Origin of the sequence: Paenibacillus chondroitinus NBRC 15376, from assembly GCF_004000765.1 — a bacterium.
Lineage (GTDB): Bacteria > Bacillota > Bacilli > Paenibacillales > NBRC-103111 > Paenibacillus_E > Paenibacillus_E chondroitinus.
In genome coordinates this window covers 115343-163162 of sequence record NZ_BILW01000015.1, presented here as the reverse complement: position 1 = coordinate 163162, position 47820 = coordinate 115343, and the positions used below count along the sequence as shown (strand labels likewise).

Annotated in this window: 41 protein-coding genes (1 of these 41 running past the window's edge); 8 read left to right on the top strand and 33 right to left on the bottom strand. The window is 47.5% G+C overall.

The annotated features are described in order from the left end of the window. From PCH02S_RS18370 to PCH02S_RS18330, 9 genes are all read right to left on the bottom strand, one after another. The coding region (locus PCH02S_RS18370; RefSeq protein WP_164819617.1) for an ROK family protein at positions 1-767 on the bottom strand (767 nt) is incomplete at its 3' end. Next, on the bottom strand, positions 764-2398 hold the full coding sequence (nagZ, locus tag PCH02S_RS18365) for a beta-N-acetylhexosaminidase (RefSeq protein ID WP_246069144.1): 1635 nt from the start codon (positions 2396-2398) through the stop codon (positions 764-766). The genes PCH02S_RS18370 and nagZ, both read right to left, overlap by 4 nt. A 23-nt stretch (positions 2399-2421) precedes the next feature. Continuing rightward, positions 2422-3249 carry a carbohydrate ABC transporter permease gene (locus PCH02S_RS18360; protein WP_246069143.1) on the bottom strand — a complete coding sequence of 276 codons (828 nt, stop codon included), beginning with the start codon at positions 3247-3249 and terminating at the stop codon, positions 2422-2424. Next, complete coding sequence (locus tag PCH02S_RS18355; protein ID WP_307719942.1) at positions 3246-4106, bottom strand: carbohydrate ABC transporter permease; 861 nt, start codon at positions 4104-4106, stop codon at positions 3246-3248. The genes PCH02S_RS18360 and PCH02S_RS18355 overlap by 4 nt, the downstream gene beginning before the upstream one ends. A gap of 35 nt (positions 4107-4141) precedes the next feature. Next, positions 4142-5482 (bottom strand): extracellular solute-binding protein, encoded by a 1341-nt coding sequence (locus tag PCH02S_RS18350; protein ID WP_127455381.1) that lies wholly within the window; start codon positions 5480-5482, stop codon positions 4142-4144. Positions 5483-5576: 94 nt separating this feature from the next. After that, the gene (locus tag PCH02S_RS18345) at positions 5577-7202 is read right to left on the bottom strand and encodes a response regulator (RefSeq protein WP_164819616.1); all 1626 of its coding nucleotides are present in this window, start codon (positions 7200-7202) and stop codon (positions 5577-5579) included. Further along, positions 7199-9019: a cache domain-containing sensor histidine kinase gene (locus PCH02S_RS18340; RefSeq protein ID WP_127455379.1), complete on the bottom strand. Its 1821-nt coding sequence runs from the start codon at positions 9017-9019 to the stop codon at positions 7199-7201. The genes PCH02S_RS18345 and PCH02S_RS18340 overlap by 4 nt, the downstream gene beginning before the upstream one ends. A 138-nt stretch (positions 9020-9157) precedes the next feature. After that, a complete protein-coding gene (locus tag PCH02S_RS18335) occupies positions 9158-9601 on the bottom strand; it encodes an OsmC family protein (protein WP_127455378.1) in 444 nt (147 codons plus the stop codon). A gap of 5 nt (positions 9602-9606) precedes the next feature. Further along, entirely contained in the window at positions 9607-10023 is a 417-nt protein-coding gene (locus PCH02S_RS18330) for a DMT family transporter (protein WP_246069142.1), read from the bottom strand. A gap of 942 nt (positions 10024-10965) precedes the next feature. On the opposite strand from PCH02S_RS18330, the gene PCH02S_RS18325 reads away from it, so the two are divergent. Continuing rightward, positions 10966-11655 carry a DUF559 domain-containing protein gene (locus PCH02S_RS18325; RefSeq protein ID WP_246069141.1) on the top strand — a complete coding sequence of 230 codons (690 nt, stop codon included), beginning with the start codon at positions 10966-10968 and terminating at the stop codon, positions 11653-11655. Between the two features lie 498 nt (positions 11656-12153). Here the strand turns inward: PCH02S_RS18325 and PCH02S_RS18320 are convergent, their stop codons facing one another. Next, on the bottom strand, positions 12154-13926 hold the full coding sequence (locus PCH02S_RS18320) for a methyl-accepting chemotaxis protein (RefSeq protein ID WP_127455377.1): 1773 nt from the start codon (positions 13924-13926) through the stop codon (positions 12154-12156). Positions 13927-13990: 64 nt separating this feature from the next. On the opposite strand from PCH02S_RS18320, the gene PCH02S_RS36985 reads away from it, so the two are divergent. Beyond that, positions 13991-14437: a diacylglycerol kinase family protein gene (locus tag PCH02S_RS36985; protein ID WP_127455376.1), complete on the top strand. Its 447-nt coding sequence runs from the start codon at positions 13991-13993 to the stop codon at positions 14435-14437. Here the strand turns inward: PCH02S_RS36985 and lplT are convergent. The 4 genes from lplT to PCH02S_RS18295 all read right to left on the bottom strand — a co-directional run bounded on the left by lplT (position 14342) and on the right by PCH02S_RS18295 (position 19157). Further along, the gene (gene lplT / locus PCH02S_RS18310) at positions 14342-15511 is read right to left on the bottom strand and encodes a lysophospholipid transporter LplT (RefSeq protein WP_127455375.1); all 1170 of its coding nucleotides are present in this window, start codon (positions 15509-15511) and stop codon (positions 14342-14344) included. The two genes, PCH02S_RS36985 and lplT, sit on opposite strands and share 96 nt — an antisense overlap. A gap of 15 nt (positions 15512-15526) precedes the next feature. After that, complete coding sequence (locus tag PCH02S_RS18305) at positions 15527-17686, bottom strand: AMP-binding protein (protein WP_127455374.1); 2160 nt, start codon at positions 17684-17686, stop codon at positions 15527-15529. 266 nt (positions 17687-17952) lie between these two features. Beyond that, positions 17953-18330, bottom strand: a complete 378-nt coding sequence (locus PCH02S_RS18300) for a VOC family protein (RefSeq protein ID WP_127455373.1) — start codon at positions 18328-18330, stop codon at positions 17953-17955. A 92-nt stretch (positions 18331-18422) separates the two neighbouring features. Next, positions 18423-19157, bottom strand: a complete 735-nt coding sequence (locus tag PCH02S_RS18295) for a glycerophosphodiester phosphodiesterase (RefSeq protein WP_127455372.1) — start codon at positions 19155-19157, stop codon at positions 18423-18425. Positions 19158-19448: 291 nt separating this feature from the next. Between PCH02S_RS18295 and PCH02S_RS18290 the strand changes: the two genes are divergently transcribed. From PCH02S_RS18290 to serC, 4 genes are all read left to right on the top strand, one after another. After that, a complete protein-coding gene (locus PCH02S_RS18290) occupies positions 19449-20330 on the top strand; it encodes a carbohydrate ABC transporter permease (protein WP_407670100.1) in 882 nt (293 codons plus the stop codon). Then, positions 20327-21148, top strand: coding sequence for a carbohydrate ABC transporter permease (locus PCH02S_RS18285; RefSeq protein ID WP_127455370.1), 822 nt, complete (start codon positions 20327-20329; stop codon positions 21146-21148). Before PCH02S_RS18290 ends, PCH02S_RS18285 begins: the two co-directional genes overlap by 4 nt. 87 nt (positions 21149-21235) lie before the next feature. Continuing rightward, positions 21236-22621 (top strand): ABC transporter substrate-binding protein, encoded by a 1386-nt coding sequence (locus tag PCH02S_RS18280; RefSeq protein ID WP_127455369.1) that lies wholly within the window; start codon positions 21236-21238, stop codon positions 22619-22621. Positions 22622-22901: 280 nt separating this feature from the next. Beyond that, positions 22902-23996: a 3-phosphoserine/phosphohydroxythreonine transaminase gene (serC, locus tag PCH02S_RS18275; RefSeq protein WP_127455368.1), complete on the top strand. Its 1095-nt coding sequence runs from the start codon at positions 22902-22904 to the stop codon at positions 23994-23996. 87 nt (positions 23997-24083) lie between these two features. Here serC and lpdA read toward each other — a convergent pair whose 3' ends face one another. From lpdA to pdhA, 4 genes are read right to left on the bottom strand one after another with little or no spacing between them, the layout of a single operon-like run. Continuing rightward, positions 24084-25499 (bottom strand): dihydrolipoyl dehydrogenase, encoded by a 1416-nt coding sequence (lpdA, locus tag PCH02S_RS18270; protein ID WP_127455367.1) that lies wholly within the window; start codon positions 25497-25499, stop codon positions 24084-24086. Between the two features lie 4 nt (positions 25500-25503). After that, complete coding sequence (locus tag PCH02S_RS18265) at positions 25504-26832, bottom strand: dihydrolipoamide acetyltransferase family protein (RefSeq protein ID WP_127455366.1); 1329 nt, start codon at positions 26830-26832, stop codon at positions 25504-25506. A 32-nt stretch (positions 26833-26864) separates the two neighbouring features. Next, positions 26865-27845 (bottom strand): alpha-ketoacid dehydrogenase subunit beta, encoded by a 981-nt coding sequence (locus tag PCH02S_RS18260; protein ID WP_127455365.1) that lies wholly within the window; start codon positions 27843-27845, stop codon positions 26865-26867. Between the two features lie 36 nt (positions 27846-27881). Further along, positions 27882-28964, bottom strand: coding sequence for a pyruvate dehydrogenase (acetyl-transferring) E1 component subunit alpha (gene pdhA / locus PCH02S_RS18255; protein WP_127455364.1), 1083 nt, complete (start codon positions 28962-28964; stop codon positions 27882-27884). 263 nt (positions 28965-29227) lie between these two features. Between pdhA and PCH02S_RS18250 the strand changes: the two genes are divergently transcribed. After that, positions 29228-29959, top strand: a complete 732-nt coding sequence (locus PCH02S_RS18250) for an alpha/beta hydrolase (RefSeq protein ID WP_127455363.1) — start codon at positions 29228-29230, stop codon at positions 29957-29959. Positions 29960-30040: 81 nt separating this feature from the next. On the opposite strand, the gene PCH02S_RS18245 is transcribed toward PCH02S_RS18250, so the two are convergent. Further along, positions 30041-30865 carry a lipoate--protein ligase family protein gene (locus PCH02S_RS18245; RefSeq protein ID WP_127455362.1) on the bottom strand — a complete coding sequence of 275 codons (825 nt, stop codon included), beginning with the start codon at positions 30863-30865 and terminating at the stop codon, positions 30041-30043. Between the two features lie 207 nt (positions 30866-31072). Here PCH02S_RS18245 and PCH02S_RS18240 point away from each other — a divergent pair, with 207 nt between their 5' ends. Then, on the top strand, positions 31073-32344 hold the full coding sequence (locus PCH02S_RS18240) for an ATP-binding protein (protein WP_127455361.1): 1272 nt from the start codon (positions 31073-31075) through the stop codon (positions 32342-32344). On the opposite strand, the gene PCH02S_RS18235 is transcribed toward PCH02S_RS18240, so the two are convergent. From PCH02S_RS18235 to PCH02S_RS18170, 14 genes are all read right to left on the bottom strand, one after another. Then, positions 32327-34144, bottom strand: a complete 1818-nt coding sequence (locus tag PCH02S_RS18235) for a peptidoglycan D,D-transpeptidase FtsI family protein (protein WP_127455360.1) — start codon at positions 34142-34144, stop codon at positions 32327-32329. The two genes, PCH02S_RS18240 and PCH02S_RS18235, sit on opposite strands and share 18 nt — an antisense overlap. Before the next feature lie 150 nt (positions 34145-34294). Then, entirely contained in the window at positions 34295-36472 is a 2178-nt protein-coding gene (locus PCH02S_RS18230) for a methyl-accepting chemotaxis protein (RefSeq protein ID WP_246069140.1), read from the bottom strand. A gap of 186 nt (positions 36473-36658) precedes the next feature. After that, positions 36659-37942, bottom strand: a complete 1284-nt coding sequence (locus PCH02S_RS18225; RefSeq protein ID WP_127455359.1) for a peptidase U32 family protein — start codon at positions 37940-37942, stop codon at positions 36659-36661. Between the two features lie 26 nt (positions 37943-37968). Next, entirely contained in the window at positions 37969-38898 is a 930-nt protein-coding gene (locus tag PCH02S_RS18220; protein WP_246069139.1) for a peptidase U32 family protein, read from the bottom strand. Positions 38899-38936: 38 nt separating this feature from the next. Next, a complete protein-coding gene (mltG, locus tag PCH02S_RS18215) occupies positions 38937-40037 on the bottom strand; it encodes an endolytic transglycosylase MltG (protein WP_127455393.1) in 1101 nt (366 codons plus the stop codon). Between the two features lie 117 nt (positions 40038-40154). Further along, the gene (locus tag PCH02S_RS18210) at positions 40155-40451 is read right to left on the bottom strand and encodes a DUF1292 domain-containing protein (RefSeq protein ID WP_127455358.1); all 297 of its coding nucleotides are present in this window, start codon (positions 40449-40451) and stop codon (positions 40155-40157) included. Then, positions 40448-40756 carry a DUF1292 domain-containing protein gene (locus PCH02S_RS18205; protein WP_056610485.1) on the bottom strand — a complete coding sequence of 103 codons (309 nt, stop codon included), beginning with the start codon at positions 40754-40756 and terminating at the stop codon, positions 40448-40450. Before PCH02S_RS18205 ends, PCH02S_RS18210 begins: the two co-directional genes overlap by 4 nt. 6 nt (positions 40757-40762) lie before the next feature. Then, a complete protein-coding gene (gene ruvX, locus PCH02S_RS18200) occupies positions 40763-41179 on the bottom strand; it encodes a Holliday junction resolvase RuvX (protein WP_127455357.1) in 417 nt (138 codons plus the stop codon). Between the two features lie 17 nt (positions 41180-41196). Beyond that, positions 41197-41457 carry an IreB family regulatory phosphoprotein gene (locus PCH02S_RS18195; RefSeq protein ID WP_028555746.1) on the bottom strand — a complete coding sequence of 87 codons (261 nt, stop codon included), beginning with the start codon at positions 41455-41457 and terminating at the stop codon, positions 41197-41199. 112 nt (positions 41458-41569) lie between these two features. After that, positions 41570-44197, bottom strand: coding sequence for an alanine--tRNA ligase (gene alaS / locus PCH02S_RS18190; RefSeq protein WP_127455356.1), 2628 nt, complete (start codon positions 44195-44197; stop codon positions 41570-41572). Between the two features lie 690 nt (positions 44198-44887). Then, on the bottom strand, positions 44888-45958 hold the full coding sequence (locus PCH02S_RS18185) for an AI-2E family transporter (protein WP_127455355.1): 1071 nt from the start codon (positions 45956-45958) through the stop codon (positions 44888-44890). A 148-nt stretch (positions 45959-46106) separates the two neighbouring features. Then, the gene (locus tag PCH02S_RS18180; RefSeq protein ID WP_079419326.1) at positions 46107-46307 is read right to left on the bottom strand and encodes a hypothetical protein; all 201 of its coding nucleotides are present in this window, start codon (positions 46305-46307) and stop codon (positions 46107-46109) included. 10 nt (positions 46308-46317) lie between these two features. Continuing rightward, a complete protein-coding gene (locus PCH02S_RS18175) occupies positions 46318-46839 on the bottom strand; it encodes a PRC-barrel domain-containing protein (RefSeq protein ID WP_127455354.1) in 522 nt (173 codons plus the stop codon). A 28-nt stretch (positions 46840-46867) separates the two neighbouring features. Beyond that, on the bottom strand, positions 46868-47820 hold the 3' portion of the coding sequence (locus tag PCH02S_RS18170; RefSeq protein ID WP_127455353.1) for a cysteine desulfurase family protein. It continues 196 nt past the right edge of the window; only the last 953 of its 1149 coding nucleotides appear in the window; its start codon lies beyond the right edge, outside the window — the gene reads right to left on this strand; it ends in the stop codon at positions 46868-46870.

Sequence of the window (47820 nt, the reverse complement as noted above, 5' to 3'; positions counted from 1 at the left end):
AGCCGCACGAGGGCGCCCGCTGCGCCGTCGCCAGCCCGGCGCACGTGCTCGGCGCCGCGGCGGCCAATGGCAGTGCCTGACGCATACAGCTCCAGGCACCCCACATTCCCGCAGGGGCAGAGCGGCCCATTTCCATCAATGGAAATGTGGCCGAGCTCCCCTGCGTTATGATTCGTTCCGGCGATCAAGCGCCCGCCGGAAATGATTCCCCCGCCGATCCCCGTGGAGATCGTCACAAACACACAGTCCGGCGCGCCCTCACCCGCGCCGGCCAGCCATTCGCCGACCGCCGCTGCGGTGGCGTCGTTCTCCAGCCTGACCGCGCAGCCGAAGCGGTCAGTGAGCACGGCGGCGACGGCCACGTCGCGCCAGCCGAGATTGGTGGCGAACGTGACGACACCGTTCGCCGTATCGAGCGTGCCCGCGGTGGCGACGCCAATGCCGCGGAGAACGCCGCGACCGCCGGGCACGGTCGCGAGCAGTCCCTCGATCAGGCTGCCGAGCCGATCGAGCACAGCCACCTCCCCCTGCTGCGCCAGGGTGGGGATCTCTTCCTTGGCGATGATGTTGCCATCGCCGCTAATGAGCGCGGCCAACATCTTCGTGCCGCCTAAGTCAACCCCAACGTAGTACTCCCGCAGGAACACGTCTTGTGTCTGTACATCTTGTGTCTGTACGTCTCGCGTTTGCATGTCTTGTGTTTTTACCTCCTCCGTCCATCCCGTTCCGCTCATATCCTGTTCCTCCATCCATTCCGCCCCACTCATACCTCCAACCTCCATCCAATCGGGTATTGTTCCGACAACGTAACAGGCAGCCGCCCGACCGGCTTCTCATTCCCCAGCAGCACATTTGCCAGAGACACCATCGCCAGCGGACGATTCTCATAACAGGCCAAATACGTCTTCACTTCAGGAAACTCAAGCAAATCATACGGGTTTCTTCCTGCAGCTACGATGAGATGCAGACCTTTCGCCGCAAGAGCCTTTACCAACTGAGTCTGTCCTGGCGAAAAAGTGGCATTATAAGTGACCATAACCACCTGTCTTTTTCCTTCGGCAGCTTGCAAGGTTGCTGTAATCTCCGACTCGGAAGGATATAATCCCAAGTATACCTCTTGGACATCTTTCCCCGTGAGTTCAGCCAATGTACGCCCAAGTGTTCCTTGTCGCTCCACAACCTCATCAATCTCCGTGCCCGCCTGCACTTCCGTCCAAATCACAAGCGGTGACTCGTTCATATCCAGCAGCTTACCGACTTCGTCCTTCACTAGCGTAATGCTTTTGCGGCTTAGCTCCTTAGCCAAAAGCTGATGCTCCGGCGTTGAAATAGGCCCTTCGGGAATCGGCGCCAGCTTTTCAAATTGGATCTCTCGTTTATATTTGTGGGTCATTACTCGCAGGACTGACGCATCGATTCGAGACTCCGGGATTCGCCCGCTTTCAACGGCTGCAATGACGGCTTCCATCGCGGAAACTTGGCGTTCCAGCGTATGACTGACCAGTATGAGATCCGATCCGGCCTCAATGGCGCGAACCGCGCCTTCAGCTACTCCGATCCCTTCGGATATCGCTTTCATTTCCAAGCAGTCCGTAACGATAAGCCCTTTGAAATCAAGTTCTTCCCGCAGCAGCTCGGTTAAAATCCGATACGATAACGTTGAGGGCACACCGTTTTGTTCCAATGCAGCGAACACGACATGTGCGGTCATAATGGCGTCTACGCCGCCTTCAATGGCTTTGATAAAAGGAGCAAGCTCAAGCTCCATAAGCCTTTCCATGCTGTGCGGAACAACCGGCAGATCATGATGCGAGTCCTCTGACGTGTCGCCATGGCCCGGAAAATGTTTGACCGTGGCGATAACGCCCATGTCCTGCAGCCCTTTGACAGCATGCGTTCCCATATCGCCGACGATGGCCGCGGTTTCTCCGTAGGAGCGCACCCCGATAACCGGATTCAAGGGATTATTGTTAATATCCAGGCATGGCGCAAAGTTCATGTTCACGCCCATCTGACGAAGCTCCTTGCCCATGATTTTAGAGCTTGCGTACACGCCTGCCGGCGCAAAAGCAGCCCCAAGCGCCATATTCCCCGGCAGCAAAGTCGCCCCTTTTTCGATTCGGGACACCATGCCACCCTCTTGATCCACCGCGATAAACAGGGGTTGTCCCCCGCTGTGACGGCTTATTTCTTGCAATTCTGCGGACAATTGAGCCAATTGATGCGCATCTTTCACATTCCTCCGGAAATAGATAACGCCGCCAAGCCCATATTCTTCAATTAGCTGCGTAATCGCTCGATTTGGCTCCAGAGCATCAAAGCCACAAATAAACAGTTGACCAACTTTTTGACGTAAAGTTAATGGTTTATGCGCGTTGCTGGATATGGACGACATCATGGACACGCTCCTTGGATAAGTGATTAAGCTTTAATGCATGCAATAATTCGTTTCTGCATAAGGAAATACATCAGCACGACAGGAATCAGACTGAACATGATAGCCGCACAAAGCGATCCATAGTTCATATTCAATTGGTAATAGAAGGCCACCATGCTCACAGGAAGCGTTCGAAACTTCTCTTTGGTCAGGAACAGATTGGCCATCATGAACTCGTTCCAATTGCTAAGGAAATTGAGCATAAACACTGGAATAAGCGGGGGTGCTGTAATCGGAACAATGACACGCCAAAGCAGTCCATAGATGGATAGTCCATCCATTGTACCCGCTTCCTCAAGCTCACTTGGGAAGGATTTGAAAAAACCGCTAATCATAAAAACCGTGGGCGGCAATCCAATAGTTATATAAGGCATAATCAAAGCAAGAGGAGTATTGTACAGATGAAAACTTCTCAGCAGCATATACAGTGGAACAAGCAAAGAACCGGCAGGCACCAGTAATGCTACCATCAGAACTCGATTAATGACCTTGCTCAGTCTCGGAAATTTCATGCGTGTCAAGGCAAAGGAGGTGCTTGTACCGAGGATTAACGTCATCACGGCCGATATACTGGAAATCACGAGACTGTTCGTAAAATAGTGCGAGACATGCGCGCCTGTCCACGCGTTCCCATAATTGGACAGCAGCCACTCATGAGGGAAAGACCAAGGAAATGCGATGATTTCTTTATTCGTTTTAAAAGAAGAATTGAGTACCCAGGCCAGAGGGAACAGGATGATAACTATGTAGACCATAAGTATGGCGTGCTTGATGGCACCGCGTAGGGAATTTGCTTTTCGCTGAGTTTTCAAAACCGCGCCTCCTCTTGCTTGGCCGTCAACCAGCCAAACACGGAAGTCAGCACACCTGTGAATAGTAAAATGAGCAGAGCAATGGCATTCGCGTAGCCGTATTCGCCGATTCGGTACGCCTTTTTATACATATAAGTCGCCATCACTTCCGTTATCCCGTAGGGGTTCCCTCCTGTCATCACAAAGACGATATCAAGCGCTTTCATCGCACCGGTAATCGAAAGCAGGATCATCACAATAATCACAGGGCGCAGGAGCGGCAGCGTGATCGACCAAGCTTGACGAGAGCTTGATGCTCCGTCCATTTCGGCTGCCTCGAGGATGGTTACCGGGATGGCATAAATGGCCGACAAAACTAGAATCACATAGAAGCCAACCCACTGCCAGGCGTTAGTGACGAGCACGGAAATCATCGCTGTCGATTCATCAGCCAACCAGGTGTGCTTCCAAGCACCTAGGCCTGCAGCTTCCAGCAATTGATTCAAGAGTCCCGCTTCAGGATGATAAATGAATCCCCACAATACGCCGACAACAGCCGTCGATAGAATGGTAGGGAGGAAAATCATGGTTTTATAAAATCCCGTCCAGCGCCGAATTTTGCTCAATACGAGAGCTAAACAAACAATGAACGGGATCTGTACGCCAATCGAAAAAGCAATAAAATACAAGTTGTTTCGCACGGCAATCCAGAAATATTTATCCTGAAACGCTTGGGTGAAGTTGTCCAGACCATTCCACTTGGCTGGTAGGATCCCGTTCCATGTCGTAAATCCGTAGCGCAATGACATCAGCATGGGGGAATAGAAAAAAATCACTAGAAAAAGCAGTGTAGGTACTGTAAAAATAGCATATGCCAATGGGTTTCTTCCTACTTTGTTCATGGATCATCCCACTAATTCGTATGAGTTTCTTCCTTATTTGAAGCATCCTGCTGCTTCTGTATGTCCGTCATCAGCGTGACCGGATCCGTTCTGCCGCCGACTAATTCCTGCATGCCGCGTTCCAACTTCTCACGAACCTTGGTTTGAATGCGCGAGTCGAAAGCAGGGAATGCCCCTTTGCTGGTCGCAAACACATCCATAATTTGCATAATCAGCGGATTCACATTGCTCGTATCCTGCAGCTTCATGGCAGGCGGCATGCCTTCCTCGACCAGCTGCCTTTTTTGCATCGGCTCATTGTACATCTGCCTGATGAATTCCTTAATGGCAACAAGCTGCGCCGGGGTCACTTTCTTCGAGAAGCCATAGGCGTTTGACCACCCGCCGTTAATAAATCCGTCTCCAGGGCCGCCCATATCCGGGAAGCTCATGAAGCCTACATCCTTCACAATGGCAGATTTCTCCGGGTCAAGCAGAGGCGTATTGGCCCAACTGCCGTCAAACATGAACGCAGCTTCTCCGCTGCTGAATTTGTTTTGCTGCTCGGCATAGGAAAGTGCTAGACTGCCCTCTTGGAAGTACCCATTTTTCACGAGGAGATCGTATTTCTGAAAAGCATCCACGACATCCGGATCTGTCCAGTGCTTGCTCCCATCCAGAAAACCTTCGACGGAGTCGCGCCCAGCCGTGCGCACCCACATGGTGTTGCACATCATGTTGATGACCCAGGAGTCTTTGGCTGCCAGCGCGAAAGGCGTTATCTTCTGAGCTTTCAGCTTGGCTGCAGCGTCAAGCAGCTCATTCCAGGTTTGAGGCGGTTTGATTTGATACTCTGATAAAATCTTTTTATTATAGTACAAGCCCTCGACATATCCGGCCATCGGGATGCCGTATATTTTACCGTCGACTGTAAACTCTTCAAAGCTGTAGAACTTGTCCGTTAACCCCAGTTCGCTCAAGATGGGCGTCAAATCTAGCAGCCTGTTTGCTTTCACATAATCTTTCGTATCCGTCCCGCCGAATAAGTCGAAGATCTCGGGTGGATTCCCCGCAGCCATCTCGGCTCTAAGCTTTTCGAAGCGATTCACTTTGTCCTCTACGCCATCCAATGTAATTGAAAGGCCGGGCACCTTCGCCTCCGTGGACTTCACAACCTCTTGAAGCATCGCCAAACGCTTCTTCTGCGTATCTTTCACCTGCGTGTGACGAATGGTCAGCAGGATTTGTTCACCTTTTGCCCCTGGGGAGGGCGCCTCGGAGTTTGGGCTGTTCAGGTTTAAGCTGCTGCAAGCGGACAGGATGAAGGATACGGCCACAACCCCTGTTACCGGGAACAACGTTCTAATTTTCATCTTCCTTGATCTCCCTTAGGCTTGCATGTTAAGTATAAAATAATGGCTGCTCCTCCTAAAGACCGATAAATTCCTTATATAGGGGCAAAATCCTCTACTTCGGCTCCATGCGTTTCTCCCGATACTCCGAAGGAATTTCACCGGTAAACTTCTGGAACACTTTTGTAAAATAACGACGCTCCGTATAACCGACGGACCTTCCGATATCCGTAATGCTTTTGTCGCTATGCAGCAGCATCGATTTCGCCAGCTCCATCCGGTGTTTGGTTACATATTCAACGAAAGTTTCCCCGAATTGCTGCTTGAACAATAAGCTAAAATAACTCGAAGAGATGCCGAGGGAGCTCGCAATATCTTCAATTCCGAAATCATTCGAGTAATGCGTTCGAATATACTCTTTCGCAGCTGTCATTAGAAGCTCGCTGTTTTTCTTCTTATTCGTTCCTTCCAGGCCGATGGCGGCGAGCTGGACCATCACTTGAAGCAGGTGCTGTATACTCTCGCTTGTATCCAGTTGGCGCCAAACCTGCTCTTCTTCCTGCGCATCAAGCGAGTTCATCTCGCGCAATTCGCGAAGCACATGCAGGATCAGGAAATGCAGCATTTGATACGCTCTGGCAAAAGAACTGTTTGGCAGCCCCTCAAGCAAGAGTTTCAGCCGATTTAGAGAGTCCTCCGTTTTGATTCGATTCAACTGTTTGAGACCTGTTACAATCTCTTCAACCAAGTACCATAAGGAGCTGTTGGCGTCCGCCTGCTCTTTGGACTCCCTATAGAGCAGCACAGACTCCTGCTTATTCAGGTTTAACTGCATGAACCGCTGCAGCTTCCGATACGTGTCAGAGAGCAATCGCAGACCTACAGCACTAGGATAAAAACCTACGCTAATGCCCAGTTTGACGGATTCCCGGACATCTTTTTGCAGCTTCAGCGCCACTTCATGCAAATTAGACTGCATTTGGGATTCCTCGGCTTGGACTCCGTTGTCCTCGCCCCCTCTAGTGTCCCATTGAATAAGCAGGCACCATTCGCCTTCCCGCATCTGCAGCACGGAAAATTCCGCTTTGAAATTGGCTAGTGAATCTTGCATCACATTACGGACGGCGAAATTCCACAGCTTTCGTTCTTGCTCTGACCAAGGCAGCGACTTTTGCGAATAATCATCCACATCGATCATCATGAACGAATACGTCATCGTTTCCAAATCCATATTATCGATCGGGAGCAGCGTATGCGTTGAAATTTCCGTATAGTTCATGAGGACATCCTGAAGAATTTTCTCATAGGCCAAATTTTTCATTTTGCCCCACTTTTGCTGCTCCTGCTGCTTGATCGCCTTGTTTTCCCTGATTTCATTCGCTAGCTTACGAATACAGTTTTCCAACTCTTCATAGTTAATGGGCTTTAACATGTAATCACTAACGCCAACCCGCATGAGCGAACGCGCATACTCGAAATCCTGATAGCCCGTCACCATCAGCACTTTGCAAGCCTCGTTGATTTCACGGAGTTTCTGGACAAAAGTAATCCCATCCATCAAAGGCATCCGAATATCGCTCATCACCAAATCAGGTCCATGCAAGCTGGATAGTTCCAGCGCCTCGATTCCGTTCTTAGCCGTTCCTACAATATCAATTTCCAACTCTGCCCACGGAATGACCGCCTGCAAATTACGTAAAATGTTAGGCTCATCATCCGCCAAAATCGCTTTTAGTCTCACAGGCTCGCCTCCTTTGTTTTTGGAATGACAATTTTCATCGTCGTCCCGTGCCCTTCCATGCTGCAAATAAAGATGCCATAATGCAGGCCGTACTGGATGCGTATGCGGTCGGCTACATTGCTGACGCCCAAACCTCTTCGCTCTTCATTGACATTCGCATCTAAAATTTCGTGAAAAGGCGTCTCCAGCTCTGTTTTATAATGAAATTTCGCTAACTTCTCATTGGAAATGCCGATCCCGTTATCAGAGACATAGAGCCCGATCCGCTCCCCTTCATCGAGAACTTTGATCGAGATTACACCCAAATAATCAATAGGTTCAAAACCATGCTGCAGAGCGTTTTCTACCAATGGCTGGAGCGTAAGCTTCAAAATGCTGTAATCCAATATCTCCGGGTCCGATTCAATTTCATAACGGAATTGGTCTTCGAATCGGAATTCCTGAATTTCGAGGTAACTTTTGAGATGATCCAACTCTTGTTTAAGCGAAATCTCTTCCCTGTTCTCCATACCGATCCGCAGCAAATTGCCAAGTCGATACACCATTTGGCTGACTTTCTTCCCTTGATTTTGGATCGCAAGCACATTGATGGACTCCAGCGTATTAAAAAGAAAATGCGGCTTGATTTGCGCCTGCAGCAGCATGAGTTCCGCTTTGTTTTTGCGGTCCTGCTGACGTTTGACTTCGTCCAGAAGGTCCTCGACCCTCTCTACGAGACTATTAAAGCCTCTGGCCAGCGCCGTAGTTTCATCCTTGCCGCTTTCCTCCATTCGCGTCGTCAGGTCGCCGCGCTCTACTTTTTTCATGGAGCCCAGCATGCGGAGAATTAACTGCACGATGCGGCGAACGAACACTAAATTGTAGACTAGGGCAAAAAATAAACAAACAAATGTAATCCCGGCGACCAGCTTCATAATCGTTTCAATTTCTCCCGCCACGTACTTCCAAGACGTTATCGACACGACGCTCCAATCCTGCACGCCCATTTGATTAATATTTAAATGATAGAGAGAAACCAGACTTTTTTCATTTTGAAAATTAGCTTGAAAACTTCGGTTGCTTTGCTGAAGATCCAGCTTGCCTTGCAGCAGCTGAAGCACATTGGCGCCTTCCAAATGCTGCTTATTGTCATAGAAAATAAGTCCGCTTTTATTCACGATCAAGTAACGCTTAGAGCTGTCTTCGTTCGTATTAAAAGATTTAAAAATTTGATCCAGCTCATTAAATTTAAATTTCAACAGCATGTAGCCGAGATTGTCCATTGTCCAGAAATCCTTAACCATCCTCGCTTGATAAAACTCCCCGCGGGCTGCGCCCAGCTCCTTATATTCAGAGGGTCCAATCCACATGGGACTGCCATTCAATTCCTTGATCTGTTCAAAAGCCGTGCTGCTCGACAACGTTTTCCATGGCAGCGCATTCCCGCTCGTTCTCCCCGCACTGAAGGATTTGCCGGCATTGTTGTAAATGACGACTGACTGAATCGGCGAATACGTCAAAATCGAGCCGCGCAGCAGCGTATCGAACGTATTCAAATCATACGACGACGGAGCTTCTTCATTCGGCCTGACCTCATCGATTGTCCGATAAATACCCTGAATGCTGTCTTTGACCATCCAGAAGTCTGAGAAATAATTCGCTTCCTTGAACATGTAATAAATGTTCCGGGAAATCGCTTGCAGCGTAACCTCGGTCAAGTCACCGTATTTCTTCTCAATGAGTTGTTGGGATACGGTATAGACGGCCGTGCCCAATACGAACAAAGGGATAATAATAAAAAATAAAAATCCGATAAACACCTTTTTGTTCAAATTCATCGACGTTTGGCAGACCCCTTCTAACCCGAATCAGGCACCATCCTGTTTGCTGGTGCCCTTCATTGCTTTTTATTATTATAATTGACCCGTCTTTGCGTCACCTAGGGATAGGTTCGGATGGAGGAGGGATAAAATCCTCTAGTCCAGTTCGGATCGAATTTCGGGTTCCACGGTCACTTCCACATTGCCTTTTAGCGCTTTACTGATCATACACGCCTGTTCAGCTCGATAAGCTGCTCTGCTTATTTTATCCAACTGATCCGGAAGAGTATGAGCGGGTACTGAAATGTACGGCCGGTGTATGATCCGATTCACCTTCATGGCCGGCGTATTCTCAACATAAATCTCCGATTTCAGCTCAAGGGAGGTAATGCCCTGCCGCTTGACCAGCATGCCGAGTGTTATGAGATAGCAGGTTGCAGCTGCTCCAAGCAGGAGTTCTTCCGGATTCGTGCCGATGCCGGGTCCATCTAACTGGCTTGGCACTGAAATCGATGCGTCCAGATTACCCGCTTGAATGCGGCCTGTGCCGTCCAAACCACCGGTCCACTCTGCTTTCAAATCAAATCGATGCTCGCTCATCGGTATCACTCCTTATTTAATGTAGCCGCGGATTGCTCTTGGGGATTGCTGGATTGCGCTTTCGCTTGCGCTTGCGATTGCGTCTGGACTTCGTCTCCGCCACTTATATGCAGCCCGATGACGCCTAAAATAATGAGAACAATGGAAATCACCTTCAGCGTGGAGACAGACTCGTTGAACCACCAAATGCCGATGATCGTTATCAGTGCCGTCCCTACCCCGGACCAAATGGCATAGGCCAAAGAAACCTCCAGCTGCTTCAAAGCCAGCGTAAAAAACGTGAAACATATGATGTAGCAAATCCCCATCACAACTGCCGGACCAATCCTTGTGAAACCCGATGACATTTTCATTGCCGTCGTGCCAATCGTTTCAAACAGGATAGCGAGCAGCAGAAATGTCCAATTCATATTCCAAATCATTTCATCCATCCTCTACTGATCTTATTGCTCTCATTGTAAAGGAATGGAAGGCGTTTCACCAGTTCGTTCGGCTTGAAGTTGTCCGGGAATGACAGAAGGAACAATAAAAAATGGCATGGTATAATCGTTGTTGATGCGAAACTTTGAGGAACTACAGGCCGCTATCTTGCAAATACAGCCCGTTTCCATGTTCAAGCGGAACTACAGGGCTTTATTTGGCCGCCTCATCCGGTTTTCACTAAGAAAACAGACAAATAGTGGCCCACAGTTCCCCTCCATTCGAAAAAAGGTCTATTTCGACGAAATAGCGCCCTGTAGTTCTCCAGGACAAGGAGAGACCCCAGGAGCCCAGACCTGTCAATGAAAAAACCGCCCCCGCCCTGTAATCAGGGCAAGAACGGTTCTATTAGCGCAATGGATGAAGGCTGCTCACTACGTGTGATAGACTCTTCTAACGAATTGCGAATATTGATCTCTATGAAAATGCAAATTTCATGTGTTGGAATCAAAACAATGAAAGCCCTACCTCTCTTCCATCCTTGCGGCTCCAATGACCGCGCCAGTGCGAATTGCTTTACAAACACCTGCTGCCGAAACACGATGACACTGCCTCGGGTTTACCATAACATGAGCTGAATTTACTGCGTCATTGGGAGAAAAACAAACAAGGAGAGGGGGTTACTTTCTACTCGCTAATCGTCCGTATGGGGGTAAATGAGGTTTGGTCTAAAGTGTTTATATGGTTCATTTCAATCAATCTATTTAATATACACGAAAGTTATGAACGTGTCAACAGGACTATCCACAGTAAACTAGTTATGCTATAATGCAAAATAATTTCAATCGGTTGTGAAGCACACGCCGCTTTTCTAGATCCAGCATGGACTGCTGAATCCAGAGAGGCGGCTTTTTTTATTCATATATGAAATGGAGTGTATTAACATGGATGAGCAATTTCGCATTGCATTAGAGAATTTTCTTACTAAGCATCTTGCTAAAAGGGAAGGAGAACGTCATCGCAGACTCAAAGAGGGCCATGGCCACGCTGAACAATTATTTCTTCGGCAGGTTTGGTGGCCAGCCTTCGGCGGCTTCACGGATTTGCACCCTGAGTACGAGGTGAAAGACTTTCGGGATGGGACCCGCTTTCTCGACTTTTCTTTTATGCGGCACTCCCTGAAGCTAGCCATTGAAATTGATGGATACGGACCTCACGCCTCCCAAATGAGCCGCACCCAATTCTCCGACCAATGGATCCGCCAAAATCATCTCGTCATAGACGGTTGGAAAATCCTCCGCTTTTCCTATGATGATGTCAAAGACCGCCCCCGCATGTGTGAACAAATCCTGCAGCAATTCATGGGACGCTTTCTGGGCCGCGATGCTTCAACAAATGTGAAATTGAATTGCGTGGAGAAGGAAGTCATTCGTTTTGCACTCAACATTGACAGAGCTATAAAGCCAAACGATGTATCGGCTTTGCTGGACGTTGGTTCACGTAAATCCTATCAAGTACTAAAAGCAATGACAGATAAATCGTTACTTAAGCCTGCCGGCAGTGGGCGAAAGTGTATTCGCGGTTACAATTTGCATGAACAAGCACAAGCAATTTGGGAGAAAAACAACCACTAAACCCTGCAGGAGCGAAAATTTCTGCTGAGGCGGCCTTTTCAGACGGCTCGATCTCCTTTTACTCCGCTACGCCTCCGGAGACAGCCTTTTTGGCTTTCTCGGGCGCAGTGGGAGTACCGACGACTGCCTTGCACTGCTGAGGCGGCCTTTTCGGACGGCTCGATCTCCTTTTCCTCCGCTCCGCCTCCGGAGACGGCCTTTTTGGCTTTCTCGGGCGCAGTGGACGCACCGACGACTGCCTTGCACTGCTGAGGCGGCCTTTTCAGACGGCTCGATCTCCTTTTCTTCCGCTCCGCCTCCGGAGACGGCCCTTTCAGCTCTCTCGACCGCAGTGGGAGCACCGACGACTGCCTTGCACTGCTGAGGAGGCCATTTCGGACGGCTCGATCTCCTTTTCCTCCGCTACGCCTCCGGAGACGGCTTTTTTGGCTCTCTCGGGTGCAGTAATCCACGCCCCAAGTAACATAAAAACCGCGAGCCTAAGCCCGCGGTCCAAAACTACACCGTAAATTTCTGCAGCGAAATTTGCAGCTCCTCAGCTAGTCCCGCCAGTGACTTAGCGGAATTCTCGATCTCCTCGGTCGTGGACATCTGCTGCTGGCTGGCAGCGGATGTCTCCTGGCTGACGGAGATGCCCGTTTCCGAAACGGTGCTGACAATGCCCATCACCTGCTCGATGCGCACATTCGCATCCACCAGCTGGTGAATGTTCTGATTCACATTCTCCACCTTCGCGTTGACTTCGTCAACGGAAGTTTCGATGTGAATGAACGACTCTTGCGCCTCACCGGAAATCGTTAATCCGGCCTGCACTTTGCCTGCTCCATCTTGCATGGAGCTCACCGCGTGGTTGATCTGTCTCTGAATCGTCGAGACCAGATGCGTAATGTTGCGTGCTGATGAAGCAGATTGCTCCGCCAGCTTGCGCACTTCACCAGCAACAACCGCGAACCCGCGGCCCGCTTCACCCGCACGCGCAGCTTCAATCGCCGCGTTCAGAGAGAGCAAATTGGTTTGCGTGGAAATTTCATTGATGACATTGACAATCTCGCCAATTTTGTGAGCATTTTTCCCTAAGGCTTCAATGACGCCATTTACTTCTTGCACGGCTTCCGAAATCTCGCCCATCTGGCCTGCGATCGATACGACAGAACGTTTACCGTTTTGCGCGGCAGCCGTAGCCTGTCCAACAAGTCTGGCTACTTCTTGCGCTGATTCATCAATCAGCTTCGTACTCGTAAGCATTTGCTGCACAGCTTCATTCGCCTGATTCACACCCGCAAACTGCTTCTCGAAATCCTCCGAAAGCTGCTGACTCGAAGACGCGACCTGCTTGGCAGCTTGCGAACTTTGCTCCGAGCTGGCAAGCAGCTCTTCAGAGCTTGCCGAAAGGGTCAGCGCATTATCAGCGATTTGGGACACCAAGCTGCGTAGGCTTCCTGTCATTTCATTAAAGGAACCGGTCAGTTTACCGACTTCATCCTCGTAAGGATAGTCTCCTTTGACAGAGAGATCTCCACCAGCGGCTTTCTCCATATGCTCCTGCAATCTACGAATCGGAGTCGTAATAATCATATTTAATGCCATTGCGTTCACCGTCATAATAACAATAGCAATAACAATCGTAAGAATGATGAACCAGTGGGAGGTTCTAGAGTCGTTGCTGCTCGTTTTTTGGAAATTTTCAGCCGCGGTCTCTTTAAGCTGCACCAATTTATCGAGTGCCACAATCGTTTTATCACCATGCGGAGACACTTCATTATTATAAACTTGGTAAGCCACTTGATTATTTTTGGTGGCATGATCGATCGTCATCGTAACGATTTCACGATATTTCTTATTCAATTCTTCAAAGTCCTTGAAAGCAGCCGCCTCTTCTTCCGTCAACCGGATACCTGACAGCTTCGTAACCAGCTCCTGATTCATCGCGCTGTTTTCATCAAGTTTGGCCTTCAGCTTACCTTTATATTTCACATCTACGGATAACATCATTTCGAGCAAATTTGATTCGGTTTCATTGAAGTTCGTTTTTAGCTGATTAATCCATTTCACAGATAACAGACTTTCCTCGTACATTCTAGTAGAATTACTAGACATCTTATCCATGAAGTAATAACCCGTAATACCTACAATAAGCAGGAATAAAATAGCAATAGCATTCATGAAGAGCAGTTTGTAACGCAGTTTAAGGTTGCGAAGGACGGACAGGTTGACTTTCACATTTCTTGCCTTCTTTTGTTGATTCACATTCAAACTCATGTTGAATTTCAAAGTCCTGTTCTCCTCCCGACATGCAGATAACCCTCTAACAAATGTTAGATTACCTTACACATAAATGATTAATTTACCTATGGTTTATTTTACAAACAAGTTAACATTATGTAAAGATAAAATTCGTCAAAAAACGTGCAGCTATAGAACTTTTATCCTAGTAATTTACTACTATTCCAGCTGCGGATCGGGGATATTTCCCATACAGTCAATAGGCGTTATTGTGAATCCGCTTTCAGCCAATGGCAGAGGAGCTAACATCTGGAAGGAGATTGAATCCTATCTGGGGCAGAACCAAATTCCCTATGTGGCTAAAATCACGCAAAAAGATGGCGAAGCCAAAGAGCTCGCCAACTTTTATCCAGAACATTCGCTTACTAAATCTATTGGAACCGTTCACGATCACCGTTATTTGTTAAAGGGAAAGTTTCAAACGCTCACGCTGTACAATCAAATACACGACAAAACCGGCAAGGATGCACGCAATCCCTGTAATGGACAGGTCCGGTGAAAGCCCATCCTTGGAAATTTGCGTATAGAGACCGACTCCGGCAAGCATCATCGCATTTTCCAGGAAATTTTGAACCGCTATCGTTTTCCCTGAGCCTATCATTCCCTGACCTCGATCTTGCAGCACGGCATTCATAGGTACAATAAACACTCCGCCGCTGAAGCCTACAAGTAGAAGGAGCCCTATTGTTAGATACAAATTGCTGATTAGCGGGAACAGCAAGATGCAGATGATCATGAGAATGCCGAATATAAACGAATTATAATAACGCCTTGCCGGGACCAGCTTCGGTGTCATCAGCGCCCCAATCATAATCCCTACGCCGGTTACAGCGACAAGCATAGAAATTTGATCTACGGACTGGATACCGAGGTGAGCAGGTACCCATGCTATAATCGCCAATCGGACGACCGAGGACGTCATCCAGAACGAGCCCGTGCCGACAAGGGAGAAACGGGTAGCGCGGTCTTTTAACAAGAAGCTCATGTCGGAAACGAACGTTCTCGCTGCCTTGCCATAGCGGATCGTCCTATCACCTTGCATCTTCGGCATTTGCAGCGTCAGTTGCAAAGATAACAAATACAGGGCTAGGCAGGCGATCATCGAACCTGATAGCGACATTTTCGCCAAAATGCCACCGCAAACAGATCCCAGCAAAATGGCCATGATCGTATACCCTTCCATGCGCGCATTAGCCCTAAGCAGCTCATGATCGGAATGGGTAAGCGCAGGCAAAATACCGTATTTGGCCGGTGAATACACCGCGGCGCCGATGCCGACGATCCCATAACTGACAGCCGGATCCACATGAAGGAACATCGCGATAATACCGAAACTTTTGATGGCATTTCCAACAAGAAGTACGCGGGATTTGGAGTGCTTATCAGCTATCGCACCGACAAAAGGCGCCAAAACGACGAAGGCAACTAGAAAAGAAGCTTGAACAACACCGATGTAATAGTCCGGAAAAGCATTCTGCTTAATAATCGCCAACGTAATGAAGAGAATCATATTATCGGCAAAAGCGGAAAGAAACTGGGTCAAATTGAGTGTCTGAAGCGGTTTCATTTTCATATCATTTTCTCTCCCTCAGGATGCATGATGCTCCTCTAGCGCAATTCGCTTAATGGTTACATAGTCTACTTTCCCACTGCCCAGAAGCGGCAATTTCTCTACATATCGCAGCTCCGAAGGCATATAAATCCCCGGATGCCCTTTCTGTTTCATCCATTCTTTAAGAGACTGCAGGTGCATGTCCGGGCTATTGTGGTACACCACAATCCGTTCTCCCTTTCGAGCATCCGGAACTGCGACGGCTGCGCACACGGCTTGATGCGGCAAGCTTGGCATCACGAGTTCTTCGACCATTGGCAGCGACACTTTTTCCCCGCCAATCTTGGCAAAGGACTGCATCCTCCCTTGAATCGACAGGTAGCCTTCATCATCGATTTGCACAATATCGCCGCAGCTGTACCATTCCGGGCAAGGGACAAAGCCCTGTCCATGAATCAAATATCCTTTCATCACATTAGGACCTTTGACAAGCAAATTACCGCCAAGCTTGATGCCATCCACTTTCTCGATTCGAACCTGAATACCTGGCAGCACACGGCCTACGGTTCCTTTTTTAACATGCATAGGCGTATTAAGCGAAATGACAGGCGCTGTCTCCGTCGTGCCGTAACCTTCCATAATTCGAATGCCGAATTTATCGATCCAGGTTTGACGGACTTCCTCTTTCAGCTTCTCGGCGCCAGCCACGACATATTTTAACGCATAGGCAAAATCATAAGCATGTGCCGTTCTCGCGTAAGCCGATAGAAACGTTGACGTACCGAACAAAATGGTAATATTGCGATCGTACACAATCTCTGGAATGACTTTATAATGCAGTGGATTGGGGTACATGACCACTTTCATGCCCGAAAGTACCGGCAGCATCGTCCCTGCTGTTAAGCCGAAAGAATGAAACATGGGCATCGCTCCGAGAAGGATATCCGCCGCATTGAAAGCAATCACAGCTTTGGCCTGCTGAAGATTAGCAAAAATATTGCGGTGCGTCAGCACAACCCCCTTCGGTTTGCTTTCACTCCCGGATGTGAAGAGAACGACCTCATTCTCCCCATCTCCGACAGGACCTTGCACTTTCATCAAGAGATTACGAATTCCTACCCATTTATGTTGAAAAGTGATACTCTCTCTAACATCTTCAAGATAGATAACCGAGTAAACTTCACTGGCACTGTTGATAAAATCGGATAACCCCGCCTTCTCGATAAAAGCCCGAGACGTAATAATCGTCTTTGCCGAAACGGTTTCACAAGCATCCAGCATGGCGTGCTTTCCTGCCGTATAATTCAGAATCGCCGGTGTAATGCCTAATCGGAATAAGGAAAATAAAGTCACGACATGCGCCGTCGCATTCGGCAATAGGACAGCAGTTCGCTTCTGGTTACCAAGCAGCTCACTCAATCGCTCAGCCATCGTATAGGTGCTTAACAGCAGCTTGCGATAGCTTATCGACGTGTCCGACAGGATGTCTTCACAGATGATTTTGGAAAAGCCATGCTGTTTGGCTGCTATGAACATTTCATTAAATAAATTAAGTTCCGGTTTCATCCGGCTGTCCACCAAATGACTCTGCATTCGGCTGCCGATGAACTCTGTTGCCCGTTCCTTCTGAACTCTTCTCGTCAGTTTTTCATTCACAGGCACTTGAAAAGACTCTCCAATTGTGATGGTTACAGCCGGGAACCAAATCTGCTTCATTTTGCCACGAAGATACGATAATTTGGAATGCTCCAGTCCGTTAATCGCAATCGGCACCATCTGTGCCTGGGATCTTGATGCAATATAACCAATGCCGCCGTACACTTTCATCATGCTGCCTGTGGTCGATATCCGCCCCTCCGGAAAAATGACAAGCGGCGTACCGCTTTGCACCGTTTTGAGCATTTTCCGTACCGAGTAAGGGTTGAGTGGGTCTACTGGAATATGCGTACGGAAATGGAGCGGCCAAGCAAAACGTTTGGCCATTCGTGTATTCACAACAAAGGCCACTTCCTCGGGCAGAATCAACGCTAGCAGAACAGCATCCAACAATGAGACATGGTTAGGTATGAGCACTGTTTTATCTGTAAAATCAAGCCGCTGCATCCCCTTCACTTTTACGCGAAAACTAGCTATTATAACAGGGCGCAAGATTGGAAGCAGAAGCTTTAACAGTACAATAAACAACCATTTGATCATGGTGACTCCTCCTAAGCGTTCACATGGCAAATCTGAGAAAACCTTGGTACAACGTATTAAGCATCCATTGATTTATTGGGCTTCTCTTAATACCAGGTCATAATCCCATTGTATGCATTAGCTGCGATTCTGATAGTACTAACTTTACCTAGTACTACTCGCCAATCACCTGATGGATCGTACTGCAGCGACCTTTTTTACCCTCCTCCCGCACTATTAAAAAAGGACCACAGCATCCATATGCAGCGGTCCTTTTTGCACCTTATTTAATTCGAAACTTCACTCGTTAATGCTAGTGTATTCCCCTCGGTGTCCCGGAAGAACGCCATCCAAATATTCAAATGTTCCATTTTTGCAACGACATGAGGTTCACTAATAAAGGTAACCCCTCGCTCGATGAAGGCTTCATACACCATCCTCATGTCTTCCACTTTATAATAGATGACCGATCCTGGATGATTGAATTCAGGTTTCTCAGGAAGGCTAAGCATCAGACGAATGCCATTGCAATCAAAAAAAGCCATTTGCCCAGCTTGAAACATAAATTTCATACCCAAGGTGTCGCGATAAAAAGTAATAGCTCTTTCAATATCAACAACATTGACAGAAATTTGTTCTATTTGAGTTAAGATGTTTGCGTTCATACGATTCCCCTTCCAAACCAAGATACCCATATTCTACCATACTCGTAAAAAGTGTGATAGAACATCCATCTTCAAGTCCGTGCGCCTACCGCTTATTCGCCTTTTAATAAAGCATTAAGCTTCCTTGGAAAATCCGTAATAATGCCCGTAACACCAGCATCGATCATCTTTTGAAAATCCCTTTCAACGTTCACTGTCCATGGATACGTGGCTAATCCTGCTTCTGCCACCGATACTCCATCTTCTTTTTCATAATGATGATGTTGAGGGTGCAGAGAGTGCACCTCAACCCCGAGTTGCTGGGCATAAGCCGCATGGTCAATCAGGTTGGCGGCATACAGCAGCCCAACTTTCACTTCAGGCTCGGCCAACTTGATGCGCTTAATCACTTTGTGGTCGAAGGAGGAAATAACAACGTCTTCCATCCTGCCGCTTTCACGCAAAAAGGCGAGAAGCGCTTTCTCCATTCGTCCTTCATACGCATGCTTCACTTCCACATTGATGAGGAAACCTCGTGGCACAAGCTCAAAAACCTCACGCAGTAACGGAACTCTTTCTCCGATGAAATCTTCGGAAAACCATGAACCGGCATCCAGTCCTTTGATTTCATCCCAGTTTTTCTCGCAGATTAAGCCTGAACCATTCGTCGTGCGATCCAATGTACCATCATGACAAACGACAATTTCGCCGTCTTTCGTCAGGTGAACATCCAATTCAATGCCTTCAGCCCCTTGCTCGAAAGCTAAAGCAAAAGATCTTAACGTATTCTCCGGTGCATCCCCGGCTGCTCCTCTATGACCAATTACAAGTGGTTGTTGTTTGCTCATTATACGTAACACGCTCCTAACATCATTAACTGCTTATCCTCAAATTATAGTAGAGCAGCTCCGCTTTTGCCCAGTAAATCTTCGTAAATATTATGTAAACTTAGGGACGAAATTAACAAATCATTTAAACCTATTTAACATTGGTCAAATAACAGAACGTTAACCTAATAGAGATCGAACTAGCCTAATAATCTTTATGGAGGTCAATGCATGAGTACGCTGGACCAGGATTTAACCTTAACAAATGTTCCAAAAAAAATAACAACACGTGCTGAACTCCCCCGTCGTTCTATGTTCTTCTCGAAGTGGGCAGAGACGCTGCTTGGTTATATTTTCTTATTTCCTTCATTGCTGCTATTCGGTGTGTTTCTGTTCTACCCTTTGATTCAAACCTTTTATCTCAGCATGCATGAGACCGATCCCAGAGGCAGGGTGGCTTCCTTCGTCGGCTTCGACAACTTTACGGCTATCTTCACGTCGGAGAAGTTTTATAAAAGCTTGGAGGTCACTGGGTTATTCACCATTCTGACGGTACCGACCAGCATCGCCCTTGCGCTTCTGCTCGCAGCTCTCACCCACAATCAGCTAAAAGGGATGCGATTTTTTCAATTTATTTTCTCGCTGCCTGTCGTTCTGTCTGTGGGAACATCCTCTGTCATCTGGATGATGCTTTTTCATCCTAGCGTCGGCATGCTTAACTACCTGCTGCAGCTTGTAGGTTTAGAGCCTGTGGCTTGGCTAACGGATCCTCGATGGGCACTGCTTTCCGTCTCCTTCATGACCGTATGGATGAATCTTGGCTTCAATTACATTGTTCTGTTCAGCGGACTTCAAGGCATCCCGGATGAAATCTACGACAGCGCAAAAATTGACGGAGCCGGGCCGGTTCGGACGTTTGTACAAATCATTTTACCCCTGCTTTCACCGACGGTGTTCTTCGTCACGATTGTATCGATTATCGGCGCTTTCCAATCCTTTGGTCAAATTCACATTCTGACCAAAGGCGGTCCGATCAACTCGACCGATGTGCTCGTTTATAACTTGTATCAAGATGCTTTCATTAACTTCCGGTTCGGAACAGGAAGCGCGCAGGCCCTAGTACTGTTCACCATCATCCTGATTTTCACCTTTGTGCAATTCAAAGTGTTCGAAAGGAATGTACATTATCAATGAATCGTCCCTTACAAAAAGCAGCTATTTATATCCTGTTGGCGATTGCAGCCGCACTTGTGCTGTATCCAATCTTTTACACATTTTCTGCCACGTTCATGACGCCAGATGAAGCTTCAGCTTACCCGCCTCACTTCTTGCCAAGCAGTTTCTACGTGGGCAGTATTGTGGCCGTCTTTCAACTCGTTCCGATCGCCAAATTTATTACAAACAGCTTTATTGTTTCGCTTGTCATCATGATTGGGCAGCTGTTGACCTCCTCAATGGCCGCTTATGCCTTTGCCAATATCCGGTTTAAAGGAAAAGCTTTCATCTTCTCTTTGTTCATGGCGACAATGATGATTCCTTGGGAAGTCACGATCATACCGAATTATTTGACGGTCAAAAAATGGGATTGGCTCGATAGTCTGCAGGGCCTGACGGTCCCTTTCCTGGCAACAGCTTTCGGCACCTTCCTGCTGCGCCAATTTTTCCTGCAGCTGCCCAAAGAATTGTTCGAAGCAGCGCGTATCGACGGATGTGGTCACATCCGCATCTTTTTCCGGATCGTGCTGCCTCTGGGAAGACCTGCGCTTGCTACACTAGCTGTCTATGCTTTCCTGAACGCATGGAACATGTACCTATGGCCGCTGCTCATTACGAACAGTGAAGAAATGAGAACTGCACAAATCGGCATCGCGATGCTGCAATTTGAAGAATTAACCGTGTGGAACCTCGTTTTGGCAGGTGTCACCATCGTCCTCTTGCCATCGCTTATTTTGCTCATCCTTGGTTTAAAGCAGCTCGTACGCGGACTTACCGCGGGGGCTGTGAAAGGTTAATCTTGTTGGCCAATCTACTCGGCTAGTATGCTGAGTCAGGTTTCCATAATAAAAAAATAAAGTTAAAAAAGGGAGAGAAACAAATCAATGAAATCCGTAAACATAAGAACTTCCGTTATGGCCATGACAGCACTCACGATGGTGCTGACTAGCGCATGCGGCAAAGCCGAAGTAACGCCAGCCAGCAGTGCTGCACCTGCAAGTTCAACTGCTGCTTCAGCAGCTCCAACCAAAGCAGCAGAGCCGGTCAAAGTTATCTGGTGGCACTCCATGAGCGGTGAACTTGGCAAAGCTGTTGACAAACTGGTTGCAGACTTCAATGCTTCCCAGAAAAACGTGCAAGTTGAAGCTGTTTTCCAAGGTACTTACGATGAAAGCTTGAACAAAATGAAAGCTTCCATGGATACAAAAAGCGGCCCGTCCCTCATTCAAGTTTACGAGATCGGTTCGCGTTTCATGATCGATTCCAAGGCGATTACACCGGTTCAAAAATTCGTTGATGCCGATAAATTCGACCTTTCCCAACTTGAAGAAAACATTTTGAATTATTACAAAGTTGACGATAAATTGAATTCCATGCCTTTTAACACATCCAACCCAATCCTTTACTACAACAAAGATATGTTCAAAGCCGCTGGTCTAGATCCGGAGAAGCCGCCAACAACGTATGAAGAAGTAGCAAAAGCCGCGCAAGCGTTGAGCAAAGACGGTAAAGCCGGCGGATCCTTCGCGATTTACGGTTGGTTCATGGAGCAGTTTTTCGCTGGGCAAGGCGCTGAATTCTTGAACAACGGAAACGGCCGTACAGCCGCAGCTACGGAAACTCTTCTTAACAATGAAGCAGGCGTTAAAACATTGACTTGGTGGAAGGACATGGTTGATAACAAATCCCTTATGAACCTTGGCCGTAAAACCGATGATACGAAAAAAGCTTTCCTGGCTGGACAAATTGCAATGACACTTGATTCTACAGCTTCTTTACGTGGTATTGTTGCTGGTGCAGAAGGCAAATTCCAAGTTGGAACAAGCGTTATGCCTAAACCAGCTGATGCCAAAGACGGCGGTGTTGTTGTTGGGGGCGCAAGTCTCTATATCTTGAACAACAAATCCGAAGCTGAGCAAAAAGGCGCATGGGAATTCATCAAGTTTTTGACGAATCCGCAAACGCAAGCTTGGTGGAACGTGAACACAGGATACTTCCCAATTACGAAAAAAGCTTATGATGAGCAAATTCTAAAAGACAATTTAGCGAAATTCCCGCAATTCCAAACAGCAATCGACCAACTGCACAATACGAAACCGAACAAAGCAACGCAAGGCGCTGTCATGGGTGTATTCCCGGAAGCTCGTCAACTCGTTGAAACAGCTATTGAAGAAGCACTAACTGGCAAAAAATCACCAAAAGATGCCTTGGATGCAGCTTCAAAAACCATCGCTGAGAAGCTAGCCGCTTATAACAAAACAGTAAAATAAGCATTGACCTTTTCAAATAAGAAGCATATACTTTTATTCAACTTCTATATTCGATCGTGCCTATGATGAGAATCCAACTCGGAGGCGTTATCGCCAAGCATGCTTGTTGGATGTAAAGTCATGCTAAGTTAACCGGCACCGCCCGTTACCGCGGAACCAAGTGGAGAAACATGCACGTCATGTTTCTTAAATTGGGTGGCACCGCGAGCAAACGCTCCTCGTCCCAATCGGATGAGGAGCGTTTTTTGTTGTCCAAAATACGGTTACGGGAGGCAATCACATGAACCAAACAAAACGCAGGTACAATTTCAATCCAGGTCCGGCCGCACTGCCTTTAGGCGTTCTGGAAGAAGCTCAGGAGCAATTTGTCGACTATGAGGGGAAAGGAGTTTCTCTACTGGAAATGTCGCATAGAAGCCGAACAGTCGAGGAGTTGAATCACGAAACGCAGCTCCTCCTGCTTTCCCTGCTGGATTTGCCCAAAGGATATGAAGTGCTCTTCATGGGCGGTGGGGCAAGCACGCAATTCGCTCTTCTTCCGATGAATTTCTTAAGCCGCCAGCTAACAGCTAACTACGCCTTAACAGGCAGCTTTGCGGAAAAAGCCTATAAGGAAGCGGCGTATCTTGGCCGCACCCATGTCGCAGCAAGCTCCAAAGATCAGGGTTATCGCGGCATTCCTGCCTGGGACGCACAGGATCTCAGCCCAGATGCTGCCTATGTGCATATCACGATGAACAATACTATCGAAGGATCGCGTTATGCGGAGATACCCGAAGTCGGCGATATCCCTCTCGTTGGCGATATGACCAGCGAAATCCTGAGCCGCAAGCTGGATCTCACGAAATTCTCCATGATCTATGCCGGCGCACAAAAAAATCTTGGACCCGCGGGTGTTACCGTGGTCGTGATCCGCGAAAGCTGGCTGGAGCAAGCTTCAGGCGAGATTCCGGAAATCATGCGCTACAGCACATTTGCCAAAAACAAATCGCTGTTCAACACCCCTCCCGTCCACGCCATTTATATGACGAATTTGGTACTCAAATGGACGCAAAAGCAAGGCGGCGTGGAACAATTAGAACGCCACAATCTTGCAAAAGCCGGCCTCCTTTATGAGGTCATCGATGCAAGCGGCGGCTTTTATCAAGGCATCATTGATGCGAAAGACCGTTCCCCCATGAATATCACTTGGCGTATGGCTAATAGTGAGCTTGAACGCCGTTTCATCGCAGAATCCGAGACCCATGGCTTTGAGGGCTTGGCCGGACACCGCAGTGTTGGCGGTTTGCGCGCCTCCGCCTACAACGCGGTTCCTCTTGAAGCCTGCCAAGCTTTAGCTGAATTCATGCTTGATTTCGCCCGGAGAAACGGATAAACAAAAATAAAAGAGTCCCGTAGAGCGGCTTGCGCCATGCTCTCGGGACTTTTTATCTAAAGGTATTGGAAACCGTTCTGATGATGCTTATTTACCAAGTTGGTGAATCGGGTGACCAAGCGCACCTTCAGCTGCATCCATGATCATTTCTGTCAATGTTGGATGTGCGTGGATCGTAAGGGCGATATCTTCCAGGTTAGCCCCCATCTCAACTGCAAGAGCGAGCTCTCCAATCAAGTTTGATGCTTCCGGACCAACAATTTGACCACCAAGCAATTGGCCTGTTTCTTTGTCGCCGACAAGTTTCACGAAACCTTGACCTGCGTTCAAAGAGTTAGCGCGGCCGTTAGCTGCGTAAGGGAATTTCCCGATCGTTACGTTGATGCCCTGAGCTTTTGCTTCCGTTTCGCTCAAGCCTACACCGGCAATTTCCGGATCGGAGAACACAACAGCTGGCATCGCTTTGTAGTCTACGATGCTGGAATGCCCTGCAATCGCTTCTGCGGCCACTTTTGCTTCATAAGAAGCTTTGTGAGCCAGGGATAGACCAGGCACAACATCACCAATCGCAAAGATATGCGGAATGCTGGTTCTACCTTGGTTATCAACTTCAATCAAACCACGGTCCGTCATTTTCAAGTTGATCAGATCAAGACCAAGCTCGCCGTCTGTGTTCGGACGACGACCGACAGTTACAAGCACGTAATCAGCGGTAACTTGTTTCTCTTCGCCTTTCACTGTGAACGTTACGGTTACATCGTTCTCTGTTTTCGTGCAGGATTGCGCCAGCGCTTCTGTATGAACTTCAACGCCAACTTTCTCCAGGTTGCGTGCTACAAGTTTCGTCAGATCTTTCTCGAAGCCTGGCAGCACGTGATCTGAACCTTCCAGCACCGTTACTTTCGTACCGAACTTCGCATACGTTTGGCCAAGCTCGATTCCGATGTAGCCGCCGCCGATCACGATCATGCTTTTCGGAACTTCAGGCAAGTTCAAAGCTTCTGTGGAAGAAATAATTCTTCCGCCGAAAGGGAATGCTTTCAGCTCAATCGGACGGGAACCCGTCGCGATAATACAGTGCTTGAAGCGATAACGCGGAGCTTCTGCATCATTGAACACACGTGCTTCGTGCTCGTTGATGAACATCACTTCGCCTTGGAACGTTTGGATTTTGTTGCCTTTGAGCAGCGCGCCAACGCCGCCCGTTTGTTTAGCAACAATACTGTTTTTCCAAGCTTGTACCTTTGCAAAGTCCACTTTCACGTTCTCTACAGAGATACCCATGCTGTCCGCGTGCTGCGCATGCTCATATGTGTGAGCAGCGGAGATCAACGCTTTGGAAGGGATACAGCCGCGGTTCAAGCAGACGCCGCCCCATTCCGATTTATCTACAATAAGAACGCTTTGACCAAGTTGAGCCGCGCGAATGGCAGCTACGTAACCACCTGGTCCTGCACCGATAACTAGCAAGTCAATATCTAGAGAAGCATCTCCTACTACCATGTTGTTACACCTCCAAGACGAGAAGCTCTGGATCAGCCAGGAGCTGTTTGATGTAGTTCAAGAAGCTTTGTGCTGTCGCTCCGTCAACGATACGATGATCGAAGCTCAAGGAAAGAGCCATCACCGATGCTGCAACGATTTGACCGTTTTTCACGACAGGTTTTTCAGTAATGCGGCCAGCACCCAGGATCGCAACTTCAGGGAAGTTGATTACTGGTGTGAAGAACATACCGCCTACGGAACCAATGTTTGTGATGGAGATTGTGCCGCCCTTCATCTCGTTCGGAGTCAACTTGCCATCGCGTCCGCGAGTAGCCAAGTCTTTGATGGAAGAAGCAATCGACCATACGTTTTTGCGGTCTGCATCATGGATAACAGGAACGAGCAAGCCGTTTTCTGTATCTGTTGCGATACCGATGTTGTAGTACTTTTTGTAGACGATTTCTTGCTTTTCTTCGTCGATCATCGCGTTCAACGCCGGGAATTGACGGCAAGCCGCTACCAATGCTTTCACGATGAAAGGAAGGTAAGTCAACTTCACGCCTTTTTTCTCAGCAAGAGGCTTCGTACGCTCACGCAGAGCGACTAACGCGCTCACGTCGATTTCGTCCATCAGTGTCACGTGCGGTGCCGTGTACACGGATTTCACCATCGCGTTCGCGATCACTTTCCGGATTCCTTTGAACGGAACCCGCTCTTCCACGCGATCGCCCACAGCAACCTGCGTGCTAGCCGCAGGTGCTGCGCTGCCAGCTGCTTCCGCTGCAGCTGGTGCTGCTGCCGGAGCCGCGGCGTTGCCGGCTCCTGTAAAGCCGAGCACGTCCTCGCGTGTTACGCGGCCGTGCTTGCCTGTAGGCGTCACCTCTGCGAGTGTGATGCCTTTTTCTCTTGCAAGCTTGCGTACGCTAGGCGTCGCAAGCACTTCGCGGCCGCCAGCGCTTGGCGCTGCTGGCGCCGGTGGAGCAGCAGCTACTGCCGGTGCTGCTGCAGGAGCCTCTGCTACGGCTACCGCTGTAGCAGCAGGTGCCGCTGCGGCTGCGGACGCAGCGTTGTTGGAGCTGCTGTGATGCATGGACTCAGCCGGCATCTCACCTGTTACTTCGATTGTCATCACGAGCTCGCCAATCGTACAGATTTGGCCGTCTTTGACAGCGACGCTAACGACTTTACCTTCTACCGGACAAGGAACTTCAACAACAGCTTTGTCGTTTTGTACTTCCATAAGAATGGTTTCGTCAGTTACGGTGTCACCCGCTTTAACGAGCATCTTAACGATTTCGCCTTCATGTATGCCTTCTCCAAGCTCCGGGAACTTGTATTCAAACAATGCCACGTGTACTACCTCCTGTTACCTTCGACTATGAATTAGAATTCGAGTACTTGTTTAATACCGGCAATAACACTTGCTGGGCTAGGCAGCCAAGCATCTTCGATTTGTGCGAACGGATAAACGGTATCCGGAGGCGCAATACGCAGAACTGGAGCTTCCAAGTGCAGGATTGCTTTTTCATTAATTTGAGCAATAACCTCTGCGGCTACTCCAGAAGTTTTTTGTGCTTCTTGCACGATAATTGCACGGTTCGTTTTCTTGATCGAAGCGACAATCGTCTCGATATCAAGCGGAAGCAGCGTACGAAGGTCGATGACTTCAACTTTCACACCTTGTGTTTTCTCGATCTCTTCAGCCGCTTTAACGGATGTATGAACCATTGCTCCGTAAGTAATGATCGTTACGTCAGAACCTTCACGAACTACGTTCGCTTTACCAAGTTCAATCGTGTACTCGCCTTCTGGTACTTCTGCGCGGAATGCGCGGTATAAGTTCAGATGCTCCATGAAGAAGACAGGGTCATTATCGCGAATCGCGGAAATGAGCAAGCCCTTCGCATCGTAAGGGTTGGAAGGAACAACAACTTTAATCCCCGGAGTTTGCACCAATAGGCCTTCCAGTGCATCCGTGTGAAGCTCAGCTGCTTTAACGCCGCCGCCGTAAGGCGTACGGAATACGATTGGCGAGTTGTAACGGCCGCCGGAACGGTAACGCATACGAGCTGCTTGTACGCAAATTTGGTCAAGCGCTTCGTAAATAAAACCTACGAATTGAATCTCAGCGATTGGACGGAAGCCTTGAACGCCAAGACCTACCGCAAGTCCGCCGATAGCAGACTCAGCAAGAGGAGTATCGAATACGCGCTCTTCGCCGAATTCTTTTTGTAAACCTTCTGTAGCACGGAATACGCCACCAACATGGCCAACGTCTTCGCCGAACAAAATTACATTTGGATCTCTTTCCAGTTCAACGCGCATTGCGTCTTTAATCGCTTGAATCATCGTCATTTGTGCCATGACTTCTCCGTGCCTCCTAAGAGTTTTTGCCAGATTTTATTTATACGCTTGTTTCTGTTCTTCGAGATGGGAAGGTGTAACTTCGAACATGGAATCGATTAAGCCCGGAACTGTCATTTTCTCAGTTTCCTCAGCTTTTTTAATGTGCTCAGCAACAGTTGCTTTCGCTTCTTCTTTCACTTTAGCCTCTTCTTCTTCGCTCCACAGACCTTTTTTGGTCAGGAAAATACGCATGCGCGTAAGCGGATCTTTCGGCTCCCAATCGGATTCCTCGTCTTTGGTACGGTATTTCGTCGTATCATCGGCCAAGGAGTGCGGACGGTAACGGTATGTCAATGCTTCAATCAATGTAGCGCCTTCGCCTTTGCGGCCTCTTTCAGCAGCTTCAGACACAGCTTGAACAACAGCCAGAACGTCCATACCATCTACTTGCACGCCTTTGATACCTGCAGCAAGTGCTTTATGAGCAACAGAAAGCGCTCCTGTTTGTTTGGAGTAAGGCGTTGTGATCGCATAACCATTGTTTTGTACAAAATAAATGGCAGGCAGCTTGAATGCTCCTGCAAAGTTCAAACCTTCGTAGAAATCTCCTTCAGAGCTTCCTCCGTCCCCTGTGTACGTGATCGCTACACGAGGTTGGTTACGTTTTTTGAACGCCATCGCTACACCAGTTGCGTGCAGAATTTGTGCACCAATGATGATTTGCGGCATAAGAACGTGAACATCCTGCGGAATTTGACCGCCATGTTGGTGTCCGCGGGAGTATAGGAATGCTTGATAAAGCGGAAGTCCGTGCCACACGAGCTGCGGCATATCGCGGTAACCCGGGCAAATAAAGTCATCTTTATTTAATGCAAATTCACTACCGATCATGGAAGCTTCTTGTCCGGATACCGGCGCATAGAAACCAAGACGTCCTTGACGACCGAGATTTACGGCTCTTTCGTCCCAAACACGTGTGAATACCATTCTTCTCATTAACTCTCTTAATTGGTCATCGCTAAGTTTAGGCATTTTGTCGGGATTTACAACTGTGCCGTCTGGAGCCAGTACTTGTAAAGGCTCAACCTTTTCTGTGGTCACTTCGTAATTTGCTTGGCTGACAAGTGGCTTACTCATACCATTTCACCTCTTATATGATTTTGATGCCTGCTAGCTACACTTCTGTTATAGTATTATTATAAACCTGTTTTTGTGAATTGTACACCGCTATCCTTATGATATATGACCTTTTTTCGTGGAAGCGAATAGTACAGTTTAGGAAAATATATAATACAGTTAACATGAAATTTACAACTGCTATAATACACCTTACCCAAACCATTTCCAACTTACGCTTCACATACCATTTTTCCCCACAAGGATATAAAGGAGAATACTCGATGTCTGATGACGCTCGCTACTACCAAAGAACGATTATGAAAGATGAACTCACCTCGGTCCTGCTTCAAGAAACACGCCAACTTCGCGTTTATTTGCCTCCCGGTTACAATGAACTGCTCTCCTATCCGGTTATCTATTGTCAAGATGGCGAGCAATTCTTCAATTTCGGACGTATTGCCACAACCATTACCCGCTGCATATTAGATGAAGACCTGGAGCCAGCTATTGTGGTAGGTGTGGATGTGAACGCGGCTAACCGCACATCCGAATACGCGCCGGAAGGTGAGCGTCATGACGCTTACTGCCGCTTTTTCGCCGAGGAGCTGCTCCCTTATATAGAAAGCCGCTATCCGGTACGAACGGAGCGCAGTGAACGCATTGTCGCAGGTGATTCTCTCGGAGGGACCGTTTCCTTGCATCTCGCCTTAGATTATCCTAGCCTTTTTTGCCGCGTTATATCCTTGTCTGGCGCATTTTTCGACATTACCCGCGAACGCCTTAAAGCGGTCGACGATTTATCCTGGCTTGAAATGTACATGTTGATCGGCTTGGATGAAACGGATGTCAAAACGGAGCGAGGAACCTTTGATTTCGTCAGAGAGAACCGTTTGGCCAAGGAAGATCTCGAAAGGAAAAATACCGTGCTTCATTATATCGAGAAACCTGGCAAACATTTGTGGGGGTTCTGGCAAGGGGAATTGAGCGCGGCGCTGCATTATTTTCTGGGGTAAAACTTCGCTACCCCGCTCTCCATTAGCCTCACATAAAAAAACGGTCCCGCTTCCGTCAAATGACGAAGTCAGACCGTTTTTTTATTGCTTGATCGCGTATCGAGCTTTCATCAGCTCCACCATGTCGCCGATTTGCCCGTCCGTCGGATACCCTGGGATTATTTCAGGCGTCTTCACCTGCAGCCCTCTCGCCACCATCACTTCAACCAAGTTCGCAGTAAACTGCTCAGCTGTTAAAGGAATATTCAAGCATTCCGCCAAACTCGCCATACTTCCCGGCGCCACGGCAGGGTACTCGCTTGGGTCTGCGGACTGCGCCGCGCGCTCGTAGAAGCCTCTAGCCAGCGCAGCTTTCGCCTCGCCTTCGCCTTCGACGATAATAAACGCTTGGACCGACAAAGCCAGTTGCTGCCTGCGCTGTGCGATCCCGCAGAACTTACGCCCGCCTACACTGAGGTCGAACTCTCCCGGGCAAAAGGACCCCATCACCTCACCTTGATCAATATGATCGGTAAGTTTGCTCATCACCTCACGGATCAGGCCCACCATGGCTTCAAAATCTTTGCGATGCTCCATATCCCCTGCTTCTTTCGGCATCAGCAAGGAGACATTCACAACGCTCAGATCCAGCGGAACCGCCGCGCCTCCTGAATTTCTAACAGCCGTATCATACCCTCGGTCAAGTAACCATTGGTTAGCAAGCGCCGCTTCCGGGAGCCGGCTATCCCTCAGCCCCATGACAAAAGCTCGCGGGTGCCGCCAAATGTGGAGGATCGGAGGCGCCATTTTCCCAATCGATCGGCATAGAAGTTCTTCCAGCGCAAAAGCATATAGAACTGATCTTGGGGCCGTTTCCTGTGTTCGGTCAAGGATGACCATAGAAGAAGAAAGGGGTATATTCGTCATTTACATAATCTCCTGAGCCTGCTATTTATGTTCATCCTCCGAATTGTAAGCGAATCTAGCGTTAGCCGCAATGTAAAAATCGCTGCTTTTCGCCAAAAAACATCAAAATTTAGGATACATTTCGAAGGAATTCCAAGTTTTGTGTCGAATAAAAATCTGTGTCGAATAAAAGTGGAACATCAAATTTTTGTTAAGTAGGCGAGATCTTTGAACATTTTTGACGATTTACTCCTGAATATCCTTGTTTTAACCGTCCCCATTGTTTTAACTCACATCTTTTGGCTCGAAAAACCCGGCTCTCTAGACAGTTACGATAAATATCGTCAGGTATTTCTTATATTTATCTGCACACTAGCCGCCATTTTTTGCGTGACCCATCCTTTTTTTAAACCCATAGGCAATCATTTCGATCTCCATATTATTCCCGTACTCATCGCTTTCTTATATGGCGGCATACGCTCGGGACTAGCGGTTTCCGGATTCATACTCGCCTATGTGTACATCATGAACGGCCCGAATTTCGTGTGGATCGTCACCTTATTAGCTCTTCTCATCCCCTTCATCGTGGCTTTCATTGCATTGAGCAATTGGAAGCACCTAACCCCCAAAGTGATGTTTCCCACCCTGCTTGCTTTCATCAGCGCTCTAGCAACTTTCTGCATCACCCTGCTGTATAGAGTCGGTTCTTTTGACACCATAGATCGTACTTTTTTGCTGTATGGAATATTGTATTGTCTCGTTCACTTATTTACAATGTGGCTCATTACGTACTTAATTGCCAGAATCCGCGAAAATATCACATTGCGCCAAGAAATCCAGCGCTCCGAGAAGCTCAATGTCCTCAGTGAATTGGCGGCTTCTGTCGCCCATGAAATTCGTAACCCTATGACGGTAGCCAGGGGATTCATGCAAATCCTCAGTCAATCGCAGGTCACTGAAGAGAAGAAACATATATACACTGCCATGGTCATCGAAGAAATTGACCGCGCCCAAAGCATTATTACCGACTATTTGTCCTTTGCCAAACCCGAAGCTGAGAAGCTTGAACCGCTTAACTTATCTGACCTGTCATTCAAACTAAGCAATCTGATACTTCCATATGCCGCAATGCGCGGGGTTGATGTTCAAATCGACATGAAATCACCGTTAGTCATCCAAGCAAATGAAGAAAAAATCATGCAATGCCTGCTCAACCTGTCCAAAAACGGTATTGAGGCTATGACAAACGGAGGCGCACTGCAAATCATAGGCATCAAACGAGGCCCCCATATTATTCTTCAAATTAAAGATACAGGCATCGGTATGACAGCCGAACAGATTAACCGCCTTGGAACCCCTTTTTATTCCACCAAAAATAAAAGCACTGGACTCAGCATGATGGTCTCCTATCGCATCATACGCACCTTAGGAGGACTCATTGAAGTTACGAGTGAGCCCAATCAAGGAACCTGTTTTACGATATCACTGCCGGCTGTTTGATTGGCTTGCCAGAATATCCATAATCCCTTTGAACAAAGGTATGGCCTTGTTGCTTTCCGTTGGATCCGTATTTTTGATAACAACAGATACTGCATACTTGGGAGAAGCCACTGGGCCATATCCGATAAACCATTGATTCACCTTTTCCTGCTTGCCGACCATGGTTTGAGCCGTACCGGATTTCCCTGCGAGCTGCCACTTTGCATCCTTCAACCCTTGGCCGGTTCCTTCGGTCACGACTTCTCTCATCCAGCTCAAAAGCGTACGGCTTGTCGCGGCGGAGACGTATCCCTCTTCATCCTTTCGCGTTTGCGGTTCAAATTTCTCCATCACGCGATCGGTCTGGTAGCGGATTTCTTGGACCACTCTCGGCGAGTAGCCTTTTCCATTATGCAGTAAAGTAACAACCATATTAGACGCCTGCAAAGGGGTCATCATCACGTCTCTTTGCCCGATGGCTGTCTGCATAAGAATACCTTCATCATCGTGCGGCGTATGAGCGCCAAAGAGCTGTCCAGTCTCTTCGCTATCCAATTGATGGAGAAGGATCTTCGTGTCCGTCTTCCCTGTCCATCCCACTTCATCCAGCACGCCAAGCTTATGCGCGAAGCTTTCCAGTTGGCCAGCCGTTAAGCGCTGCATGACTTTGGCAAACACGATGTTGCAGGACTGTGCGAACCCTTGCTCCAAAGTTAAGGGGCCATGTCCCTCTTTCCTCCAGCAGGTAAAACCGTACTTGCCAAGAGCTCCTTCACAAGTGAATGTCTCTTTGGGATTAACCACACCTAAATCCAGCGCAGCGGCAGCCACAACGGTTTTGAATATAGAGCCGGGAGCCGTTGCTTTAAGCGCATAGTTGCTCCAGCTTTTACTTGCAAGATCCACGGATGTGGGATCATAGTTGGGTCTGCTCGCCATGGCGACGATATCGCCTTGTGCGACTTCCTGAACAACGGCAGCACCGTCCCGGATTTTCAATTTATCCATTAGCGCCTCAATTTGCTGCTGAACGTTTACATCAAGAGTCGTAACTAACTTAACGGGATAAAAAGCATTATTCGGCGCAATCATACGCGCATCCAGTCCGGTTAACGGCCTTTTGCCGGCATCCATAAAATAAGAGATCGATGTCTCCCCGATGCCGCGAAGCCAGAGATCGAAGGTCTTCTCAAGGCCCGCTCCGCCAATCTTCGTCGTTAGCGCGACCTTGCCTTTTTCCAGATCCGCGCCGTATAAGTTCATTACGCGATCCGGATTTTGCCCAATGAATCCGATTAGCTGCCGCGCAGTCATCCCGGTTGGGTAGCGATCTTCCATCTGCACCACCTTCACATTCGGCAAGTTCAGCGCATCAATCTGTTCTTCCTGCCCATCCGTTAACGCGACAGGTTTGCCCCCACTGGCTTGACTCCACACTTGCGGCTCTTTCAGATCCTTGGTGAATACACGCCAAGACTCCGCATTCGTCCGCAAAATCCCGACAAGCTGGCTTACCTGCTGCGGGCTTGCTTGAAGATCGTTATTGATGGGAAACACAACGAGGGATTTCACAATCTTTCCTGTCATCGGCTGCAAATTCCGATCCAATATTTCGCCTCGGCCGCTCTCCAGCACTAGCGCACGCTGTCTTTGAACGACTGAGTTTTTAAGCAGATTAACTCCGTGTGAACTGTAATTTTCCGTTGCTGCAATTTGTATCCAGAACAGCTTACCCATTATGCCAATAAACAGGAGTACGATGGTAAGAAGAACAAGAAAAATACGGCGTTTTTCATGTGAAGATAACTGTTTGACCCTCATACATCTAACTCCTAACGATGTCATTCATCCTAATCTTAGATGTTATCAGTATCGTCACTCCTGCACGTAGACAAACCGTCGATGCACCTTCTTAAAAATAAAAAAAAGCCCACCCTCTTAAACAGAGAGTGGACTTCGAATTGTATACAACTAGACTTCGAATTTGGATAGGGTGTCGGTAAGTGATTTGGAAAGCAGATCCAGCTTGTCCGACAGCTTCACTAAGCCATCGCTGATGCTAAGCTGCTCGGAGCTCAAGGAAGCAACTTCCTCTGAAGTAGCAAGAGATTCCTCTGCTACCGCACTTACATTCGTCATAGCGTCCGAAAGAACGACTTGCGATTGTTCCAAAGTTGAGATCGAATCGCTGACCGTGCTGAGCTGCTCAATGAAGCCGCCCATGTGGTTCGTTACTTGTTTGAAAATAATATCGGCTTCTTTCACCGCCAGAATCTGTTCTTTGAAGATCGGCGTAGCTGTGGAAAGCACCTTCACCGTTTCATCGATTTCTTTCTGGATCGTTTCGGTGATTTGACCTACGACATCAATCGATTGACGGGATTGGTCTGCCAGCTTCCGAATCTCATCCGCAACAACCATGAAGCCTTTGCCCGCAGCTCCGGCACGCGCAGCTTCAATTGTCGCATTCAAGGACAAGATATTCGTTTGCTTCGTCATATTATTCAGAACATCCAGGATTTTACGAATTGAACGTGTGCTGTCTTTCAAGTTGTCGACTTTATCGACCATGGAACGGATCATTTCTTCCGTCAAGTTCGTCTTCGAAATGAGCTCGGACATATATTTCGTTCCTTGCTCACTGGAGCTCTGCACGTCCGCTGCAGCTGTTCCCATCTCCAGGTTGGCTTCGATAACCTGTTTCATCTGGATACCGATATGATGCGTCAGCTCATTGCCTCTTTCGGATTCTGTCGCCAAACCTCCGGCACCGTTGGAGATTTCATCTGTAGCTACAGCAATTTCTCTAGCCGCAGTAGCCGTCACCTTGGAAGAGTTCGTTAACTCTTGCGCCGTTTCAAAAACCGCTTGCGCAGAGGTGCTGGTTTGTTGAACCAACGTTGTAATCTGCTGCATCATAACGTCAAAGCTTGCGCCCAACTGCCCAATCTCATCTTGCGTTGTATAGTTGGCACGTACGGTTAACTTGCCTTTAGCGCCTTGCTGCATCAAGTTGCGAAGATTAATCAGCGGTCGTCCAATCATTCTGGCAACGAATAATCCGATTAACACTGCCGCAATAGCCGCAAATAAAGCAATTAAGAGCGTGTAGTTAAAAATCTTCTTAGCATCCTTCACAAGCGAGCTAACTGGAATATCCCCTACCAGATTCCAGCCGGATAAAGATGATTTGTAATAGGCTACCAAATGATCATCTTTCGTTATAAAAGAGCCATTTTCTTGATCCCTTTGTTCTTTCGTTAACTGAATGGCCGCGTCTTTTTCTAGCTCAGTAAGATCTGCAGAGGCAATATACTTATTCTCAGCATTCGTAATAACAACCTTACTGTCATCACCGAGAGACATGCCCGTAATTTCTTTATTCAAGAGATCCGTGCTAAGCTCAAGCATTAACACAGCAGTCGTGCTATTCGTGAGTGTATTTCTCATCAGACGGCCAATGGCAAATGTATTCGTGGAAGAGCTGGAATAACCTTTAACTTTACTATCCAACCACGCTACTTTTCCCCCATTGTCCACAATTTTCTTAAACCAATCGGTCGATCCAGAATTTTCGCTTAGCGTACTTCCGCCAGAGCCCGTAATAACAATCAGCTTGCCGTCTGGCCGATAAAGATGAAGCGTTTTAATCGACTTGTTAGCGAAGGTCACCACATTTAATTTATCCGTTAATTGGCGAACAACTTCCAGTGATTCATACGAAGTAGGATCTAACGTAGGAACTTTCTCCAGAAGGTCCTGCAGCTCTTTGTTCAGCATAATTTGTAAAGATGTGTCTTCGAACGTCTGATAAAGGAAATCCAGCTTCTGGCCTGCTTGTGTGACAGTTTGCAAGGAGGATTCTGCCACTTTGTTCTTAATGACACTTTTGGAAACGCTGTAAGAAATCATACCCACGATGAGAACGAAGAACAAAATGCTGATAAAAAACATTAAAAACAGCTTCATGCCTACGGACTTCACCGGATTTTCCAGCTTAACCTGCCTCATTTCTTTGAAAGCGACTGTGCCCATTTCCTTAGATGTCTTTCCTGCCGCTCCCGCCACGCGACCCCATGGCACATTTCGGAATGTTTGCACGAAAGCTTTGTTTACAAATGCGAGAATACTTTGGAGTCTCTTCTTCATCTTTTCACCGCCATTAGTTTCTGTTCATTGTCCCCGTACTTTCGTCCTAAATTGAAAAGGGTTACAATTCATGTTTTTTATTCAATTCGACAACATTTAACAATTTCCTTTAATATTCGTTCTAAACGAAAATAAAAAAAGAAACTTTCTCCACTATAACCGAGTCTGGAGAAAGCTTCCATGGTACTATTTTCCTGTTTTCTTACGCATCATATCCCACTTTTTTACAGGAAATTCTGTTTTTAGTTGAATGACTTGAAGCGGATGCCTTGCTGCATCCAGCTCCTGCCCCTCTTCATTCCAGATGACGCCAACCTTTTGTTTAAAATGCGTTCCCTCGGGTCCGAAGAATTCAATTTCTTGTCCCGGCTTAAAATGATTTCTTTGCTGAATCCGTGCAATGCCCGTTGCCTCGTCATAAGACAGCACCAGACCGACAAAATCAAAGCCAACCACTTTATCCTCCGGTTCGAAAATATGATCTTCAGGGCCGGGCGTATCGTAGAAAAAGCCCTCGTTCAAAGGACGGTTCGCCGCTTTGTGGATCTCCTCCTGCCATACAGGATTGAGTTTGAAGTGTTCCGGATCCTCAAAGTAAGCATCAATCGCCTGTCGATACGCATTAACAACCGTCGCTACATAATGAATGCTCTTCATTCTTCCTTCGATTTTGAAGCTGTCTACACCGGATTCAATCATATCGGCGATATGTTCGATCATGCTGAGATCCTTTGATCCCATCGTAAAAGCATCATCTTCATCGCCAAACAACGGCAAATCCGTCGCCAGCGGCGCTGATTCCGGCTGATCTTTGGCAAACAGATCATATTTCCAGCGGCATGATTGCGAGCAGCCTCCGCGGTTGGAGTCACGATCCGTAAAATGATTGGAAAGCACGCATCTGCCAGAGTAGGAACTGCACATCGCCCCATGAATGAAAGCTTCAATCTCAACATCGACATGCGCTTTAATTTGATCAATTTCTTCCATGCTGACTTCACGAGCCAGAACGACGCGCTCAATGCCCTGGTCTTTCCAGAACTTCACGGTTTGCCAGTTCATCACCGATTGCTGTGTACTCACATGAACTTCCAGTTTAGGCGCCACTCTTCGGCAGGTTTCCATAATCAGCGGGTCCGCTGCAATGATGGCTGAAATCCCAACCTCTTGAAGTCCTCGTAGGTACTCATCCAGCCCTTCAATGTCCTCGTTATGTGCATAAATGTTCGTTGCTACGAACACTTTGGCTCCGTACCCATTCGCAAACTCAACCGCTTCACGCATTTCTTCAAGCGAAAAGTTGTCTGCGCTGGAACGTAGACCATACTTCTGTCCGCCAATATATACCGCGTCAGCCCCGTAATGAATAGCAAATTTCAATTTTTCCAAATTGCCCGCAGGGGCAAGTAATTCCGGTTTATGCAGTCTAACACGCTTCCCTCTCGCTCGTGCTTCTAATGCTGTCGTCATCTCGAAAACGCACCTTCTTCCATCTATCAATATACCTGTTCTTTATAGAAAAACCCGTACGACAATTCGCGTTCAGGGTCCTGCAATTCTGTTATCGCATCCAGCCATTTTTGCTGGAACTCAAATTCTTCCGGGTTTGCGGCATAAGCGTCAATGACAGCACGGTAGCTGCGAACGACTGTTTCGTTATAGACGGTCGATTTCAGGAGACCTTCAATTTTGAAACTATCGATCCCGCCGTCCATAAGCTCAGGCAAATTCTCCAGCATGCAAAAATCCTCAGAACTCATGATGTGCGTACCGTTACTATCCTCATACACAGGGTAACGCTGATCACGGCGTTCGTGCTCGATAAGGAACAGTCCGCGTTCAATGGAACGATCCTCCGTTGATGCATCTTTCCCTTGGTGTTCGATATAATTTTTCACTAGCTCTCGCTTAGAGTGATAAATATTGGTAATCCCATGCACTTGAACTTCAACCGCTAGTTCCGTATTTTCTTTAAAAGCCAATACCTGCTCCATATTCAGCTCTCTAGCCAGCACAACCCGGGTTGCCCCTTGTCTGCCCCAATAATTCGCAGTTGCGAAATTGGTAGAAGTCATCTCCGCGTTCCAGTGCAGCGCTAGCGGCTTTGGTAACGTGCGCGCAGCCATAAGGACCGCGGGATCACCGAAAATAACGCCATCTACGTTATAAGCCTGAAGCTTGCTTAAATAGTCTGACAGGCCCTCCAAGGAGTTATTGTCAAAAATTTTGTTCACCGACACATACACCTTTGCCTGTTTCTCGTGCGCCCAAGCTACTGATTCTTCAATCTCCTCTAGCTTCACGTTTCCAGGCAAACGCATAGCGTAGCGCTCTTCTCCAATTATGACACTGTCCGCGCCAGCTTCAATCATTGTTTTCAATTCAGCGACATTGCCGCAGCTTATTACTAACTCTGGTTTTTTCACTTGCTTACCCTACCTTCTGTCAGCTTCCTAACGTGGTATTAATTCGCGGCCTTTTTACTTTCCGCAATATTTTTTTTGTGTTCTTCATAGGTCTCCGCGAACAAATGCCCTTTCGTGCCGTCTTTCTTTGTTACATAAAACAAGTACTTCGTTTCTTGTGGATAGATCGCTGCTTTCATCGAGGCAAGGCTCGGACTGGCAATAGGCCCCGGAGGCAGCCCTGTATTCAAGTACGTATTATAAGGGCTTTGAATTTGCAAATCCTTTTCCAACAACCGTTCCTTGGACTTATCAAACAAATATTGCACCGTTGCATCAATTTGCAGGGGCATGTTCTGTTTCAACCTGTTTTGGATAACGCCGGAAACAAGAGCCCTCTCTTCATCCACAACAACCTCTCGCTCAATTAAAGAAGCGATCGTCAGCATCTGATGCACGCTAAGTCCACGTTCTTTGAGTTTATCCTTCCAGTCCGGCGGCAGCGTTGCAAGCTTCTTGTCCAATTGCTGCAGCGTTCGCTCAATGAACTCCTCTTCCGTCGAACCCTTCTTAAACTCGTACGTTTCCGGGAACAAATACCCTTCAAGCCGGTGCTTCAAGTTCTTATTATCCGGAATGCCGCTCGCGGCGGTATCTTCCGTCAAGCCTGCAGGCGCATCTGCCAGCTTCAAGAACACATCTTTGTTCCATGGCGTCTGTTCACTTAATTTGGAAGCAATTTGATCAACGGTGTATCCTTCGGGAATCGTTATTCGAATAACCTCTTCCTTTACCGTTTCCCCTTTATTCAGCTTTTCAATCATCTCATCAAAGGTTAAGCCGGGCTTCATGTCATATTCGCCGGCTTGAAACCTGGAGCCTTGCTTTTTCACTTTTAAATAATACGTAAAAATGGATGAGTTCTTAATAAGGCGCTTTGTTTCAAGCTCTTTCGCGATTTGTACAGATCCGGCGCCTGGGGGAATGGATACCCTCACTTCTTGCTCCGAGGCTTCAACCGGCTGCAGGCCGTTCGCAATATATAATCCTATACCGCTTGCTGTCCCGATAACAATAAGCAGAAACGTACCCACTATAAGAAGTGTTAGCTTCAGCTTCTTTGTTTTCGTCGTCTTCCCTGCGCTTTCTTGATCAAGCATGTTGTTCACGATGATCCTCCTAAACGTTATGCAGCAGCAAAAAAACAAAACTCTGCTATCGCAAGCTCTCCAAGCAAACAAAAACGAGCGGATGCGCTCCGCTCGGTTGTTTGCTTCTTACAAGTCATCCTGATCTGGAAATACCATCTCATCGTAGAGCTCCGAAACAGTCTCGTATTCGTCGTCATCTTCAATGGTTTCCAGCTCGTATTCGCCGTCCGCATTCTGCGTCACCCGGAAAACCGCAACCTCGTCTTCCTTCTTGAGTTCATCGGATTGCAAAACCGCATACGTTCTATTGTCATAAACGAATTCTTTAAGAAGATGATAAACCGTTGATTCATTTTGCTCATCAAACAAAATAATATCATCCCCGTAAGCTTTGCGCAATACGTCAGAAAGCGTCGTACTCATGCTTCTTCTTCCTCATCGAATTCTGCCATTAATGTGTTAAATGTTTCTTCCACGATATTCCACTCTTCTTCATCATCGATGGTGAACAGCTTCAAATCTTCGCCGTCATCGTCTTCTTCATAACGGAAGGCATACACTTCGTCGGATTCTTCGTCTCCTCCGTCTGTAGGCACCACCATCATGTACTTCTTGTCAGAACCGTCCACTTCGAATTTCATGATAACCTCGAACTCTTCTTCGTTGCCTTCATCGTCCGGGATGTAAATGATTTCTGGTTCCTCTTCACGCAATTCTTCTTTGGACATGTTCATTCACCTCTTCATATTGGCATCCATATACCCTTGCAGGATGATTTGCGCGGCCATTTTATCAATGACCTGCTTCCGCTTCTTCCGGCTCACATCTGCTTCAAGCAGTGTGCGAGTCGCAGCAACGGTCGTCAGACGCTCATCCCACAAGTGTACGGGTACACTTAGTTTTTGTTCTAACTCTTTCGAAAACTCGATGGCCAATTCGCCACGAGGACCAATCGTGTTGTTCATATTTTTGGGTAAGCCAACGACAATTTGCGTAACACCGTACTGCTCGACAATTGCAACCAGCCGGTCAATGTCTTCTCCTGGCTTACGACGATGTATGACTTCCAGCGCTTGTGCGGTCCATCCCAGCTCATCGCTCATCGCTACACCGATCGTTTTATCCCCGTAATCCAAGCCTATCCATCTCATTCGGTTCTCATTTCCTTCTATTTGTGTTGACCCAGATAAGCGCGAACCAACTCTTCAATCAGTTCGTCGCGTTCCCGTTTACGAATGAGGCTGCGCGCATTATTATGCCGTGGAATATAAGCAGGATCTCCGGAAAGCAAGTACCCGACAATCTGGTTGATCGGATTATACCCTTTTTCCTGAAGAGCATCATACACCGCTAATAACACATCTTTGGGCGAAGTCTCAATTTCTTCTGCTTTCACGTTGAACTTCATCGTTTTATCCATGGAACTCATCAGGAGCACCTCACTTTCCTTGTGATACCATTTGTAAAAATTTGAAAACTGTTCGTGTATACTGGTTTATATTCTCTATGGGTTTAAAAATTCCTGTCCCCCAAAAAAATAATTATGCAAATTGCGACAGAAGTCCCTCAACGCCGGAAAGTGCAGCCTGCAATTTGGAAGCGTCTTTACCGCCTGCTTGAGCCATATCCGGTCGGCCTCCACCGCTTCCGCCAACTGCTGCAGCAACTTCTTTAATAATTTTGCCGGCATGGAAACCTTTTCCAACAAGATCCGGTGTAACAGCTGCAACCAAATTGACTTTATCGTCTGCCACAGCGCCTAGAACGATAACAGCAGACCCCAGTTTCGTCTTCATTTCATCGACGATGTTGCGAAGTGAATCCATATCCGCTGCGTTCACTTGAGCAGCTAGCACCGAAACACCGGCAGCTTGCTTCACTTGATCCGTTAAGGAACCCGCTTCAATGCGGCCAAGTTTGCCGCGCAGCGACTCGTTCTCACGTGCCAGCTCTTTCACTTGCTGCAGTGCCGCTTCTACACGTTTCGGAACGTCTTGAACGTTCGATTTGAGCATGCCTGCTGCTTCTTTGAGCAATTGCAGCTGCTGGTCAAGGTATTCATACGCGCTGCGGCCAGAAACTGCCTCGATCCGACGTACGCCGGATCCGATACCGGATTCGCTCACGATTTTGAATAAACCGATTTGGCCCGTGTTCTGAACGTGACAGCCGCCGCACAGCTCTAAGCTGTAATCGCCGACTTGCACGACGCGCACGATATCGCCGTACTTCTCGCCGAATAGTGCCATTGCTCCCATCGCTTTCGCATCAGCAATTGGTTTCAATGAAATTTCGACATTCATGTTATTCCAAATTTGCCGGTTCACGCGCTGCTCAACATCCTGCAATTCTTCGCTGCTAATGCTGCCGAAATGCGAGAAGTCAAAACGCAAACGATCCGGTTCTACCAGGGAGCCTGCTTGGTTAACATGCGAGCCCAGAACTTCTTTAAGCGCTTTATGCAGTAAATGCGTAGCCGTATGATTTTTGATGATATCGCCGCGCTCAGCAGATGCTACGATAGCCTCTACCGTGTCGCCTTTGCGTAGAACGCCAGACTCCACTACGACTTTGTGAACATGCTGACCGTGAGGCGCTTTAATGACGTCTTCAACCTTCAGTGTAACTTGGCTGTTGCGGATGGTTCCGAAGTCGCTCACCTGACCGCCGCTTTCTGCATAGAAAGGTGTGCGGTCCAGAATAACCTGGCAAGTCTCGCCTACGCCAACGATGTCGACAAGCTCATTTTCATGAACAATAGCTTCTATATTAGCAGTAACTACCAATTCATTATATCCAACAAATTCGCTTTTAACCGTCAATTCGGACAGCGGGCCGCCTTGAACCTTCATTCCGCCTTCTTTTTGACTAGCTGCTCTTGCACGGTCACGCTGTTCCTGCATCGAAGCGTCGAACCCTTCACGGTCAACCGTCAAGCCTTTTTCTGAAGCAAAATCCTCCGTCAAATCGAACGGGAAGCCATACGTATCATATAGTTTAAAGGCATCCGGTCCACTGATTTGATTCGTACCGGCTTGACGCGTCTTTTCGACCATCTCCGCCAGGATGACCAAACCATCACTTAACGTTTCATGGAAACGCTCTTCTTCGGTACGGATGACTTTCTCGATAAATTCACGTTTGTCTACGACCTCGGTGTAGTAAACGCCCATGATTTCAGCGACGGTAGCAACCAGTTTGTACAGGAACGGTTTATCTTGGCCAAGCACTTTCCCGTAACGCACAGCACGGCGCAGCAAACGGCGGATCACGTAACCACGTCCTTCATTAGAAGGAAGTACGCCATCGCCTACGGAGAAGGCCACCGTACGAATGTGATCGGCGATTACTTTCAGCGCCACATCGTGATCATCGTTCACATGATACGTTACACCAGTAAGCTCGCAGGTTTTATCGATAATCGGTTTGAACAGATCCGTGTCAAAGTTGGAATCTACGTCTTGCAGAATCGAAGCGAAGCGCTCCAGTCCTGCGCCTGTATCAATGTTTTTGTTAGGAAGCGGTGTGTAGCTGCCGTCCTTATTATGGTTGAACTGTGTGAATACAAGGTTCCACACTTCCAAGAAACGTTCGTTTTCTCCCCCAGGCCAGCACTCCGGATCGGATAAATCGCCGTATTTGTCGCCACGGTCATAGAAAATCTCCGTACAAGGACCACATGGACCTTCGCCGATGTCCCAAAAATTATCTTCTTTGAGCTTGTAGATACGCTCTTCCGGGATACCGATTTGTTTGTGCCAAATCTCAAAAGCTTCTTCATCATCCTCGTGCACCGTAACGGAAATACGATTCGGATCAAAACCGATCCATTGCGGGTCCGTCAAAAACTCCCATGCCCATGGAATAACTTCTTTTTTAAAGTAATCACCGATGGAGAAGTTCCCTAACATTTCGAAAAATGTATGGTGACGGCGCGTTTTCCCGACATTCTCAATATCGTTCGTACGAATACATTTCTGTGCATTCGTAATACGCGGATTTTCCGGAATTTCCCGTCCATCCAAATATGGCTTTAACGGTGCAATACCGGCGTTAATCCAGAGCAACGACGGATCATTATGCGGAACAAGCGAAGAGCTGGGCTCTACCTTATGCCCTTTACTTGCGAAGAACTGCAACCATTTGGAACGAATTTCACTTGCCTTCATCTCACTCAAGCCTCCATATTTACCTATAATGTTTGAAAACAAACAAAAAACGCCCCTGTAACATACAGGGACGAATCATCGCGGTACCACCCTGGTTATTGCGTTTCCCTCCCACCGTACCTGCGGCAGAGGAAATCAGGCAATCTCCTTGTGCGGATCTGTAACGGGTCCACCCGGTGGAGTTCATCCACACTCCGAAATCAGCTTTCAGCCATCCTAGCACCGAGAGGTTCTTCCAGCCGGATTCGCGCAAAAGCCGCTCACCGGAACCTCATCTCTGACAGTGGACTATGACTTACTTCAATTTCATCAACGCTTTTGCAGTAGATCTAGATAAGGCAAATTATAACTTTATGCCTGAACCGTGTCAATATTGATCCCTGTTCATGGAACCAGTTCAAGGAGACGACAAAGATAAAGGATTAAAATCATAGTTGACAATCGTTCTCAATGGCGATATACTAAACTCATTGATAATGATTTTCATTATCGAATAAAGCAATATAGAATCAACGTTTAATTTATTCCGTAGCCCATTCGATGGTTTACGTATGCCACTCCCTTTAATATCCTCAACCCTCGTGCAAAACCCCTGTGTACCATGATCCCGCAAGTCATGATGCACGGGGGTTTTGTGCGTCTATTTATGCGTTTAGCCTAGTTTCGGCCTAAGCCTATCCTTAGATCCCGCTAAGTCGTGGGTTTATGGACATAGTGCAAGAAAACGTGCTGAATAATCACCTTCATGACCGCGAAGAAGGGGACCGCTAGGATGAGTCCCACTATACCCGCTACTTCCCCACCGACCAATAAGGCAAAAATAATAACGAGCGGATGCATATGCAGCTTTTTGCCTACCACTTGCGGTGAAATGACATTCCCCTCAAGAATTTGCACGGCTAAATTCACAATCGCGACGAATAGCACCATTTTTAGCGAAATCGTTGAAGCCATAATGATCGCCGGTGCGGCACCAAAAAACGGCCCAAGGTAGGGAATAATATTGAAAACCGCCACAACACTGGCGAGTAAAAGCGCATACGGCATACCAATGAGCCAATACCCCAAATAGGCAAGCCCCCCGATAATGACGCAAACCAACAGCTGGCCGCGAATATAATTCCCAAGCGCAGTATCGATATCGATGAGAAGCTTAACTGTTTTCTTGCGATGCTCCTTCGGTACGATGGCAAGCGCTGTTTTCTCGATGATTTGAAAATCTTTCATGATATAAAAAGCAACGAACGGCACGATAAAAGCGATAAACAGCATAGAGATCGTGCTTCCAATTTGATTCATGTAGTTCGATATCGCCATGGAGATACTATTTTCCAACTTCGTTAACGAGTGGTTAAAGCCGTCTCTCACACTGTCCGGCAGCAGTCTGTTCTGGTTAAATCCGTCCACAATCGACTGCGCGCGAATTTCCATCTGCGGCATGTGCTCGTTCAACTCCGCAATTTGGGTCATAAATACGGGAGTCATATTCATGATAATGACCGTGAGCGAGGATATAAAAACACAATAAATCAACAGCACAGCAATCGTTCTCGGCACTTTGCGCTGGTTCAGCATGTTCACGACCGGATTCAAGATGTAGGAAATAATTACAGCGATGAAAAATGGCGCTAATATCGCTTTTAAAAAAGTGAATAAGCTTAGTAAAATAGGTTTGATCAGCAGCAGCATATAGATACAGGCCAGTGCCAAAAGCAAATACACCAGCCCTACAAACCATCGATTTCTCCAAAAACGTTCCATCCCGTTCACCTCAGTGATTCTAAATATGTCCACGCTCATACAGTATATGTACATGCTGGTCAAATTAACCTTGTAGACAAAAACAAAGAGACGCCACTTTACAAGCACGGATGTGCCCATAAGTAACGTCTCTTGTTTGTTATTATGATTAATTTGCGTGTTCTTGGATCAATGGCATTTCTTCTTCAAAAAATAAATCATCCAGAGAACTTAGCGTTCCGTCTTCCTCTACTTGATACACGGACATTTTCTCTCCGTTGACGCTGAGTTCGATAAAGCAACCCCAGCAATAAAATTGGTGGGAACCGATTTTTCCAATATCTTTGGAATTACAGTTTGGACAACGCATCTTGCTCACCCTATTCTTCTTTGGATACGAAGAGTTCTTCTACTTCCTGAGAGCAATGTACAGGCACTATAATGGCATCTTCTCCTTTGGTTGCCGAATCCGGCATGGGAAGCCATTTACGCCCTTCCTTTAAATCAGAAATAAACCCTTCGGACAATTCATAACCTACTATTTGTTTACCCCAATCTTGGGTTAAATAAACATCTTCTACCACGCCTAATTTGTCTCCGCCGACAGTAACGACTGGAAGACCTTTAATCGGGTGGTTTCCTTCCAGAAAAGCATGGCATTCAACTGCCTGCTCAAACTCGACTATGACATTTTCGTTCGGTATGGTAACGGCATCTTCACCTGCAGCGACAACTCCATCCCACGGTACGTACCGTAAGGAGGAAAACCACATCTTTGCTTCTAGAATAATGCCTCGTATGTTCCATTCAGGGTCAATCATCAAATCTTTCACTTGGCCTAATTGTTTACCGGAATCTACCGTCAGAACGGGAAGTCCGATCAAATCATGCGCTCTGCGCAAGGTGCTTTCCTCCTAGAACCACCCGGTACTAATTATTACGCAGCCGTTTGACAATGGTTGCAATTTTCTGGGCAGCTGTTTCAATTTGATCTTTAGAATTCCCCATTCCAAAGCTAAATCGAACGGCAGAGGCAGTAACATTTTCTGGGAGTTTCATTGCTTGTAAAACGTGAGACACTTCAAGTGAACCTGAGGTGCACGCAGAACCGCTTGCTGCAGCCACATCTTCCAGGTCAAGATTCATAAGCAACGTCTCTGTAGATACGCCAGGAAAGCTGATGTTCAGAATATGCGGAACTTGTTGTTCGGCATGTCCATTTATCGTAAATTGATCACGGCCTATTTGCTGCTCCAAGCTAGCAATCATACACTGTCTAAGCTCTGCAGCTTGCTCATAAAGGGTTTCCGTCTTAGGGAGAATCATCTCCATGGCCTTGGCAAACCCTGCTATGGCAGCTACATTCTCCGTTCCCGCGCGGCGTTTTCTTTCCTGTGCACCGCCAAATACATGAGGAACCAGCTTCGTGTTCTTGGAAACATACAATGCACCCACACCATTAGGACCATATATTTTATGAGCAGACAAGCTAAGCAAATCAACCGGCAGTTCATGAAGATTCAACGGCAATTTACCTAAAGCTTGAACGGCATCAACATGAAAAGGAATATTCCGGCTTCGTGCTAACCGGCCAACTTCTGTAATCGGTTGAATCGTGCCTATTTCATTATTCACATACATGATAGAGATGAGAGCCGTATCGGGACGAATAGCCGACTCCACATCTTCGACTTGAATAAGACCAGTCGGACCTACTGGAAGGTAAGTGACCTCGTAACCGAGGTTCTCCAGCCGCTTACAGGGATGCAGGACAGCATGGTGCTCAATCTCTGTCGTAATGATATGTTTCTTGCCATTATTGTTCGCATGGATGATCCCAAAGATCGCCATATTGTTGCTTTCAGTCCCGCCGCTCGTAAAGA

Bases quoted from the DNA above. Each gene is read 5' to 3' on its own strand.
- PCH02S_RS18195 (WP_028555746.1), bottom strand. From the start codon at position 41,457: ATGAGTTCCATGGATAAAACGATGAAGTTCAACGTGAAAGCAGAAGAA.
- serC (WP_127455368.1), top strand. From the start codon at position 22,902: ATGAACCAAACAAAACGCAGGTACAATTTCAATCCAGGTCCGGCCGCA.
- PCH02S_RS18335 (WP_127455378.1), bottom strand. From the start codon at position 9,601: ATGAGCGAGCATCGATTTGATTTGAAAGCAGAGTGGACCGGTGGTTTG.
- PCH02S_RS18305 (WP_127455374.1), bottom strand. From the start codon at position 17,686: ATGATCAAATGGTTGTTTATTGTACTGTTAAAGCTTCTGCTTCCAATC.
- lplT (WP_127455375.1), bottom strand. From the start codon at position 15,511: ATGAAAATGAAACCGCTTCAGACACTCAATTTGACCCAGTTTCTTTCC.
- PCH02S_RS18350 (WP_127455381.1), bottom strand. From the start codon at position 5,482: ATGAAAATTAGAACGTTGTTCCCGGTAACAGGGGTTGTGGCCGTATCC.
- PCH02S_RS18245 (WP_127455362.1), bottom strand. From the start codon at position 30,865: ATGACGAATATACCCCTTTCTTCTTCTATGGTCATCCTTGACCGAACA.
- PCH02S_RS18300 (WP_127455373.1), bottom strand. From the start codon at position 18,330: ATGAACGCAAACATCTTAACTCAAATAGAACAAATTTCTGTCAATGTT.
- PCH02S_RS18325 (WP_246069141.1), top strand. From the start codon at position 10,966: ATGGATGAGCAATTTCGCATTGCATTAGAGAATTTTCTTACTAAGCAT.
- PCH02S_RS18330 (WP_246069142.1), bottom strand. From the start codon at position 10,023: ATGATTTGGAATATGAATTGGACATTTCTGCTGCTCGCTATCCTGTTT.
- lpdA (WP_127455367.1), bottom strand. From the start codon at position 25,499: ATGGTAGTAGGAGATGCTTCTCTAGATATTGACTTGCTAGTTATCGGT.
- PCH02S_RS18295 (WP_127455372.1), bottom strand. From the start codon at position 19,157: ATGAGCAAACAACAACCACTTGTAATTGGTCATAGAGGAGCAGCCGGG.
- PCH02S_RS18340 (WP_127455379.1), bottom strand. From the start codon at position 9,019: ATGAATTTGAACAAAAAGGTGTTTATCGGATTTTTATTTTTTATTATT.
- PCH02S_RS36985 (WP_127455376.1), top strand. From the start codon at position 13,991: ATGATTAATTTACCTATGGTTTATTTTACAAACAAGTTAACATTATGT.
- PCH02S_RS18210 (WP_127455358.1), bottom strand. From the start codon at position 40,451: ATGAGTACGACGCTTTCTGACGTATTGCGCAAAGCTTACGGGGATGAT.
- PCH02S_RS18225 (WP_127455359.1), bottom strand. From the start codon at position 37,942: ATGACGACAGCATTAGAAGCACGAGCGAGAGGGAAGCGTGTTAGACTG.
- mltG (WP_127455393.1), bottom strand. From the start codon at position 40,037: ATGCTTGATCAAGAAAGCGCAGGGAAGACGACGAAAACAAAGAAGCTG.
- PCH02S_RS18260 (WP_127455365.1), bottom strand. From the start codon at position 27,845: ATGGCACAAATGACGATGATTCAAGCGATTAAAGACGCAATGCGCGTT.
- PCH02S_RS18185 (WP_127455355.1), bottom strand. From the start codon at position 45,958: ATGGAACGTTTTTGGAGAAATCGATGGTTTGTAGGGCTGGTGTATTTG.
- PCH02S_RS18230 (WP_246069140.1), bottom strand. From the start codon at position 36,472: ATGAAGAAGAGACTCCAAAGTATTCTCGCATTTGTAAACAAAGCTTTC.
- ruvX (WP_127455357.1), bottom strand. From the start codon at position 41,179: ATGAGATGGATAGGCTTGGATTACGGGGATAAAACGATCGGTGTAGCG.
- PCH02S_RS18285 (WP_127455370.1), top strand. From the start codon at position 20,327: ATGAATCGTCCCTTACAAAAAGCAGCTATTTATATCCTGTTGGCGATT.
- alaS (WP_127455356.1), bottom strand. From the start codon at position 44,197: ATGAAGGCAAGTGAAATTCGTTCCAAATGGTTGCAGTTCTTCGCAAGT.
- pdhA (WP_127455364.1), bottom strand. From the start codon at position 28,964: ATGAGTAAGCCACTTGTCAGCCAAGCAAATTACGAAGTGACCACAGAA.
- PCH02S_RS18235 (WP_127455360.1), bottom strand. From the start codon at position 34,144: ATGAGGGTCAAACAGTTATCTTCACATGAAAAACGCCGTATTTTTCTT.
- nagZ (WP_246069144.1), bottom strand. From the start codon at position 2,398: ATGATGTCGTCCATATCCAGCAACGCGCATAAACCATTAACTTTACGT.
- PCH02S_RS18180 (WP_079419326.1), bottom strand. From the start codon at position 46,307: ATGCGTTGTCCAAACTGTAATTCCAAAGATATTGGAAAAATCGGTTCC.
- PCH02S_RS18290 (WP_407670100.1), top strand. From the start codon at position 19,449: ATGTTCTTCTCGAAGTGGGCAGAGACGCTGCTTGGTTATATTTTCTTA.
- PCH02S_RS18280 (WP_127455369.1), top strand. From the start codon at position 21,236: ATGAAATCCGTAAACATAAGAACTTCCGTTATGGCCATGACAGCACTC.
- PCH02S_RS18205 (WP_056610485.1), bottom strand. From the start codon at position 40,756: ATGTCCAAAGAAGAATTGCGTGAAGAGGAACCAGAAATCATTTACATC.
- PCH02S_RS18250 (WP_127455363.1), top strand. From the start codon at position 29,228: ATGTCTGATGACGCTCGCTACTACCAAAGAACGATTATGAAAGATGAA.